The following is a 57,671-nucleotide window of genomic DNA, read 5'->3' on the forward strand; positions in this document are numbered from 1 at the left end:
GGTAGTTCAGTTGGTTAGAATACCTGCCTGTCACGCAGGGGGTCGCGGGTTCGAGTCCCGTCCGTTCCGCCAACATTAAGAAACCTAAGTCTAACGACTTAGGTTTTTTTTTGCTTAAAATTTAAGAATAAATAGATATTAAATTTCTAAAATTAAGTAAAAATAACTAATTTATATAAAAATAATTACTTTTGTTGATTATGACGTCCTTTTAAAAGATGAGGGTAGCGCTAGGCTTTGGTATACTTAAGTTATAGCAAGAAATCTTGCTGCTTATCTGAGGTTGTGAATGGCGAAGAAACCGACTTATTCAGTACGTTTTGTGGCAGGTCAACCTGTAGAAAGGATTGAACCAAGCCCGCCTTTAAGTGAAAGAAAAGATACATTACCTATTGGAATGCCTCTTTATACAGAAGGCACACTAAAAATTGCGGTTTGGAATATCTATAAACAGCAACGACCCAATTGGCGTAATATGTTAGAGATTTTATCAACCGATACGCATTTACTTTTATTGCAAGAGGCTCAAACTACGCCTGAGCTTGTTCGTTTTGCAGGAACCCATCATTTAATTGCAGATCAAGTTCCCGCCTTAGCTTTTCAGCAACATCCTGCGGGTGTAATGACTTTATCAAGTTCTCATCCTATCTATTGTTGTCCTCTAAGAGAAAAAGAACCTTTTCTACGCTTATCAAAATCAGCATTAATTACGGTATATCCGTTGATTACGGGTGATCATTTAATGGTGATTAATGTACATGCGATTAATTTTAGTTTTGGTGTTGATGTGTATCAGCGTCAATTAAGTAATTTATCCGTTCATATCATGCACCATAAAGGCCCCATTATTCTTGCGGGGGATTTTAATGCATGGAGTCGTCCTAGAGTGAATGTATTAAAGCGTTTTGCTAGAAGGTTAAGACTTAAAGAGGTTATTTTCGATAATGATTGGCGTACTAAAGCATTTGGTAAACCATTAGATTATATTTTCTATCGTGGATTATCGCTAAATAATGCAGAAGTGCTGATCACTGATGCTTCAGACCATCATCCTTTAATTGCAACATTTTATTAGTGAGTGATAATAACTATACTTAATATTAAATTTAAATATTTAAATTTGATATGATTATATCTATTATCAATTAGAATAATTATTTTAATGATAGTTTATCTATCTATTTAATCTATTTGTTATATTAATACCTTTTACTATACTTTTTTTGTCTATCTAATATCACTAGATATAGGAAATAAAATGCCAACAAAAAATATAGTTATTATTGGTGGTGGTACCGGCGGAACTATTCTTGCTAATATCCTGGCTAAAAAATTAAATGAAGAAATCTTTTCAAATAAAATCAAAATAACACTTATTTCAGATAATCTTCATCATTATTACAAGCCTGCATTTATGTATATTGCATTTAATCTTTTTTTAAAAGAAGAGTTAATGCGATCAGAAAGAAGTTTATTAAGACCTGAAATTGAATTTGTTATAGATAAAGCTGAGCACTTTGACTTTAACAATAAAATTATCTATTGCGAATCTAAGAAAAAATATAATTATGATTTCTTAGTTTTAGCAACGGGTTGTGTTCCTAGCCCTCATAGAATTGAAGGTTTAAAAGAAGCAGTAAGTCATTTTTATCAATATGAAGCAGCAAGAGCGCTTGCTGATAAACTTGCAACAATTGAAAAAGGGCGTGTATTTATTACAGTGAGTTTCCCTGAAACGCCGAATGTACCTCATCAATGTGGTATTGCTCCTATGGAAACAACCTTGATGCTTGATGAACTATTACGTCAACGTCGAGTAAGAAGCAATATTGAAATTGTCTATACTTATCCTACAGTTGCTCAACTCTTAAGAAACTGTTTGTTTATGCAACAAGAGGTTTGTGAAGTCCTTCCTGCGGTATTTTCAGAGCGAGATATTAAAGCTAAACGTGGATTTACATTAAGCCATGTTGATCCAGATAAAAAGATAGCTTACTCAAAAGAAGGGGAAGCAGAGCCGTTTGATATTTTGATGAGCACTCCGCCAATTACTGCGGTTGAAGCTATTCGTAACACGGGGTTAAGTGAGCATAATAATGGTGAAGGTTGGTTACCGACAGATCCTGAAACATTGCAAGTTTATGGATTAAACCAAGTTTATGTTATTGGTGATACCGTTGATTTACCAATCAGTAAAGCCGGTGGTAGTTGCCATAACCAAGCAGGTGTGATTGCTAATAATATCTGTGGTGAACTTCGCTATGGCTATCCTGCCGCCATTTACGATGGTCGAGTACAAGCCGTTGCACAAATGGGGCTATCAGCAGGAATGCCATTACAATATGACTATAAGCACGACGTAATACCGACACCGCCAACAAAATTAGGGGGGTTATTGCGTAATAGTTATAACAGAGGCTTATATTGGGCAACAGTTAGAGGATTATTATAGGGGATACAATAATGAGTGAAAATAATTTAAGCCCAGAAGATATTCAACTGTTAACGGATGAAGATAAATTACACCTTCAACATTTATTAGAAAAAGCAAGACCATTATTAGCATTAAAGCGGTTTGATAATATCGTCGATTTATTATCTTTAATATCAGATTCAATAGATATTATGGATAATGCGACAGTTGAAAAATTGTCAGTTGCATTCGAGGAAACATTAATTCCAGTATGGGAGTTAAGTGCTGCTTATAATATGGCAAAGAAAGAATCTATTTATCAAGATAAAAAATATACTTTAGGATCAACTTTTTCGTTATTAAAAAACCCGGATACGCTTAAAGGAATTTCTATTATTCTAAGAACAGTTCAAATTATCGGGGAAAATAATCAACGAATAGAAAATTAATTAGTAATTAGGAGATATAATGATGCAAGATAATAAACATTTTAATACTCAAGCAATACATTATGGCTATTCTCCGTTAGATTCTCAGGGGGCATTAGTGCCTCCTGTTTTTCAAACGTCTACTTTTGTTTTTCCGACGGCTCAATATGGAGCTGATTGTTTTGCAGGACGGCGAAAAGGACATTTCTATTCACGGATTTCTAATCCCACATTAAATTTATTAGAAAAACGTTTAGCACAATTAGAAGGTGGCGAAGGTGCAGTTGTTTTTTCTTCAGGAATGGGTGCAATTACGTCAACTTGCTGGTCGTTACTTCAACCTGGTGATGAATTGATTGCTGATATGACGCTTTATGGATGCACTTTTACTTTTTTTAATCATGGGCTTGCTAAGTTTGGTGTTAAAATAAAGCACGTTGATTTAACTAATCTTGAAAAGTTGAAAGAAGCGATTACTGAGAAAACAAAATTAATTTTTTTTGAAACTCCTGCTAACCCTAATATGCGCATCAGTGATATAGAAAAAATATCAGAAATAGCTCATCAGCATAATATTTCAGTGATAGTGGATAACACTTACTGTTCACCTTATTTACAACAACCTTTAAAACTTGGTGCAGATATTATAGTACATTCAATGACCAAATATTTATCAGGCCATGGTGATGTGACTGCGGGCGCGATTATTACTACACATGAATTAGCCGATAAAATACGTGTTGAGGGGTTAAAGGATATGACTGGGGCTTGTTTGTCTCCTCACGATGCCTCGTTAATATTACGAGGCATAAAAACGTTAGGTATAAGAATGGAGCAGATCTGTCAAAATACACAACGTATAGCTCAATACCTTGAAGATAATCCTAAAGTCGAAACTATTTATTATCCTGGGCTGACTTCTTTTCCTCAATATGAACTAGCCAAACGTCAAATGCGATTAGCTGGAGGTATGATAGCTATTGAGTTAAAAGGGGGCATTAAAGCCGGCAGAGAATTTCTCAATCGCTTAAATCTTTTTAGTCGAGCTGTGAGCTTAGGAGACTGTGAATCTTTAGCTCAACATCCAGCAACAATGACTCATGCTACTTATAGTGCAGAAGAACGGCAAAGGCATGGTATTAGTGACGGTTTGGTTCGTTTATCAATAGGTCTGGAAGATGTGGATGATTTAATTGCAGATCTAGAACAAGCACTGGATTAGTAACAGTAGCTATTATGTAATAAAGAAAAAGGCTGTGAAATTATCCACAGCCTTTATTGTTCAATTTACATATTGGTTAATCCAGAAATATGATTTATTTCTGGTTCATTCTTGGTTTGATACCTACATAGTAGCCGATAGTTAAAATCGCTACCCATATCATACCCACAATTAATGCCATTCTAGTTGATTCAAAATAACCTAAGATTGCGATAACAAACGCCATAAAAACGATAGTCAGCGCAGGTGCAACTGGCCATAGCGGTACCGGAAATTTAAGTGTTTTTACTTCTTCGGCGCTCATCTTACGGCGCATGGCGACTTGAGAAAGCAAAATCATTAACCAAACCCAAACTGTTGCAAATGTCGCAATAGAGGCAATTAAAACAAAGATTTGTTCTGGAATAAGGTAATTAAGCACGACGCCAAGTAACAGTACCACAGACATCACTAGTACCGTCATCCAAGGCACGCCATTACGGGTAAGCTTCATAAAGGATTTAGGTGCTTGTCCTTCTTGAGCCATACCGTACATCATACGACCAGCCCCAAAGATATCACTATTAATTGCGGAAATGGCAGCTGTGATAACCACTAGGTTTAAGATATTTGCGGCTGAATTGATCCCTAGATTCGAGAAAATCTGTACAAATGGGCTACCGTTATGGCCGATTTGTTGCCAAGGGAAAATACACATTAGAATGAATATCGTTAGAACATAGAATAATAAGATACGAAACGGTACGGCATTGATAGCTTTAGGAATGGTTTTCTCAGGATCTTTAGCTTCACTGGCAGTAATACCAATTACTTCAATCCCACCAAATGCAAACATCACAATGGCAAGCGAGGCGATAACCCCTTCAATACCATTTGGCATAAAACCACCAAACTCCCATAAGTTAGAGATACCAATAGGATGTTCAGTTTGTTGGCCAAAGCCATACATCATAATAACAACACCGCCAATGATCATTGCGATAATAGCGGTGACTTTAACAATAGAAAGCCAAAACTCCATTTCACCAAATATCTTCACATGGCAAAGGTTTAAGGCACCAATAAAGCAAACTATGCCTAATACCCATATCCATTGATCGACATCTGGGAACCAAAGTTTCATATAAAAACCAAATGCTGTGACGTCAGCCAGACACACAATCAGCATTTCAAAAACGTAGTTCCAGCCGGTTAAGAAGCCTGCTAAAGGCCCCATATAATGGCTAGCATATTGTGAGAAAGAGCCCGCAACAGGATGATGAACGGCCATTTCCCCTAATGCACGCATAACCATAAATACCGCAGCACCACCAATAAGGTAAGCCAATAATACTGCTGGACCTGCTTTTTCAATGGCTGCAGCTGAGCCATAAAATAGACCAGTCCCGATCGCAGAGCCTAGCGCCATGAAACGAATGTGCCGCCCTGATAATCCTCGTGAAAGTTGATTCTCTTTTTGCATCTAAAGTATTCCCATCTCTGTCCAACGGAGGAACTCTATCCTCTTTTTCAGTGTCTTCTCGCACGTTAGCTATTCAAAACAAACCATGTACCTTATCATAAAGCCTCTTACGGTGAGATAGTTATCTGTAATAATCATCAGCATTCATTGGATATCAGAGTTTCTTATGCAATACCCCATTAATGAAGTGTTTCAAACCTTACAGGGTGAAGGTGTTTTTACTGGCGTTCCTGCGCTTTTTGTTCGATTACAAGGTTGCCCAGTTGGCTGTAGTTGGTGTGATACGAAGCATACTTGGGAAAAAGAGGACGAAAAAAAAGTTCCTCTCGGTGATATCCCGATTAAAACGCAAGAAAGCGATACTTGGGGCGAAGCCAGTGTTGCTGAAATTTTATCACTTTTTCAGCAACAAGGTTATAGTGCAAAACACGTTGTTATTACGGGAGGGGAGCCTTGTTTATATGATTTGCATCCTTTAACGCAAGGGTTAGAGCAAGCCGGTTTTGCCTGCCAGATAGAAACCAGCGGTACTCATGACATTCTATGTAGTGAAAAAACATGGGTTACACTTTCACCTAAAGTAGGAATGCGAGGTGGTTTTCGTGTTTTATCAAGCGCTATCAATCGCGCTAATGAGATAAAACATCCAGTTGGACGTGAAAAAGATATTGAAGCTTTGGATACATTACTGGCATTACGCACAGAACAACCCGCACCTGTTGTTGCTTTACAACCCATTAGTTGTAAAGAAAGTGCAACGGCATTGTGTATTAAAACTTGTATTGAACGTAATTGGCGTTTCTCAATGCAAACGCATAAATATTTAAATATTGCGTGATCACATTTTAATATGAAAAAATCAGCCAATAAAAGGCTGATTTTTTTAGATAATAACGGTTTAATGTTAATACAAATCTATTCACCGCGATAAATACATCCTGCTGTACACGTCTCTTTCACCATTATTGCAGATAATAATGGTAATACTGGTTTTACTTGCTGCCAAATCCATTTTGCGAGCACTTCGCTGGTCGGATTTTCAAGGCCTTCAATTTCGTTAAGATAGTAGTGATCAAGGCGATCAAGAGTAGGTTTAAATGCGGCTTTAACATCAGCAAAATCAATAAGCCAACCTGACTGCGTATCAACTTCACCTGTTAGCTCTAATCTAACCAAAAAGGAGTGTCCGTGCAGGCGTCCACATTTGTGGCCTTCAGGAACATTCGGTAAATGGTGGGCGGCTTCAAACTGAAAATCTTTAAAGATGGTGGTTGTCATCAAAACTCTCTTGACTTAATTAGTAAAAAAAAGACACAAATAGAACGAAGTCTATCAGTGTAGCCGATTTAGCGTATCACGCCTAATCTCCCTTAATCTTAATGACTTGTTATGTTCCTTTTTGCTTATTAATTATATTGGTAAAGGAAACCGATAAATAAATTTAGCATTTAAGGTTATTAGATAGAGCCAACAGGTCTTTAATTCACCTTCTAGTCGTGAGATACCCTCTCAATATTAGAAATATTATCAAAGAACAATAAAGCACAGATAAGTGCTTCGCTTTTTTAAGGCAGGATAAATGAGCAATCAACCCCCATTATTATCAATGCTTCCATTAACATCGGAGCAATTGAATAAATTACAGGACGCAACAAAAGATCTCTCAACTGCGCAAATTGCGTGGTTATCTGGGTATTTATGGGGGCAATTGGATCATGCTACCGTATCCGTACCAACAGCAGTTGTTTCACCACAAGTTCCTGAACAAGAGACAATAACATTAATCTCTGCCTCCCAGACTGGTAATGCCCGCCATCTGGCAGAACAATTACGAGATAACCTAGTTGCTCATAAATTGAATGTTGAGTTGTACTCTGCCAGTGAATATAAATTTAAGCAGATCCATAAAGCGACAACTTTAATTATTATTGCATCTACACAAGGAGAGGGCGAACCTCCAGAGGAAGCGATTGCTTTCTATAAATACCTGCACTCTAAAAAAGCCGCTGAAATGAAAGAAACGGCTTATGCAGTTTTCAGTTTAGGCGATACCTCTTACGAATATTTCTGCAAAGCAGGCAAAGACTTTGATGAAAGAATTACCCAGCTTGGTGCAACATGTTTATTACCTAGAGTTGATGCTGATGTTGAATATCAATCTGTTGCGGATGAATGGATAAAACAGCTTACAGAACTCTTAACAGCAAGAGTACCGGCACAAAGTACGCAAGTCTTACAACAAACACAGTCAGGCACGACAGATACAGTTAATGCCTCTATCTATCATAGAGATGCGCCTTTTACTGCCACATTACTGACTAATCAAAAAATCACAGGTCGAAATTCAGATAGAGATATTCGTCATATTGAAATCAGTCTTGAAGGTTCTGATTTACAATATCAACCCGGTGATGCGCTGGGAGTTTGGTTTAATAACTCATCTGAAAAAGTCGATGAACTTATTGCTTTGTTGTGGCTAAAGGGTGATGAACCTGTCACGTTAAAATCTCAAACATTCACCTTAAAAGAGGCCTTATTACATCATTGTGAACTGACTCAAAATAGCGCGCCTATCGTCAAGGCTTATGCACAACTTACACGACATGAAGATTTATTGTCATTGGTGGCTGATAAAACAAAGCTTCAGCAATATGCAGACAAACACCCTATTAATGAGATGGTGCGCCAATATTGCGCTCAACCAACGGCACAAGATTTTGTGGATATTTTACGCCCATTAACACCACGCCTTTATTCTATCGCTTCATCACAACAAGAAGTAGAAGACGAAGTACACCTTACTTTAGGGGTTGTACGTTACGACGTTAATTCGCGCGCTTATACCGGCGGCGCCTCTGGTTTTTTAGCTGATGGCTTAAAAGAAGGCGATAGTGTCAATGTTTTTATCGAGAAAAATGCACATTTTCGTCTCCCTGAAGATAACACTGCACCTGTCATTATGATTGGTCCAGGCACAGGCATTGCACCTTTTAGGGGCTTTATGCAGCAGCGCGAAAATGACGCGGCAACAGGTAAAAATTGGTTATTTTTTGGTAATCCTCATTTTGTAGAAGATTTTCTCTATCAAGTGGAATGGCAACGTTATGTCAAAAGCGGTCTGTTAACTCATATCGATTTAGCATGGTCACGAGATCAAGCACATAAAATTTATGTACAAGATAAATTGCGTGAACGTGGCAATGAGATTTGGCAATGGTTACAGCAAGGTGCTTATCTTTATGTCTGTGGTGATGCGTCACGAATGGCAAAAGATGTTGAACAGGCGTTGTTAGATATTGTGATGGAGTGTGGCAATAAAAATATTGAAGAAGCAGATGAATACTTAAGTGAGCTACGTCTAGAAAGGCGTTATCAGAGGGATGTCTATTAAATGAAATCACACACTCAAGCGCCCTTAGTGGTTGAAGGGAAACTGGCTGATAGTGAACGCATGAAAAAAGAGAGTCACTTTTTACGCGGCACTATTACAGAAGACTTACAAAATGGTTTAACCGGTGGCTTTGAAGGCGATAACTTTTTGTTAATTCGTTTTCATGGCATGTATCAACAAGATGACAGAGATATTCGAGCTGAACGTGCAGAGCAAATGCTAGAACCTCGCCATGCCATGATGCTACGTTGTCGTTTGCCCGGTGGCATTATTTCGCCTAAACAGTGGCTTAGCATTGATAAGTTTGCGACGGAAAATACGCTATATGGCAGTATTCGTATTACCAATCGTCAAACATTTCAATTTCATGGCATTTTAAAGGGCAATGTAAAACCCGCTCATCAAATGTTAGCCGCCACAGGATTGGATTCTCTAGCTACTGCGAATGATGTTAACCGTAATGTCCTATGTACTTCAAACCCAGTACAATCTTCATTACACCAAGAAGCGTATGAGTGGGCGAAAAAAATATCAGAACACTTATTACCTCGCACTCATGCTTATGCGGAAATCTGGTTAGATAAAGAGAAAGTTGCAACTACAGACGAAGAGCCTATTTTGGGGGAAACCTACTTACCACGGAAATTTAAAACCTCAGTGGTGATCCCGCCCCATAATGATGTTGATCTGCATGCGAATGACATGAATTTTATTGCGATTGCTGAAAATGGGCATCTTGTCGGATTTAATGTGCTGGTGGGTGGCGGTTTAGCCATGACACATGGCGATAAGAAAACCTTTCCTCGCTTAGCCAGTGAATTTGGTTATATCCCTATTGAAAAAACCTTAGCAATTGCTGAGGCGATTGTGACAACTCAGCGTGACTGGGGAAATCGAACTGAACGCAAAAATGCAAAAACAAAATACACATTAGAACGCGTTGGTGTAGAGACGTTTAAACAAGAGGTTGAACGCCGTTCAGGTGTCACTTTTGAGGCTATTCGACCTTATGAATTTACACATAGAGGCGATCAGATTGGTTGGTTAAAAGGTGTTGATGATAAATGGCATCTTACTTTATTTATTGAAAGTGGCCGGTTGATTGATACGCCTGATGCTCCATTAAAAACAGGTGTCGCTGAAATCGCTAAAATTCATCAAGGCGATTTTCGCCTTACGGCTAATCAGAATTTAATTGTGGCAGGTGTACCTGAGAATGAAAAAACCAATATTGAGGCAATTGCTCGTCGATATGGTTTGATCAATAGCCAAGTTACACCACTGCGTGAACATGCGATGGCGTGTGTTTCTTTCCCAACATGCCCATTAGCGATGGCAGAAGCTGAGCGTTTTTTACCCTCATTCACCGACACACTTGATAGCTTAATGACAAAACATGGCATCAGTAATGAGCACATTGTTGTACGCGTAACTGGATGCCCAAATGGCTGTGGTCGAGCAATGCTTGCAGAAGTGGGGCTGGTGGGAAAAGCCCCTGATCGTTATAACCTACATTTAGGCGGTAATCGTATTGGTACACGCATACCTAGAATGTATCGTGAAAATATTACCTCACAAGAAATCATCGCAATACTTGATACGCTGATTGGTGAATGGGCATCTTCTCGTGATAATAATGAAGGTTTCGGCGATTTTCTTATTCGCACTGATGTTGTTAAACCTGTACTCAACTCTGCCGTGGATTTTTATGAAGTACAGGAGGCGGTATGAGTTTATTTCAGCTTGAACAATTAAGATTATTATCGATAGAAGAACAACAAAAAACGTTAGCTGAAATTAATCAACAACTTGAGCAACTCACCGCTATTGAACGTATTACTTGGGCTTTAGCTCATTTGCCTAAAGCTTATGTACTAAGCTCTAGTTTTGGTATTCAGTCCGCAGTCTGTTTGCATTTAATCACAAGGCAATATCCTGATATCCCCGTGATTTTGACAGATACGGGTTATTTGTTTCCTGAGACTTATCAGTTTATTGATACATTGACTCAACAGTTACAACTTAATTTAAAGGTGTATCGAGCTGAATTATCTTCATCTTGGCAAGAAGCCCGTTACGGTAAACTTTGGTTAAATGGCATAGACGGTATTGAGCGATATAACAACATCAATAAAGTTGAGCCGATGGAAAGAGCATTAAAAACGTTACAGGCTCAAACATGGTTTGCAGGTCTTCGCCGACAACAATCTAAAAGTCGTGAGCATTTGCCAGTGCTTTCAATCGCAAAAGGGATCTTTAAGTTTTTACCGATAGTAGATTGGGATAATAAGCAAATTCATCAATATCTTAAAGAAAATGATTTACCCTATCACCCCTTATGGGAGCAAGGTTATCTCTCTGTGGGTGATACTCATACAACCCGAAAATGGGAAGAGGGTATGAGTGAAGAAGAAACTCGTTTTTTTGGCTTAAAACGTGAGTGTGGGTTACACGAATAACGCCATTATTTATCAATAAAATAAATAGGGTAATAGTTCAATCTATTGCCCTATTTGTCGTTTTTAAAAAATTAACTCATTGAAATTATTTTATTTTTCCTTATTCCTTTCTGTTCCATCACATAGCTTTTTGTCATTTCATAAGCCCTAAAGCACCTTTTATAGTCATTACTCATAAAGTGAACAACGAAGGTGAGATACGCGTATGGATTACCTACCCTTATTTGTGGAATTAAAAGAACGCCCGGTGTTATTGGTGGGTGGTGGTCATGTCGCCGCGCGTAAAGCTTTGCTGTTATTAAGAGCAGGTGCTCGTTTAAGAGTGATTGCACCTCAGTTGTGTGATGAATTACATCTTGCTTATCAGCAAGATAAAATTGAATGGGTGTCAGCAAAATATCAATCTGAACATCTATTAGGAATGATGCTGGTTATTGTGGCTACGGATGACTATGTGCTTAATCAGCAAGTTTATCTTGATGCACAAGCACGACATATTTTTGTCAATGTTGTGGATTCACAACCTCAATGCTCATTTATCTTTCCTGCCATTATTGATAGAAATCCTATTTTGATCGCGATTTCATCTGCGGGAAAAGCGCCTGTTTTAGTTCGTATGATACGTGAAAAGTTAGAGGCCTTATTGCCAAGTTCATTAGGCACAATGGCGACTATAGCAGGAAAATGGCGCAATAAAGTGAAACAACACTTAGATACTTTTCAAGCGCGTTGTCGTTTTTGGGAGCAAGCCTTCGGTGGTAAATTTGCCACTTTAGTGGCGAGTGATCAATTGGTTCAAGCAGAAGCCCAACTTGAGCAACAACTAAAACAAAAAGAGAGCCAACAAGGTGAACTTGCATTAGTTGGGGCAGGGCCAGGTGATGCAGGTTTATTAACACTGCGTGGTTTACAGGTTATTCAACAAGCTGAAGTTGTCCTTTATGACAGTTTAGTGAGTCCAGAGGTTTTAGAGCTTGTACGACGTGATGCTGACACTATTTGTGTGGGCAAAAGAGCTGGGCATCACAGTGTTTCTCAAGAGGAAACAAATGCACTGATTGTGAAATATGCGCAATTAGGTAAACGAGTTGTTCGGTTAAAAGGGGGAGATCCCTTTATTTTTGGACGTGGTGGCGAAGAAATTGAAATTGCTATCGCGCATGGGATTGCGTTTCAGATTGTACCAGGAGTCACAGCTGCCAGCGGAGCAAGCGCTTATGCGGGGATACCATTAACTCATCGACAATATGCTCAAAGCGTTACTTTTATGACGGGTCACTGTAAAGCTGATGGTATTGAACCTGATTGGGGATCATTGGCACAAGCTAATCACACTCTCGCTATTTATATGGGAACGGCAAAAGCAGAGCTGATTAGTCAGCGTTTAATTAAACTCGGACGTTCTCCATTAACGCCTATCGCTGTTATCAGTTGTGGCACACGCCGTGATCAGCAAGTTTTCACGGGTAACCTAACGCAATTAGCACAATTGGCAGAAAAAGCACCAACTCCGGCTCTCCTGATTGTAGGAGAGGTTGCTGCATTGCACCATCAACTTGCGTGGTTTGGCGATAGACACGCTTATCCGTCTTTACCTTCGCACCATTCATCTTTGGTTCATTTTGCCTAAACGAGGTTGTTATGAATGAAACACAGTTAACGCACCTTCAGCAATTAGAAGCAGAAAGTATTTATATCCTGCGTGAAGTTGTCGCTGAATTTGCAAATCCCGTCATGCTTTATTCAATAGGCAAAGATTCCTCGGTGATGTTGCATTTAGCACGCAAGGCGTTCTATCCCGCTAAATTACCTTTTCCTTTGTTACATGTTGATACTGGCTGGAAATTTCGAGAAATGTATGATTTTCGAGATAAAACAGCTAAAGAATATGGTTTTGATCTTAAGGTTTATCGCAATCCGCAAGGTGAAGAGCTTGGAATTAATCCGTTTATTCATGGTAGTGCAAAACATACGGATATCATGAAAACAGAAGGGTTAAAGCAAGCCTTAGACAAATATGGCTTTGATGCGGCATTTGGTGGTGCTCGTCGTGATGAAGAAAAATCACGAGCCAAAGAACGTATTTATTCATTTAGAGATAGATCTCATCGTTGGGATCCGAAAAATCAACGACCTGAATTATGGAAAAACTATAACGGTCAAATTAATAAAGGCGAAAGTATTCGAGTATTTCCATTATCTAACTGGACTGAACTCGATATTTGGCAATATATCTATTTAGAAAATATCGATATTGTTCCTCTTTATTTTGCAAAAAATAGACCTGTTATTGAGCGTGATGGCACATTAATTATGGTTGATGACGACAGAATTGATCTTAAGTCGGGTGAAGTTATCACTCAGCAACAAGTGAGATTTAGAACTTTAGGATGCTGGCCATTAACTGGAGCCATTCCTTCACAAGCCGAAACACTACCTGCCATTATTGAGGAAATGCTGATTTCCACCAGCAGTGAACGACAAGGACGTTTAATTGACAGTGATCAGTCCGCTTCAATGGAGCTGAAAAAACGCCAAGGTTATTTTTAATTGGAGGATATATGGGACTTGAAGCCGTGAAAACAAATCAACTTATTGCTGGCGAAATTGCACATTTTGGTGGTGTGGAAAGCTATCTTAAAATGCAACAAAACAAAGGATTATTACGATTTTTAACTTGTGGTGATGTTGATGATGGTAAAAGCACATTAATTGGACGTTTGCTTCATGATACCAGGCAGATCTATGAAGATCAGCTTTCTACATTACAAACGGAAAGTAAAAAAATAGGTACTCAAGGTGAAAAGCTCGATCTTGCTTTGCTGGTGGATGGATTAGCGGCAGAGAGGGAGCAAGGGATCACTATTGATGTTGCTTACCGTTATTTCTCAACGGCAAAACGCAAGTTTATTATTGCTGATACACCCGGACATGCGCAATATACCCGTAATATGGCGACAGGCGCATCAACCAGTACGCTTTCTATTCTGCTGATCGATTCTCGTAAAGGTGTACAAGAGCAAACACGACGTCACAGTTTTATCAGCACACTTTTGGGGATACGCCATCTGATTGTGGCAATTAACAAAATGGATCTAGTGGATCACCAACAAGCTATTTTTAATTCGATCCAACAAGATTATCTTAAATTTGCCGATCAACTTCCGACAGATCTAACCATTGAATTTGTACCTATCTCTGCGCTTGATGGTGATAATGTCGTTTCACCTTCCTTGAATATGCCTTGGTATCAAGGGAAAACGTTGCTTTCATTATTAGAAGATGCGCCAGTTAAATTGGGAGCATCTACACAATCGCTACGTTTTCCTGTGCAATATGTAAATCGCCCTGATTTAGATTTTAGAGGATATAGTGGCACAATTTCTTCTGGTGTTCTTTACCAAGGACAACAAATCAAAGTATTACCTTCGGGGCAACGTTCTACTATCAAACGTATTGTTACTTTTGATGGTGACTTAACACAAGCGAGTGCAGGACAAGCTATTACACTAGTTTTAACTGATGAAATTGATATTAGTCGTGGCGATATTATTGTTGATAGTAGTGATACAACTGCCAATATTAGCACTCATGCATTGATAGATGTAGTATGGATGTCAGAGCAACCCTTAGTTCAAGGGCACATACTTGATATCAAGATTGCAGGTAAAAAGAGCCGAGCAAAAATAGAGAATATTCATTATCAAGTGGATGTTAATAAGCTTACTCAACAAGTTACAGATAACTTAAGTTTAAATGCAATAGGTAGTGTTGAAGTCTCATTTGAAGAGCCTTTGGTGCTTGATAACTATCAAGCCAATGCCGATATGGGGGGGCTTATTTTTATTGATAGGTTAAGCAATGTCACGGTAGGGGCTGGGCTTATCCGAGAAATTCGCAATACGCCTATACAAACTACGACACAATACGATGCTTTTGAAGTTGAGCTTAATCAGCTTATTCGTCGTCATTTTCCTCATTGGGGAGCAAGAGATCTTCTTGGAGGAAAATAAAGATGATAAGCGAAGATATTATCTGGCATTCGCATAAAATTGGATTAAACGAACGCGAATCACAGCAGGCACACAAAGGATGTGTGCTTTGGTTTACTGGGCTATCAGGATCGGGTAAATCCACGTTGGCTGATGCATTAGAGCAAGCACTTTATCAACACGCCGATTCGCCAATTCACACCTATTTATTAGATGGCGATAATTTACGTCATGGATTATGCCGTGATCTTGGATTTAGCGAAGAGGATCGGCATGAAAATATCCGTCGTGTGGGTGAAGTAGCTAAATTGATGGTAGATGCGGGGCTTATTGTTTTAACCGCTTTTATCTCACCTTATCGAGAAGATAGGCAACAAGTTAGGAGCCATTTTGAGCAAGGTCGATTTATTGAGATCTTTGTCGATACCCCCCTTCATATTTGTGAGGCTCGTGATCCGAAAGAGCTTTATCAAAAGGCAAGACGTGGTGAAATAAAACAATTTTCAGGAATTGATTCACCTTATGAACGCCCTGTTGACCCTGAATTACATTTAGATGGTACACTCTCTATTAATAAACTTACTCAGCAAATCCTCATTTATCTACAGCAAAATCAAATCTACCGTTAATTTTGAAGTGAAATTCAATTATCTCTACGCAAATATCTCATGAAAGGGGTGAATGTGTAGAGATATCAATATGTTATTATCTTAATATACATTTATCATTACTCCCTGTTTAAATATCATTAAGCCTTTTCATATAAAATGAATTTATTTACCAATTAACTCTATTCTGGCTTATCTTAATAAGAAAAAATTAAGCCTTTATCTGAATATTACAAAAGAGCCTCACGTTTATAGTGAGCTGAATACAAATAATAATGTAATATATTCCAGCGCTTTTGTGGCGTCTGTGGTTGAGTTGTGGGATGATTAGCCCATTAATCTTGGGGGTGGTAATGGGGAAATTAACAGTCTTACTTCTGATTTTGCTTGGTTGGCTACAATATTCATTGTGGTTAGGTAAAAATGGTATCCATGATTACAACAAAGTAAGTCAAGAAGTTGAATCTGCATTGGCGCAAAATACGCAGTTAAAAGAGCGTAATGATCGTCTATTTGCAGAGATTGATGACCTCAATGGCGGGCAAGAAGCGTTAGAAGAGCGCGCTCGTAGTGAATTAGGGATGATTAAGCCTAATGAGACCTTCTTCCGTATTGTGAATGATAAGTCTCAACCACGTCGTTAATTTATTGAATTAATAGTGTGTCCTGATACAAATACCATAATGAATATAACAAACTCTACTCTTCCTATTGTTGCCGTTATTCCGGCAGCTGGTATCGGAAGTCGAATGCAATCAATCTGCCCAAAACAATATTTGAAGATTGGTGGATTGACTATTCTTGAACATACCATTAATGCTTTATTAAAACACCCACGCATAATGAAAATTATTGTGGCAATTAGCCCGGACGATCATTATTTTCAAGCCTTGCCTTTAGCACAAGATGAAAGGATCATTACAGTTAATGGTGGAGGAGAGCGAGCGGACTCTGTATTATCGGGTTTAGAGTACGTCACTCAGCATTTTTCTGAAAAGACTTGGGCTCTTGTCCATGATGCAGCGAGGCCTTGCTTGCACTTTGGCGACCTTGATCATCTTATTAAATTAATTGATGAAAACTTCTCAGATCCACAGTTTTGCGGTGGTATTCTTGCAACTCCTGTACGTGATACGATGAAACGTAGCCATCAACAAGATAATCATATTGAACAAACAGTAGAGAGAACAACACTATGGCATGCTTTAACGCCACAGTTCTTTCCAGCCTCGTTATTAAAACAAAATATAGAAAATGCACTCTCAGAAAATGCAACTATTACTGATGAAGCATCAGCGATGGAATTTGCTGGATATGAACCTCTATTAGTGAAAGGGCGTGCAGACAATATCAAAGTGACTCAGCCAGAAGATTTGGCGCTTGCAGAGTTTTTTCTTTCACGCCAAATCACCAATATAAGGAACACACAATAAAATGAGAATTGGACACGGTTACGACGTACATAAATTTGGTGGTGAAGGTCCTATTATTATTGGCGGCGTCAGAGTTCCTTATGAACAAGGCTTATTAGCTCACTCTGATGGCGATGTTGTATTGCATGCGGTGACTGACGCTATTTTAGGCGCAGTGGCAATGGGGGATATTGGTACGTTGTTCCCTGATACTGATCCGGCGTATAAAGGTGCTGATAGCCGTGTATTACTTCGAGAAGCATTTTCACGCGTAAAAGCCAAAGGTTACCGAATTGGTAACTTAGATGTCACTATTATTGCTCAAGCTCCTAAAATGTTACCTCATACACCACAAATGCGTGTCAATATTGCAGAAGATCTTCATTGTCATATTGATGATATCAATGTAAAAGCGACAACAACTGAAAAACTTGGATTTGTGGGTAGAAAAGAAGGTATTGCTTGTGAAGCTGTTGTTTTATTAATAAAAGAGTCATTACCTGAATGAGTGAATTACCAGAACTCCATTGGTTACATGGAAAACCACAAGCAACAGGTTTATTGAAGTCAATTCCTGAAGATTTTATTGTCCGTGAAGATCTTGGTTTCACCCTCGATGGTGAAGGTGAGCATGTCATGGTGAAAGTCAGGAAAACCGGATGTAACACCGCTTTTGTTGCTGAAAAACTGGCAAAATTTGTGGGTATTCACCCTAGAGATGCAAGCTATGCTGGACTAAAAGACAGAAATGCTGTTACCGAACAATGGTTTTGTTTGCGTATGCCGGGTAAAGAGATGCCCGACTTCAGTCAGTTTGTTTTAGAAGGTTGTGAAATTTTAGAAACAACTCGCCAACAACGTAAATTACGTATAGGAACATTAAAAGGTAATCACTTTACATTGGTGTTGAGAGAAATCTCAGACCGTACTTTTGTTGATGTACGTTTAGCCCAAATTAAAGCTAAAGGTATTCCTAACTATTTTGGTACTCAACGATTTGGGCGTAATGGTGAAAACTTACGCCAAGCGATGCGTTGGGCAACCGATGAAATTCGTGTTAAAGAGCGTGGTAAACGCAGTTTTTATCTTTCAGCAGCACGCAGTGCCATGTTCAATCATCTTGTCAGTAAAAGATTAGAGTGTGATTTATACTCAAAAGTGATATTCGGAGATGCAATGCAACTTCATGGACGAGGCAGCTGGTTTGTTGTCGATGAAGCTGAACTCACTTCCACACAAACTCGCTATGAAGAACATGATGTTCATATTACTGCACCTTTACCGGGCAAGGGTGATTTAGGTACACAAGCACAAGCATTGGATTTTGAAACTGAAAATCTGGCAGAATATGAAACATTATGGTCATTGGCTCGACAAGAGCGAGTTGATAATACCAGACGTGCTATCAATGTGTTACCAGAAAATATGTCATGGAATTGGGTAGACGACACCACTGTTTCTCTGTCATTCTTTTTACCTGCAGGAAGCTTTGCAACTAGCGTTGTACGTGAATTAATTTTATTAGGGAATGATGATGCTGAAAATATTGGTGAGTAATGACGATGGTGTGATGGCGAAAGGAATACAGACCCTCGCTAAAGCATTACGCCAGCGCTATGATATACAAATTGTTGCACCTGATCGTAATCGTAGTGCTGCCTCTAACTCTTTAACAATTGACCGGCCATTACGCAAGCAAGAGCTGGAAAATGGCGATATCGCGATTGTTGAAGGAACACCAACAGATTGTGTTTATCTTGGTGTTAATCATTTAGTGCGCCCTCGTCCTGATATTGTGGTTTCTGGTATTAATCATGGCCCTAATTTAGGTGATGATGTTATTTATTCAGGGACAGTGGCAGCAGCAACGGAAGGGCGTTTTTTAGGTTTACCTGCGATTGCCGTCTCATTAGATGGTGAAACGCACTTTGAGACGGCGGCTCAAGTCACTTGTGACGTGTTGGCAATGTTACAACAAATACCTTTAAGAGCCGGGAATATTCTCAATATTAATGTGCCAGATATTCCACTAAATGAAGTAAAAGGGTTTCGTATCACACGTTGTGGGAGTCGTCATGCTTCACAGCACGTTTATACTCACACTGATCCTAGAGGAAATAGCCTTTATTGGATTGGGCCTCCAGGCGAAAAAAACGATGTAGGCCCTGATACAGATTTTGCTGCTGTTGACGAAGGTTATGTGTCGATTACACCCTTACATGTCGATTTAACAGCATACAAAGCACTAGATTTACTACAAAATTGGTTAAATAAAGCAGAGGTCAAAAAAACATGTTAAGTCGGTCAATGAAAGACTTACTGACAATGTTAAAACAGCATGGTATCAAGGATGAAAGCCTGCTGGAAGCAATGAGTAAAGTACCCAGAGAGCTCTTTATTGATGAAGCGCTTTCTCATAAGGCTTATGAAAATACAGCTTTACCTATTGGTAACGGCCAAACTATTTCACAACCTTATATTGTTGCTAAAATGACAACGCTACTAGAATTACAAAGTACGGATTCTGTTTTAGAAATTGGAACAGGATCTGGGTATCAAACGGCTGTTTTAGCAAATTTAGTCCATCATGTCAGCTCTGTTGAGCGTATAAAGATATTACAATGGCAAGCTAAACGACGTTTTAAGCATCTTGATTTACATAATATTTCTACACGCCATGGTGATGGATGGGAAGGGTGGTCATCAAAAGCGCCTTTTAATGCCATAATAGTGACAGCATGTGCAACAGAAGTACCACAACAGTTATTGATGCAATTAGCTGATGGTGGCAGGATGATAATACCTGTAGGCGAACAGCAACAAATACTGAAGTTTATCCGACGTTTAGGTAATGATTTTCACTATCAATCTATAGAAGCTGTTAGGTTTGTTCCTTTAATTTCAGGTGAGTTAGCATAACTTCCAGATAAATCTGACCGCTTTTTATTACTGCTTTTTAATAGCTTGTCGTAATCTGCACTAATAAATGAAACATTTTCAAAAAATTGCAGTCTTTTTGTTTAACTCGACAAATTGCTAGATGCTAATGCCTTTTTAAAGGGAGAAGGAAGTATGAATTCAGAAAGCCCAATTAAGCATGTCCGCTGGGCAATCATGTGTTCGGTAATTGGATTTGCATTAACAGGCTGTGCAGATACACCTTATCGTCCTGCACCCATTACCTCTGTAAATGATAGCTCTTCAAATAACACGGTCTCAACCGCGCCTGTGATGACTAACAGTAATGCGACACCGGTTGAAAGAACGACCCCTTTACAATCGTCACCTCCTCCTTCAATTAAGGTGAATAGTACTTCATCTAATGAGGGCACATATCAGCCTCAAAACCAACCTCGTTCACAAACATCAGTAGCGACTCAAAATGTGGGTACAGATGGTTCTGGCCGTATTGTGTATAACCGCAATTATGACAGTATTCCTAAAGGGAATTACAGCGGTAATACCTATACAGTAAAACGGGGTGATACCATGTTCTATATCGCGTGGATAACAGATAGCGATGTAAAAGAGCTGGCATCAATGAATAATATTCCAGAACCTTACAGTTTAAATGTGGGACAGGTGCTGAATATTGGTAACCGTCAAGTCAATACGGGAACCAATACGAATGTGAATACATCCGTTATCAATCAACCAAGTAGTGCTGGTGTTCAAACGGCTCAAACGAAACCGACAAATAACACATCAATGGGGCCATTGATCACTAAACCGGCAACAACACCGCCGAAAACAACGACTCCGCCACCAACAACCAACACGAATACCACTACGGCAGCAACACCAGCACCAACAGCGGTTTCAGGTAAGTGGATTTGGCCAGCACAAGGTAAGATAATCGAAAGTTATTCAAGTGCCCCAGGAGGCAATAAAGGTATCGATATTGGTGGTACTAAAGGCTCTCCAATAGTTGCAACGGCGGCAGGTAAAGTGGTTTATGCCGGTAGCGCATTACGTGGTTATGGTAACCTTGTTATCATTAAGCATAATGATGAATACCTTAGTGCATATGCGCATAACGACACCATCTTGGTGCGTGAGCAACAAAATGTGAATGCAGGTCAGCAGATTGCGACGATGGGTAGCTCAGGCACAAGCTCTGTCCGACTGCACTTTGAGATCCGTTATAAAGAAAAATCACTCAACCCAATGAGCTATTTACCTAAAAAATAAATAAGTGATTTTTAATTCGTATAGCGAATAATCCTAAAATTAAGCCCTCTCTTTTATAAAAAGGAGAAGGCTTTTTGTTATCTGTAATTAATTAAAATATTGAAAAAAAATACATTTTAACTAAGTAAAACTGCTTAATTAATGATAAGTAAAAATGAGAGGTCGATATAAAATTATAGATAACGTTAAATTAGACGGTTGATTCTCAACCAATGAATGCGTATGCTAAAAAATGTTATATAAAAAATGAATAAAGATTCGTTATTACTAAAGGATGGGCTATAAAATAACCCCTTGTTTGAAAAGGTGTTTTCTTTATTAGATTATCTTTTTAATAATAGTAAATAATAAAAATTATTTGGTATTATTTTATTATTCTGGGTTTTTATTTATTTTTTTAGATACAAATAGTTACAGCTAGCGCATTAAGTGAAGTAATTTTACGTATAGATAAATATACGTAAATATAATAAAAAAACTGTTAATAACCTGCACTCAATAGCTAAGTTATTTATTGAATAAAGAAAGATAAAATTAACAGTAAAATAGATTATGTTATCTTTTATTTTGTAATTCGTTACAAGGGAAAATCAGTAAACCCGTTGTGTCGTGACACAGCGATAAACTGGTAAACAGACTTTAATCAAACGTCGTTTACCTAAATTATCAAGGGTAGGAGCAGCTGATGAGCCAAAGTACGCTAAGAGTAGACGAGTTATATACAGATGAAATTGAAGAGAACATGGAAGAGTTCGATGAAGTTGCTGCAAAAGAGGCAGAAAATGAGTCTGATGCTCAAGACGAAATTGAACTAATTGAAGGAGTCAATCAGCGTGCGCTTGATGCAACTCAGCTTTATTTAGGAGAAATTGGTTATTCTCCGTTGCTGACCGCTGAAGAAGAAGTTTTTTTTGCCCGTAGAGCGTTACGTGGTGACATTCCTTCAAGACAACGAATGATAGAAAGTAACCTTCGTTTAGTTGTTAAGATATCTCGTCGTTATACAAACAGAGGTCTTGCCCTGCTTGATTTGATTGAAGAAGGGAATTTAGGACTGATCCGTGCAGTTGAAAAATTCGATCCTGAAAAAGGTTTTCGTTTTTCAACTTATGCGACATGGTGGATACGTCAAACCATAGAACGTGCCATTATGAATCAAACTCGTACCATTCGTCTGCCCATTCATATCGTTAAAGAGCTGAATGTTTATTTAAGAACTGCAAGAGAACTAGCACATAAGCTTGATCATGAGCCTAGTGTTGAAGAAATTGCACAAACGCTTGATAAACCAGTTGAAGATGTAAGTAAGATGTTGCGTTTAAATGAACGTATTACTTCTGTTGATACCCCAATTGGGGGCGATTCAGATAAAGCCTTACTCGATATTATCTCTGACGACAATGAAGAAGGGCCTGAGGCGACAATTCAAAATAATAACCTCAAGGAAAATATCATAAAGTGGTTATTTGAATTAAATCCTAAGCAACGTGAAGTATTGGCGCGCCGTTTTGGATTATTAGGCTACGAGGCTGAAACTTTAGAAGATGTTGGTAGAGAAATTGGTCTGACAAGAGAAAGAGTTCGTCAAATCCAAGTTGAAGGATTACGCCGACTAAAAGACATTCTGCAAAGTCAGGGGTTATGTATTGAAGCTCTTTTCAAAGCATAACTAGCCTTTATTTCTGTCTACAGCTTCCAATATATTGTTATTACCAAAGCCGATTAGTAAGTTGCTAATCGGCTTTTCTTTATCTTGTATTATGTGATTTAACAAGATAAAACAAGAGCGTGGTGTTGCATCTCGTTAATCTGGTAAAAGAGATAAAGGAAGATATGAAAGATTATTTTTTAAACGTCAAATTAGAGAGTTGCCATTTTGACCAAAATAAAACCTCACCGAAAGGAATGGTGAGATTAATAGCATCAGGTAAAGTGTTTTATCTTAATGAAGATGATTTCACTCACTCTCAAGATTTTCTGAAACGTTTAAAACAAGGCGATGAGCTTAAAATTTGTGCTGAATTGCTTAATGACGGCAGTTTATGGGTGCAATGGATTTATCATGACAGCAAAGGAAGGCTTGAGCCAGAAAGAACCTTTACACTTACCACTAAACAGAAAAAATGGTTATTACTTGCTTTTGTTCTTACTGTAATTGGGAGTGGATGGAACTATTATTCTTTACTTTATCTAGAGACTAATTTCTTCATCATCGTTTCCATGGTTATTTCATTTGGTGCTGTAATGGTTGGAGTGAGTTATATCGGAGAAAAAGGCTATCGTTTTTTTCAACGCATTAGACCCAAGCATAAAAAGAGAATAAACGCGTTGGATAAAGTGATCGCTCATCAAGATACAACGTCATCTAATGGTGAACAATTAATTATTCCTGAAATAAAATCACCGCCATTACCTCTATTTATTCCCAGCAAGAAACCGCCTCTTCAAATAAAAAAAAGCCAAGTGCAACGTGTTCGAGGAAAAATAAAACTTCATCATGTTGATAAAATTAAAATACATTCCCGCAATGCAGAGAGTGTGGTGATGCAAATATCCTGTCAGATTGATAAACATCCATTTATATTTAGTTATAAAGAACGTTTATTTTATTCTGATCATAATTTATTTTTGACTGAGGGCGATGATGTTGAATTCTTCTTTTGGCAAGAGGAAGATAAAAATTCTGGGCCTGTTGTCTTAGGTGTTTATAATCATACTGATAATGGTGCTTATTCAATTTCAGGGCAGTTATATCTAGGACATCAGCGAACTAAAAGATTATCGTTGTTAATTACAGGATTAATCAGCACCTTTATTTTCTCGTTGTTCGCTATTTTTTCTATTTCAGATATTTACGATAATGGTAATTATTGGGATAAATGGGACTGGTTTTTTGTTGGTGATACTTTTTTAGGTATGGGGATCATCTATGGTTCAATAATGACAGGATTTGCTTTTTTAATTGCCTTATTTTCGAATCTTTATATTTTACTATCACAAAAGGGTAACTGTAGTTATCAAACCTATTTTTTGCTCCAACAGCAATGTGTTGAAAATAAAAAAACGCTTTATGTTACGGAGTTAAGTCAATGAATCCTTTTTTCCGTAAACCCTTTATTATCATCACTGGTTTATTTATTTTAAGCTTGCTCCTTTTTTATGGCGTACTTTTTCACGGTTTTGCCACTAAGTGGCAATGGAAAAATGAAAAAGATGCGGATTTATCTTCCTATCATTATTCTCGTTATGATTGGCGTAATACATTTAATGCACCAAGTGGTATTTTAATTAAAACAGAATCGGATCAAGGGCGATATGATGTTGATGTTTATGGCCGACTCTATCGCCAAGATAACCAGAGAAAATATACACTCTATTTTTCTGACAAAGAAGGTACTCGCTTTGTGTCACAGGGGCAAGGTAGCTTTTATAATGCCTATTGTATTCCTGAAAAGTGTATTTTATTTACAGAGCAGGGACGACAAGTGATGAACTTAACTAAGTTTATGCTTGATGATTTAATTCCTTGGCAAGAGAGTAATAATGGCTATTACCGTTTTCCTTTAGCGCTTATTGGAGGGAAATTATTATATTCAGAGGCTACATCGCAATTAGTGTTAGTTGACAATAAAACAATAATGACAAGTTTAGATGAGGGAGAGAGTTGGGAATATTCCATTAATACAGAAGATCTTGTTAAGCAGTATTATGCAGAGGACTTTGGTGAATTTACACAATTCCATTATGCCTTATCGGGTGATTCTCTCGTTATTTTTTATAATCATCATTACACAACAAACACATTAGAAATCACATTAAATTTAGTTAATAAAGAAGTGACAAAAACACGTTGGCTTCCTTTGCGTGTTAAAGAAGTTGTTCAAAATGATAAAGGTGATATCTATTTTATTGCTCAACATGCTTCTCGTGAGCTCTATTCTGTTGTTCAGCGCCAAGCTGATGGAAATGTAGAAACTTTCTATGAAAGTGGTTATAAATATCTAAATGATTTGATGATAAGTAGTAACGATTTGATTTTAAATAAAGGCCGTAATGATGATAAAGTTACGCTGATTTTTTCATTAAAAACAAAAAAATATACTTCTTATGAGAAAATCACTGACGATATGATGTTTAATCCCGCGTTATCTTCATTTATTCGTTTATTTGACAATTATGGTGATGATGACACTTTATTGTTATTGGGGGAGCGACTGAAATATAGCCATGCTCCAATCAATTGACGAGGGATTTATCTCCGATTATTTTAGCTTAAAAATGCAGTCTCAAAAGATAATGACAAAATAAAAAACGAGATAACAGCGAGTTGCATAAGTGAAACAGTGTAATTATCAGTGATAAAAATAGAAAACTGTTATAAAAATGGCGCAATGAAGATAAACACTGCGCCATTTTTTATCATTTATTTATTTGATTTTTATGTCTTATTTTGACATTTCTTTTAATCGATAAAGTTGTTCTAAAGCTTGTCGTGGTGTTAGAGCATCAGGATCGATTTTATCTAAAGCTAATTCAATCGCAGAAGGTTCAGCCTCTGTTAACAACATCAGTTGTGACGTTTCAACGTGACCGGAGCCAGAGTGGCCAGATAGCATTTCAAGCTCTTTTAATTTCTGTTTAGCCCGGCGAATAACCTCTTTAGGAACACCCGCTAATGCGGCTACAGCCAAACCATAACTTTTACTTGCGGCACCTTCTTGAACGCTATGCATAAAGGCAATGGTGTCACCATGTTCGACAGCATCTAAGTGAATGTTTGCAGTACCCTCAAGTTTTTCAGGTAACGTGGTTAATTCAAAATAGTGGGTCGCAAAGAGTGTCATTGCTTTAATACGATTAGCTAAGTTTTCAGCACAAGCCCAAGCCAAAGATAATCCGTCATAAGTTGATGTACCCCGACCAATTTCATCCATTAATACCAAGCTGTTTTCAGTCGCATTGTGCAAAATATTGGCTGTTTCGGTCATTTCCACCATAAAGGTAGAGCGGCCAGAAGCAAGGTCATCAGAAGCTCCCACACGAGTAAAGATACGGTCAATAGGGCCAATTGATGCTTTTTCTGCGGGAACAAAGCTACCTATATAGGCAAGTAAAGTAATTAAAGCAGCTTGTCGCATGTAAGTACTTTTACCCCCCATATTCGGGCCTGTAATGATTAATAAGCGACGTTGAGGTGCCAATTGTAATGGGTTAGAAATAAAAGGTTCGCTAAGAACTTGTTCAACAACAGGGTGACGTCCTCCTGAGATTTGAATACCTGTTTTCTCATTTAATTCTGGGCGAGTATAATTTAATGATTCAGCGCGCTCTGCAAGGTTAGAGAGAACGTCTGTTTCTGCTAAAGCCTCTGCACTGAGTTGTAATGCAGTAAGGTGTGGCAATAATTTTTCAAAAATCTCTTCATAGAGCATTTTTTCAATCGCCAGCGCCTTACCTTTCGAGGTCAGAACTTTATCTTCATACTCTTTTAGCTCAGGAATAATATAACGTTCAGCATTTTTCAATGTTTGACGGCGAACATAGTGCATAGGCACTAAATTGCTTTGCCCGCGACTTACTTGAATGTAATAGCCATGTACACCATTAAAGCCAACTTTAAGTGTATCAATACCCCATTTTTCACGTTCACGAATTTCAAGTTTATCAAGGTAATCACTTGCTCCATCGGCTAATGCTCGCCATTCATCTAATTCAGCATTATAACCTGAGGCAATAACACCTCCGTCACGTACTAATACCGGCGGTGTTTCAACAATAGCTTGTTCAAGTAGTTCACATAATTCATTGAACTGGCTAATACGCTTTTGTAATTCTTTAATGTAAGGCATATCCGCTTGTTCAAGCACTTGGTGAATATCATGATATTGCTGAAAAGCGTGACGCATACGAGATAGATCACGAGGGCGTGCTGAACGTAACGCTAAACGTGCTAATACACGTTCTAAATCGCCGATTTGGCGTAAAAAAGGCTGTAACTCAAAATAGAGAGGCTGCAATGCACTAATTGCATCTTGACGTTTAATGAGTTGTTCACGTTGGCGTAATGGTGTGTGTATCCAACGTTTTAGCATACGGCTTCCCATAGGGGTAACACAAAGATCAAGTACAGATGCCAGTGTGTTATCAGTGCCACCCGCAAGATTTTGTGTTAATTCAAGGTTTCGACGAGTTGCCGCATCTAAAATAATCGAATCTTGAGGGCGTTCCATGGTAATACTACGGATATGAGGCAAAGAGGTGCGTTGCGTATCTTTCACATATTGTAATAAACACCCAGCAGCACAGAGCGCGAGATGTGCATTCTCAACACCAAAACCTGTTAAATCACGAGTACCAAATTGTAGATTGAGCTGTTGTTTTGCTGTCTCAGGTTCAAATTCCCAAATAGGGCGACGACGCAAGCCTTGTTGGCGCTCAATCAATGCCATTGATTCAAAGGTTTCTGGATAAAGTAGTTCTGCTGGATGGGTACGTTGTAATTCAGCCATCATGCTTTCACTATCAGACATTTCAGTAACTCGAAAACGCCCTGATGTGATATCTAATGTAGCATAACCAAATGCGCCATTTTTATCTTGCCAAATAGCGGCTAAAAGGTTGTCTTGGCGTTCTTCAAGTAAGGCCTCATCTGTGACGGTACCGGGGGTCACAATACGAATAACTTTGCGTTCAACAGGGCCTTTGCTTGTTGCAGGATCACCAATTTGCTCACAAATAGCGACAGACTCACCTAATTGTACTAATTTAGCGAGATAATTCTCAACAGCATGATGAGGAACTCCTGCCATAGGAATAGGTTGCCCCGCAGACTGACCTCGTTTTGTTAATGAAATATCTAATAAGCGAGAGGCTTTTTTAGCATCGTCAAAAAACAGTTCATAAAAATCACCCATACGGTAAAACAACAAGATTTCAGGATGCTCTGCTTTAATTTTCAGATATTGCTGCATCATTGGTGTGTGGGATTCGAAGTTTTGGCTGTCAGTCATGAGGTTATCTATATTAACTTATTGAATTAACTTGATTCTATGTTTTTTCATTGTCTCATAAGATCTCATTATATCTTATAAAATATCACAGAATCCCATATATAAGTGTAGGTTAAAGTGTAGGTTGTTGGTGGTGATATGGTATAATGGGCATAACAAAACTGATAACCTACACTTTTCACTAAAAATCTTTAATTATCTTATACTCAGCGCTAAACAAGGTAACACTTATGAGCCAAAAGCAGCCAGCAAAGCCCTTATCAACCAAAGCCATTGAAGCGATGAAACCTAACTGTAATGTTAGGACTGATACAGGTGAAAACACAGGTTTACGAGTATCTTGTGGTGCGACTGGTATTAAGACATTTATTTATCGATATAGTAGCCCAGTTACACATAAACTTGTACAGATAAAAATCGGTAATTTTCCTCAAATATCGTTGAGTGAAGCGAGAGTTAAGCTACAAGAATTAAAACAATTACGTCAATTAGGTCGATGTCCTGCTACAGAATTAAAAGAAGAAAAACAGCACCAAAAACAAGTTCAGTTAGAACCACTAGAAACGAAATTGACAGTTAAAGATCTTATTGAGCTTTACTTAATTGAACGTATTGAAGATCGTAAAGGTAAAGATGGTAAAATCATTGCAGGCTCAAGAAAGAAGAAAGGGCAAATAGAAGTCCGCCGTATGCTTGAAGCCGATGTTATTCGTGTCTTAGGTGAACGAATGGCAAATGAAGTTACTCGAAAAGATGTCATTGAACTTGTGCGTGAAATTGATGGTCGAGGAGCTAAAGTTCAAGCGGGTAATGTATTACGTGAACTGTCAGCAGCCTATGAATTTTCAATCGGTCTAGAGTATTTTGATGATAATTTTGCTAATCCTGCATTGTTGGCTAAATCGAGCTTACAGCAAGCAAAATTTAAATTAACCAGCAACAAAGGAACTCGCTATCTAGATGATAATGAACTAAAGAAGTTTTTAGCGTGGCTACCGAGTTCAGTTTATACCAATGTCGTGAAAAATGTTTTCCGTTTGACGCTTTGGACAGGATGCCGAACAGGAGAGGTGTGCGCAATGGCTTGGAATGATGTGGATCTTGAAAAAGGCACTATCCATCTGAAAGAAACCAAGACGGGAATCGAGCGTTACGTGCAATTACCTGATCAAGCCATCATCTACTTGAAATCAATGCGGATGAATTCTGATAAATATCTTTTTCCATCTCAAGTAACAAAGTTACCTATTCAACAAAAATACCTGACAGAATGTGCATGGCGTTTACGTAAGGAAGGCAATATGTTGGATATTCCTGATTGGTCTCCCCATGATTTACGTCGAACGGTGCGTACTGGGCTGGCTAAACTAGGTTGCCCTAATGAAGTGGGTGAGGCGATACTTGGGCACTCGCGCAGCGGTATTGCAGGAACGTATGATTTATACAGTTATGAGAGTGAATGTAAGGTGTGGTTGCAGAAGTGGGCGGACCATATGGGAAGTTTAGTATGACACATTAAGCCTTAATTGATGTTATATTCGATTGATTTATAATGATTTGATTTTAGATTATTGGTTTTGTACTCAGCGGTGTACTCATTTAATTGAGCCTATCAAATAAAATGGATTATTTTTGATAAAATCGGTTTTTTATGCTTATTAAACTTATTTAGCAATTACTACGATGCAAGAGGGGAGCATATGGTTATGTTCCCCTAGCATGGGGTTATGCGCCCATTTCATCGAAAAGTCCAAAGTTTGCTCATAGCCTTGTAATATTAAGGGCTACAGACGATATCTTATGCGATAGTATTACATTGAAAAATTAAAAGTTCTAAGCTCCTCAGTAAGAGATTATTAATAAATAAAGATAGCGTTGTAAGAAAAACCATTTAGAGAATTCATAGGCTATCATATATGTTTTGACGAATGTATTTTTTAAGTATACCTTATATACATTAAATATAGGAGAAGGTATGAAACCACTACTGCTATTTAAAATACTCAGTGACCAAACCAGATTGGATATCGTGTTGCTTTTGAAAGCATCTGGTGAGCTATGTGTCTGTGATATCTACACGACCTTAAATTTATCGCAACCAAAGACTTCTCGACATCTGGCAATGCTCAGAGAGTCGGGTCTTTTGCTCGATTCAAAGCATGGTAAATGGGTTCATTATCGATTATCTCCAGCATTGCTACCTTGGGTGAAAAGTATCATTGATGTCACCTATGCCACAGAGAAAAATAGAGTTGCAGATTTGCTCAAGCGCTTAGAGACAAAAGAGTCTGCGAGTAGTTGTTCTGTATAAAAAATTTTTAAATTAACATATATGATAAACCACATATAAGGTTGAGATATGAAAAAACTAGAAGTCTTTGATCCCGCATTATGCTGTAGCACTGGTGTTTGCGGAACCGAAGTCGATCAAGCATTGGTAGACTTCGCAACAGATGTGGATTGGTTAAAAAAACAAGGGGCAAGTATAAGGCGTTTTAATCTAGCGCAAGAGCCTATGGCGTTTGTTAACAACACAAAAGCAAAAACATTTTTGGAAACCGCAGGTGCCGAGTCACTTCCACTATTGATTCTTGACGGTGAGATTGTGCTGACCGGTCGATACCCAAAACGACATGAGTTAGCCAGATGGTTTGGTATTCGACCGAATATTGAAAAAGCTGAAATTGTTAAATCGTGTTGTGGTAATGGTAAAACGTGTTGTTAACAGGAGCAATAAAATGAAATTTTTAGATAACACACCTAATTATTTATTTTTTACTGGAAAAGGTGGGGTGGGTAAAACCTCTATTTCCTGTGCGACCGCAATTAAGTTGGCTGAAAAAGGGAAAAAAGTCTTACTGGTGAGCACTGATCCAGCTTCTAACGTTGGGCAAGTATTCTCTCAATCAATAGGCAACAATATTAAGCCAATAACATTGGTTCCAAATCTATTTGCTATTGAAATAGACCCTCAAACCGCAGCCGAAGAATATCGAAACAAAATTATTAATCCAATCAAAGAAAGTTTACCTGAAGCGGTAATTCAAAGTATTACGGAACAGCTATCAGGTGCCTGTACAACAGAGATTGCAGCTTTTGATGAATTTACTGGATTGTTAACTAATACCGAAATTACGGGGCAATTTGACCATATCATTTTTGATACCGCACCAACGGGGCATACCATCCGTTTATTACAACTCCCGAGTGCGTGGAGTGATTTTATTAGTGACAATCCTGATGGTGCGTCATGTTTAGGGCCAATGTCTGGTCTTGATAAACAACGTGAGCAGTACAGCATGGCGGTGGAAGCGTTGAGTGATAAATCACTAACAAGGCTAGTCTTAGTTGCACGACCTCAGTCTGCCGCATTGAGGGAAGTCGCGAGAACCTATAGCGAGTTGTCATCTCTTGGTATCAAAAATCAGCAATTGATTGTCAATGGTGTTTTCCCTGAAACGGCGGTGACTGAAAATGATAAGTTATCCCATGCGCTCTACTCTCGTGAACAAGCGGCATTAGAGTCTATGCCTGAAGTATTACGCTCGTTACCTGTCGATATTCTTTATTTACAAAATATCAATATGGTGGGTGTCGATGCACTGAAGCAGTTGTTATCTAATGACTTACCACAAGTTCCAACTATTACCCCGACAAAACAACCTATTTCTTTACCTACCTTGTCAGAACTGGTTGGCGAAATATCTCAGCAACAGCATGGGCTGATTATGTTAATGGGCAAAGGTGGTGTAGGGAAAACAACGATTGCGGCATCAATCGCAGTTAAATTGGCAGAAAAAGGGCTTGATGTACATCTGACCACATCTGACCCAGCTGCGCATATTGAATCAACCCTCGATGGTGTTTTACCCAATCTTCAAGTTAGCCGAATTGACCCTATCGCTGAAACTGAGCGTTATCGTAATTATGTCTTAGAAACAAAAGGGAAAGATTTAGATGAAGAGGGGCGTGCATTACTTGAGGAAGATTTACGCTCTCCATGCACAGAAGAAATTGCGGTATTTCAGGCTTTCTCTCGCATCATTAGAGACGCGGGTAAACGTTTTGTCGTCATGGATACTGCGCCGACTGGGCATACATTATTACTTCTGGATGCAACAGGGGCATACCATAAAGAAATTGCTAAGAAGATGGGTGAAAAAGGACACTATTTAACGCCGATGATGCAATTACAAGATCCTGAACGCACCAAAGTTATTATTACGACACTCGCTGAAACTACGCCTGTACTTGAGGTGGAAAACTTACAAAATGATTTAATACGGGCAGATATACATCCGTGGGCGTGGGTGATCAATAACAGTCTATCTATCACGGAAACAACATCACCATTGTTACTTTCAAGAGCAGAACAGGAAGTCGCTCAGATTGAAAAGGTGACATCAACATTGGCAAAACGTGTTGCTATTGTTCCTTTGCTTGAAACAGAGCCTGTGGGGATATCTGCATTAAGTCAGCTCGCAGAGTAAGTTTTATTTTCTAAAAATAAAAGGTGCGGAAAAGCACCTTTTAAATGAGGTTGCTATGTTGATTGCCGCATTAATATTTATTTTAACGATCACCTTTGTTATTTGGCAGCCCAAAGGACTGGGTATTGGCTGGAGTGCTACTGCAGGAGCCGTATTGGCACTGATCTTTGGTGTGATCAGTTTTCAAGACATCCCGATTGTTTGGAACATTGTTTGGAATGCCACGGCGACATTTGTTGCCGTCATTATCATTAGCCTACTTTTAGATGAAAGTGGTTTCTTTGAATGGGCTGCATTACATGTTGCTAAGTGGGGCGGGGGTAAAGGAAAACTGTTATTCAGTTATATCGTGTTACTTGGTGCAACGGTTGCGGCCTTATTTGCCAATGATGGCGCAGCATTGATATTAACGCCTATTGTGATTGCGATGTTATTGGCACTTGGTTTCAACAAAGGCACGACATTAGCATTTGTCATGGCTGCAGGGTTTATCGCCGATACAGCAAGCTTGCCGCTGATTGTTTCGAACCTCGTGAATATCGTGTCTGCGGACTTCTTTAATATTGGATTTACTGAATATGCATCGATTATGGTGCCAGTGGATATTGCTGCAATTATTGCAACATTAGCGATGCTGCATTGGTTTTTCCGCAAAGATATTCCTAAACAATATGATGTTACCAAACTGAGTGAACCGACTTTAGCCATTAAGGACATGACAACATTTAAAGCAGGTTGGCTTGTATTGGCATTGCTACTTATTGGTTTTTTTGTCTTAGAACCATTAGGTATTCCAGTGAGTGCAATTGCGGCTATTGGCGCCTTAATTCTTTGGGTGATTGCAGCCAGAGGCCATACGATTAATACCAAAAAAGTATTACGTGGAGCACCGTGGCAAATCGTCATTTTCTCTTTAGGTATGTATCTGGTTGTTTATGGTTTAAGAAATGCAGGGCTAACCGATTATTTTTCTGAAACGCTCAATTACCTTGCTGATAAAGGGCTATGGGCAGCAACTCTAGGCACTGGATTTATTACTGCATTTTTATCATCAATAATGAATAACATGCCAACGGTATTAATTGGTGCTCTATCCATTGAAGGAAGTGAAGCGTCAGGATTAATTCAACAAGCAATGGTTTATGCCAATGTGATTGGTGCCGATTTGGGGCCAAAAATTACGCCAATTGGTAGCTTAGCTACATTGTTGTGGTTACATGTTTTATCGCAAAAGAACATGACGATTACGTGGGGATATTATTTTAAAACGGGAATTATCATGACGATCCCTGTACTCACCGTCACACTTATCGCTTTAGTACTTCGACTCTCACTGTTAAATTAAGGGTGATCCCATGAATGAAATTACAATTTATCACAACCCGAATTGCGGTACATCACGTAATACCCTTGCCATGATCCGCAATAGTGGCGTTGAGCCGACGATCATTTATTATTTAGAAACGCCTCCAACTAAAGATGTGTTAGTGCAACTTATTGCCGATATGAAAATTACGGTAAGGGCGTTATTACGAAAAAATATCGAGCCTTATGATCAATTAAACTTAGAAAAAGATATTTATACAGATGAGCAATTAATTGATTTTATGTTGCAGTACCCAATACTGATTAATAGACCGATTGTTGTTACGCCAATAGGAACTAAGCTTTGCCGACCTTCAGAAGTCGTTTTGGATATATTACCTCATTCGCAACAACGTGAATTTATCAAAGAAGATGGCGAGGTTGTTGTTGATAAACAAGGCATCAGAATAAAGTAAATCATTAACGATATTTATCATGATGAGCGTACCGATGCAGGGCATCAGTACACTCATGTTAATCAGGTACTTGCTTAAGGTCGTTGATATTGGTATTTTAAAAAACATACTATTCATAGGAACAGCTGATCATATTATGCGCCTTACGCCACCCTGAGATACCTCCTTCCTTTTAGGTTGATACTAAATCAGCCAATTTCCACATCCCTTCTTTGGGATAATTTCGTTTATTTAAAATATGCTCTCCCATCTTGGGATTGATAGATTACAAGGTAGTCTAATATGCTTTTGTCCTCATCTCGTCAGGACTGGCTGGGTAACATCCGTGGGGATGTCCTAGCCGGTATTGTTGTTGCTTTAGCGTTAATTCCTGAAGCCATCGCATTTTCAATTATTGCAGGCGTCGACCCCAAAGTTGGGTTATACGCTGCATTTTCTATTGCGGTAATTATCGCTTTTATTGGGGGGCGCCCCGGCATGATTTCATCGGCAACTGGTGCAATGGCACTTTTAATGGTCGTTCTGGTGAAAGAACATGGCCTTCAGTACCTATTAGCTGCGACGGTATTAACCGGGATATTTCAAGTTATTGCAGGATATTTAAAGCTCGGTAATTTAATGCGATTTGTTTCACGTTCGGTGGTAACGGGATTTGTTAATGCGCTGGCTATCTTGATTTTTTTAGCGCAACTCCCTGAATTAACCAATGTGAGTTGGCATGTTTATGCGATGACCGCGGCAGGCTTAGGGATTATCTATTTGTTTCCATTAGCCAATAAAACCATTCCTTCGCCATTAGTGTGTATTGTTGTATTAACGATAATTTCAATATGGCTTGGTCTTGATATCCGAACGGTTGGTGATATGGGCGTTTTGCCTGACAGTTTGCCTATTTTTCTTTTGCCCGATATTCCCTTGAACATTGAAACGCTACTTATCATATTGCCCTACTCATTAGCTCTAGCTGTTGTTGGCTTATTGGAATCAATGATGACCGCAACGATTGTGGATGATTTGACGGATACAACCAGTGATAAAAATCGAGAATGTAAAGGGCAAGGCATTGCCAATATAGCCACTGCATTTATTGGCGGGATGGCGGGATGTGCGATGATCGGTCAATCCATTATCAATATAAAATCGGGTGGCCGAGGTCGATTATCGACACTGGTTGCCGGTATTGTTTTATTGCTAATGGTGGTTTTTCTTAATGATTGGGTATCAAAAATCCCTATGGCGGCGTTAGTTGCTGTGATGATTATGGTGTCAATTGGAACCTTTTCTTGGCAATCCCTTGCCGATATACGAGTCCATCCGCTATCAACCAGCATCGTTATGATAGCCACCGTCATTGTTGTCGTTTGGACTCATAATCTGGCTTACGGGGTACTTGTCGGGGGGCTCATCGCAGCGCTTAATTTTGCCAATAAAGTCGCGAGATACATGACGGTTACATCAAGACTAGACAGAAAGGTACGCCATTATGAAGTTCGGGGACAAATTTTCTTTGCCACATCGGAACGCTTTGTTAATGCCTTTGATTTTAAAGAAGACATTGATAAAGCGATTATCGATGTGAATCATGCTCATTTTTGGGATATCACTTCCGTCAGCGCGTTAGATAAAGTGGTGATTAAGTTTCGACGTGAAGGTATTGATATTGAAATTAAGGGGATGAATGAAGCCACTGCAACGTTGGTTGATAAGTTTGGTATTCATGACGACCCGAAAAAAATTGAAAAATTCATGGGAGGTCATTAATTATGGCAGCGGATATCATTCAAAAAACTTGCGTAATTGGGTGTATAGACCGTTCACCCTCGGCGATTGCCGTTTGTCACGCCAGTGCTTGGATAGCCCAAACACTTAATCTTCCACTGACACTGTTACACATGAATGAAAAAATCCCAACATCGGCACACCATGACTTAAGCGGGATCATCGGATTTGACACCCGAGAAACTTTATTGAATGAACTTGTGGATATTGAAGAAAAGCGAGCGCGTTTAACCCGTGAGGAAGGTCGACAATTATTAATGAGTGCAAAAAAAATCACTCAAGATTTAGGTCTTCTAGATGTTAATACACTTCAGCGGCAAGGGGCTTTAGCCGAAATGCTTAATCAGGAAGATGCGCATATTGTTGTACTCGGTCGTCGAGGCGAGCAATCTGAATTAACGGGTCATATCGGCAGTCAGCTAGAGGGAATCATCCGTCTTCAAAAAAATTCAGTACTTATCTGTAAGCGAAATTTTGCCCCGCCGAAAAAGATTATGATTGCGTTTGATGGCAGTGGAGAAGGTGAACGAATTATTCATCGATTAACACAAGTGAAATTATTAGCAGATAGTGATTGTTATTTGGTGATGTACGGTAACCAAGACAGTAAACTCAAAAAAGCACAAAACCGACTTCATCAAACAGGTATTAAGGCGAAAACCTGTTTACTTCAGAATGGCGATAATATCGTTGATGAGTTATGTCGCTTTGCAGTACAAAATAACATTGACTTGATCATCATGGGCGCTTTTGGACATTCGCGATTGAAGCAATTTTTTGCAGGAAGTCATACGACAGATATGATAAATAAAACTCCGGTATCATTACTCGTCATTCGTTAGTCTTTTCGTTTACTTTTATCATTGCAAGGAGAGGTGACTCACTTTCGTCAGCTCTCCATTCCAGAATATGGAGCGAGGTTTGTCTTTATAAATATAATCAATTGAATTTTAATGTTATTTGGTAAGTATTTATACTTGAATATTTTCATTCCGTTTTGTATGTCAAAATTTGGTAAAATTGGAAGGTACTTAGCACCTGATAAGCAAATAATGAAATATTTATTTCTTTATTTTCATCGCTTTTGATACTTTCGAAATTGTGTGTCTTGAGCAACCTATTAGGTTTTCTATCTGGCTATAACTTTTCCCCTCCATCAGCAGACCTTCAATTTTTTGATGTAATATTTTGTTGATAGGGCGACCTTTATACTTGCCTTCTTGTTTGGCTTTTTGCACTCCTTGGGCTTGACGACGACGTCTATCTTCTTAATCCTTTCTCGCAACCGCTGCCAGCATGTCTAACATCATACTGTTAAGGGCTGAAGCATTCGTTCCGTAAATTCATCGGTGCTGTGGGGGGATTCAATATTGCACTGCTAGATATGGGCTGAGGTCAGGCGACGTGCCTTGATATGTCTGGCTTTAGCGGCAATTCATCAATTCTGCACTACCGCGCCAACTTTGAGGAAAAATAGGAAAAAAACGCTATTTTTCGCACTATTTTGAATGGTATTTGAGGAGGTTTTAAAAGACTTTTAAACGTTTATTAAAAACCTTTTATACGGTTTTGCTTTTGGCTGCTTCATCTTTAGATGGTTGGAATTCGATTTCCTCAAGAGCGTGCAAAATCTCTCTGTCATACTCCTCATTATTTGTTAATCCAATTTTTATTGCATTTTTTAGCATTGGCCATAGTGGTAGTGTGTCGATGATTGTTTCTAGATTTCTATTAGTTATTGAACTGGTGTTTATTGCTACCAATCTTAATAGTATGAATATTATCTTCACATAGGCTTTCCCATCCATCCTCATTCGGCACCCATAAGCCTTGCCACTCTTCTTGTGCTATACGGGCGAGCTTCCAGCAGGGCTGATTGCTGATGCGTCCATGTTGCCGTAGCACATCCAACGGGGGTTCAGGGCGCAACGTGGCAAGGAAGCGGTAAGAACTGGCATTGTTGCGGAGGGGATCCTGATAAATGTCATCGCTGTGGGTGTCAATCAAGTATTCAAACGGAGAGACAGATTTCAATATATTGGCTGTACCACCTTCGATCTCGATTTCTTCAACCCAGACCACAATACGCTGCCAGACGATAGCCTGAATCAAGCAACGGTATTCTAGGGATTGCGTATCCAGCGGTGATTCAGTGAATAAGGGTTCTTGCACTGTTTCAATAGGCGTAGCAAAGGCTGATGCATCAAAAGGCCGATAGTGAGTTGGGTATCCGAGCACTTCACGATAATCATACTGATTTAAGGGGGTAATCACACCCAAATACTCCAATTGATCAATAATGCGTTCAGCACGGTGAAATCCTATCCGAAAATAGTGCTGTAAACGTCTCGGTGACGCTCTGTTAATGAGAATGACGTAATCAATGGCTTTAGCTGTCAATAGATCATAGCTGCTGTCTAGCGTGTTGTGATGAGATAACTGCATAGTGCCTCTGAGTCAGTGACGAAAATACAGTTATTAAAATAACAAAAGATATTAAAAGATACTAATCTAATTCTTCCTGTTTCATTGTGAGTGCATTTTTTAATAACGCTTTTCTTTTCTCAACTGACAGTGATTTGTAGATTTCAAGTAAAAGGTTAAGATCTGCACTTTCAGAAGATAGCGTATTTTGCTTGATGAGCTCTTTTTCATCGGTATTTAGGATCACCTTAAAGGCATCAATATGATAGAGGTCGCCGCGCTTATTAGGGTTCTTCTTGCGAAAGTGGGGATGAAGGGCTGTGATTGACTCTAGACGGACTCTAACGCCTTTCGCGGTGGTAGGGATATCCATATCTTTATATTCAGGGTAACGTGTTGGATCGTCTGCTTTTTCTTTTCCTATAGCAGCTAGCTCCCCACTGGTAAACCAGAGCTTGGGCGCATTATTCATTTCAGTTAGTTGTTTTTTATCAGTCATGATTTTTATAAATCTCATATATATCAAAAGGATAAAATAACCGCACTAGAAAGATGTTAAAACCATAAAGATATCTATTGATAATTCCCTTTAATTGGTTTTTAATAGACGAGGAATTAAACAGTGGAGTTATTACTATGTCTAACCCTGTAGCATCTCAAAAAAAGCCCCGAAAAGGAAGCGCTGCGGATTGGCACCGTGCGGATATTGTGGCGGCTTTGCATAAAAAAGGGGTCACATTAGCGCAATTGTCTCGTGAGCACGGTCTTTCTTCTCGGACGTTAAATAATGCGCTAGAGCGAGCGTACCCAAGAGCTGAACAGATCATTGCGGATGTGATTGGCACGGCTCCTGAAACAATATGGCCGAGTCGTTACATCAACAAGCCACCCTCTAATAATCATGGGCGGTCATTGAAATAGCCTAAATATTTACCCTTGCCTATCGGTAAGGCATTGCACCCACTCTAGCGTCAACACCATGGAAAAACCCTTAATTCATTTAATTGAAGGAACAGTTATGTCTATCAAAAATAAATTGCAAAAAATTCGAGAAGAAAACGAAGCGAAAGGATTAAATGATCCAGCTTTATTTAAACAGCGTTTGCTCAACGGTGGCTTTGGATTAGCAAAAACCTTTTGGCTATTTTGGTTTTTACCGATTTTATTCTTAAATATCGTTGAATTTTTTATTACTAAAAAGGTGACATTAAATAAAGTGGAAGCATTGATTCTCATTTGGGATGTTTGCTGTTTTTACTTTATCGTTAAAATACCGGATCGTCGTGCTTGGTCTTACGTGGCGTTGGTTGTGATTGCACTCGATATATTAGCAGGAATAACCGTAAATTTTCTGCTGTAAGGTGACAATGCGAACATGAAACTTAACCAGTGGATGAAATTAAGCATATTAACGGTGATGGTTGGTTTAACGGGATGTAATGAGAGTACCGTTAATTGTAACAGTGATGGTGCAAAAGCATTAGTGTTACAAGTGGTCAATCAACATGTGGGTTGGGCGATGTATGAGCAGCTTGTGAATGTACGAACGCAACGTCAAAATACACAACGAGGCGTTTATCTCTGTGCTGCGGAAGCAACGGGAAAAGCGGGTTCTGTCACGGTAATTTATTCCGTGCAGCTCACGGATGATAAAAAAAGTTTTGTTGTTACGTTACTCAACGGTTAATCGCTATGCCAGCCTATTATTAGGTTGGCATTTTTCCCTTTGACGTTTCAATATTTTCATTCACTTTCCATAAAAATATTTCCTCACGATAAAAAATCATCGACGTTGTTTAATCACACCAAAGGGAGCAATTGAGATAAAAAGTCATCTAAAGACTGATTTTTACTATCGCATGGTGAAAGTGGTTCAAATAAGCCCTCAAACTGATAGTCGAGGGCTAAGTGAAAAGGTTAGAAACTGTATCTTATCCCCACAGTGCCACTGTACGGTGTTTCAAGCTTGTTGCCTTTGGCATAATTAAATTCACCATACATGTCCAGATCTTTAACAATGTTTGTATTCATACCAATACCATATTTCCCCGTTAAGCCAGACATATCATTGGTAAAGCGTTCGGTATTATTGATAGTGACATCATTATTTTTGATAAACTCTTGGCTTGCCGCCAGACGAATATAAGGTTTTGCATTACCGCCATTAGGTAGTGTAAATTCTTTACCCAATGTTGTACCTATCTCAGCTTTTAAAGAGCGGGTTGCATTCGCATTAACATGAAGATCATTATCAAACGTGTAGTGTGTTTTTTGTCCTTGGAATCCAGCGAGTTGAACATAAGGTTCAATTTGGTACGTATTGATATTAATATGTTTCCCTCCTTCAAGAGAGAATCCAATTCCATTGGTCGCATCACTGGCTTTCGATGTACCTTGATTGAAGCGTGCATTATTCTCACTAAAGAATCGGTTCCCTTTGAGCACGCCATCGACGTAGTAGCCACTATTGTGTAACCATGTCGCATAGAGGCCTACACTGTAACTTTTGACTTGTCCGTCGCTGCTGGCTGCATCGAGAGAAGAGTAGGAATAGCCGAACTGACTGCCGAGGAACAGTTTTCCGTCAGTCACCTCAAGTTGGCGATCGCCGCCGAGTACAAACCCGTTCATGTCCTGTTTGTAGCTTGTCTGGTTATTATTGACGCGGTTACGGGCAGTCATGTATTTCAGCCACACGCCATTTTGTTCAGAATCCGCGTGGAGTTCGCCTAGGCGGTTGCGTAAGACGGATAATTCGCTCGCCCAAATTGTTGGTGTGACGTTTGCGAGCATCATGGCATTGCTCGATGACGCTGATAAATTGCCACTGCGTTGGAGCCGCCAGTCATCGCCATCTTGGTAAAGTGAATAGTTGTAAGCGCCAATATCAGTATCACCAGAGAACGTATGAGCATCACTGCCTTTTGCTTCAATGAAACTTGAATCTAACGCCGATGTGTTTATTTCTTTACCTTGACTGTTAATATTGACATTAAAATGCCCGTCAATAGCGTCAGTTACTTTTAGTGTGTCATGTACTCCCGATACGGCATCTATACGTAAAGCAATGTTGTTATTGTCACCTTCACCTTTCAGTTCTTTCACGGTAAGATGCCCCGCATTGAACTCTGGTGTGCTACGGCGATAAGAGGCTTGTGAAACAGACGCTCCCTCAAATTGAATATTGGCATCATGCAACTCAATGATTTCCGCAGATACATCCCCTGAGACGGTCAATGTTCCTTGCTGATTAAAGACATTGCTACCAGTGAGTGTGGCATTTTGAACTTTAGTTTCTCCTCCAACGGTCGTGATATTTTCAAGAATAGCGCCATTTTCAGCCCATAGGATGCCGCCTTCATTGACGGCCACATCGGTTGCTTTTGTATCCTTATCAAGCGCCAGTATGCCATCTTTATTAATTGTTACACCATTAGCTGTAGTTATGCCTGCATTCGTCCTAAACTCATTGTTATCGAGGTCATTATCCACTGAAAGTTCTAGACGCCCACCGGCATTGATGGTTGTATCCGTGACGATAGCTCCTTCTGACGCACTCAGAACGCCACCATTGTTAATATGGGTGTTCTTAGCTGAACTACCATTACCGATAACAGAAATATAGGCTTCATCGGTTTTTAACCCATCAACGGCATCATTAGAGCCTACTGTTGAATTAGTGATTGTGCCCCCGTTGTTAACTTCTAATACACCGTGATAATTGACTTTTGATTGGTCGGCTGTACCACCGTCGACCTTTTGGATCCCACCTGCATTGATGATGGTGCCCGTCGCCGTGCCATAAACCCATTCTGTCGCTGAATCATACCGACTTCCATCATCAAATGACGACCCTGAACCGGTTGGATTTTTCTGTCCTGTTAAAACGGTATTATTTGATTCACCGTTTACTCGTAAATTGCCATTTTCCTTAACGGTCATATTTGACACTGTTTCCCCAGCCTCAACGGTGCAATTATCGGTCACTGTTGTGCCATTGACACAACGGCTATCATCGGCAAAGGCAGGTATTGAAGCTAGTGATGATAATGCTGAAAGTGCGATGATACCCGCTGTTTTCTTACCTTTTGCATGGGTTAGTTCAGAGACGGCAATCAACGCGTTTTGGACAGCGCTCCAGACAAGACGATAGTTTGTATTTAATTGTTTTTTCATAATGACATCTTTATTAATTGATGAAAAAAATGGATAAGCGCCCGTTAAAATAGGCGGTTACATCGATTATTAGGTTCACTTGATAACCTTTTGTAGAACAAAATAACAAAAATTTTAATTAAAAAGGGCTACAACGTGTGAACCTATCAAACACAAGTTTACAAAATATGATCTGTTTTATCTATCAATATGATCAAAACGATTGTTAAAATCAATCACGCCTATCAATAATGATTTATCGATCGTTAAAAACGATCGGTCATGGATTATTGAGATTCTTATGTGAGTTGAAAATTTGAGGAGGATTGTCATAAACGTCCGGATATAACGCGAGGATAAAGGGGGATAGGAGATTCTTTGGGTAATGGGTAGTTTCAAATAAATCTGATGTACGGATATTTTACGTTTTGGGCTAACGCGAACGTTGATAGTGTCTTCATTTCAATAAAAATTACGGTAGATATATCAAAATAGCAATGATGGCTAAATATATGTAACTACCTGATTATTAACAATAAATAACTTTACTTTGCTAGTAGTTATGGTAAAATATATGCATGGCACTATACCCAAAATATGATTGGGTTGTGCTTATACAGTTTATTTCCATTTTTTTATTTAAAGGCAACTTTATATGACTATTCATCAGTCAGGGCTACGCTTGCCTATCGCACAAGCTTTTAGCCAATTATTATTACATGAACTGAATAATTCAGTGATTAACTCAGCGATTGATTTAACCCTTGTTCGGGCGGTCACAATGAATTTTCGAGACCCATTGTATAGTGCTGAAACAGGCGGTTTCCATCCTGTCGAAATACGCTTGTTACGGCAGCATGAGCAATGGCAGTTTGATTATGTGACCGATTTTTCATTCATGGGGAGCTATTATCCTGAGCTTGAAAAGGAACTCGATATTTGTTGGTCGCAAGGTTATGTTTATCATTTTATGATGGGGGATATTGATGAAGAAGAGGGCGGAGCAATGTTTGAACTGTGGCAACGTAATTTTATTCAATACCACAAAATGAAATGTTACGAAGTCAGTATTCAGTGGGAAACCCACTAATTAAGTAAAAATAATACCAGCGCTGGTGATCTCATTAAGTACAGTACAATCAATAGAAGGTTTGAGTTGATGTTGATACCGTCCAAGCAAGGGGATTTAGATTGCCTCTGTGGGATTTACAGTCTGGTCAATATGGGTACATGGTTCTATGGAGACCGCATAAAACCCCGCCCGTTATTTAATTATCTTTTGCGTGAATATAGCGAATATTGGTCACTGTACAAGTGTTTAACCCAAGGTATTGATGTTCCTGAGATGGATTACTTGATTAAGCGCCTAACCTCAAAATACCCATCACAAGCCCCTCTACGCGTCACCACGCCATTTCGTTACAAAGATGGACTTACAACACAAAAAATACTGTCTGCCTGTCAGGTGTTCTTAGACACTCATACAACGTCACGTCGGCTTATTCTTCTGGGTGATCAGTGGCATTGGTCGCTGGTGGAGCATATGGACAGTGAATATCTCTATTTCTTTGATAGCCACCAGCAAGAGAAAGTGAGCCGCACCAGCTATGGATTAAGAGGTAACAAAGTACGGCGGTTGTATAGTGAATCTGTTTATTTTGTTGAAATATCACCTTTATAAATAGGTTATTTTTTCAATGTATTTAACTTTTTAAGTTTATTAATGACCGATTGAGTATCTAGCAAATATAAAATATCTAACGGTGTCCATGTTGTAATATTTCTTTCATCAAAATTATTATTGAATATATAGGGAGGAATGAAACATTTTGTTTTAGTCATGGATTTGGCAATTGATTTTAGTTCTCCTTCGATTATTTTCTTTTCTTTATTATCAGGAAGTGTTTCAAATTCGTTTTTAAGAATGAAAATGTTTTTGTTTAAAACACATTCTTTCCAAATGGTTTTAAACGTATTTATTAATAATTTTGCATTGTCATTTTTAGACTCAATAACTGCGGTAATATAATAATAATCGATAACATTCATAATTGTTTGGCTGAAAATTCGTCCTGTGGCTTTTTCTCTTTCCATCATGTCATCATGACCAAAATGAACACAGATTTCTCTCAATCTTGTTTTATTTTTATCATGCATGTTAATGGTGAATGGTGCGCCTAATTTTTTCAGTCTATTCTCTCTGCTTGTTTTTGCCCTTTTGCAATTATCTTCCTTTTTATTTTCTTGTTCTATCTTCTTTCTCTGACCTATTTTTCCAGACATTAGATGCTCCATTTTGTGACAGTCATGTAGTTCTCATGAGTTTAGTAAAAACACCCAATAATTGTGACGGTCATACATCACGGTGATTTTTATATGTGACCGTCACTAATATTTTAAAGAATTTTAGCAGGTTTAGTCCAGAAAATCACTGTGACCGTCACTTAATTTAACTTTTTGATTCTTGTGACTGTCACAAAGTCCTTGGTCTGAGAGGTTGTAAAAGCTAATCGCATCGTCGTGATGCATTACGATTAAGGATTAGTTATGCAACAAGATACATTTTTGACTCTCAAACAAGTTTTAGAAATCACTCAGGTTTCACGCGCGACCTTATACCGTTGGATTAAGGCGGGGGATTTTCCTGCGCAATATTTATTGACTGCATCTGGGCGTACTGCTCGTTGGAAAGCTAGTGAAGTGCAGAAGTGGATCGACGAGTGTGTGAAAAAAGGGGGCAATACCTATGTGGATCTATAAGCCTGCGTTAACCCCTTTATATGATTATATAGAGAATAATAATATTCAAGTAAGTGATGGGGGTAGCTATGTCTACCCTTAAACCTAATATTGATAATTTGAAGAAATCAATTGCTATTCCTCATGAATTAGGTCATTACGAAATGATGCATAGGATAGATAAACTTAGTATTGTAGGTGATCTTGAAATTGATGATACCGATGAATTGTTCGATAGATTAAATAAGATGAAAGGCAGTCGTTTTTATTCAATTGAAAGAAAGAAAGCGACAGATGAGAATATGAGTAAACTTTATCGCTATCAAATTAAGGTAGGAAATAAATATAATCCGAAGCAAGTATTTATGATTTATTATATGCCAACGGAAATTGATTTCAAGAAAACAGATAAATATCAAGGAAGAGGTGCTGTTAGATTTGAATTTAGTCCTCAACATTTTACTGTTGATGATATTAATAAATTAGTTCTTTATTTAGGAAAGAAGAAGCGCCTAGGTAAATATCTATATAAGTTATTGAAAAGCGCATGGGTGACTCGCATTGATTATGCTTTAGACATATATGATATGCGTCTCTCAGACTATCATATTGGATTTAAAGGGGCATGTTGTGGCGAACGTTACTCAAGTGAAGGCGAGTTTCAAGGGCAACGGCTTGGTAGCAATAAATCAGAGTATCATGCCGCTTGTTATGAGAAGCTGGATGTTGGTGATGACTTAGAGTCTCTTAGTGATGAAGAATTACAACTGATAATTACTAATTGGCGCGAAATACAGGATTACCGTCGCTTCCTACGCATAGAGACGCGTTATAAACCGAGAAGTAAGGCGCTTTTATTACGAGATATTCGCAATCTTCACAATTTGCTGGAACGTATTGGGTTCTATAAAAAGCCACTGTGTACCAAAGAAGGGGATTTAGATTGGGAGTTATTACTGTCGGACATGATATTACCTGAGCTACGCGATTATGTAAATAAAACCAACCCAAAGGAGGCTAAAAAGATCTTAAAACGTCTAGATAATAGATTGAAAAACAATCAAGTTGATCTTTTCGATAAAGATGAAATTTGGTGCGACTTTCATTTATTGGTTGAGACGCTCGGCATTCTTGGCGTTCCAGCTCTTTGGCAGAAGAGTTTGCGTGAAGAATGGGCTCGCAAACACGGTTATTAGTAGCCTGTATCACGGGTAATGGTGTTGGGTCGCTGCGGCGGTATAGTGTGGCGACTCAACATATAACAATATCATGTATATATCAATGCTGGTTACCAGCATAACAATAGCTTAGCAAGCATCATAAGCATAATGGCTGTGAATAATAACGCTATCTAATATGGGCTATAGTGTGGGATATTGGGGGGTAGCTATTTTCGCCTAGACCGCGAGTTGTTCGTCTTAACGGATCGTTTTGAGTAGCTGGCACGGGTATTTGACGCTTTCTCGGTTTTTCTAATTACCTACTAAAAAATGGGGTTAGCGGTAACCCCACTAAAAAAGGTATTTGCGTAATTCAATTTACTATTAACAACATGGTAAATTGAAATGACAGCATATATCACCAAAGATAACATTCTTGTTACAGAAGCTACAGTTGAAGCCTATAAAGCAATTGTTTTGAGTGTTCCCTTTGATAATACGGTAGATCAACGTCAAAAATCTAAATATCACCGTGAAATTGCTTTGTTCTTGCAGCATATTATCTGTAGTGCGACGGTTAGCAAAAATACGAAGGAAAATGCGAGGTTTAAAGGCGATAAAAAGTGGACGTATTCAGTACCATTTCCCTCTGAACTGGGGAAAGAAAAAGTCCCTATGATTTTTAAGCAAAGCCGTGATTTAGGCTTAAAACGTGCTTTAGAGTGCTTAGAACAAGCTAAAATTATTAAGATTATCCCACATAGCTTTGGGAGCCATAAATGTCGTGAATTTGCGTTATCAAAAAGTGTTCTTAAAGCCTTATTTCCCGGTAAACGAAAGGATTATCTTAAACGTACAGATCGCTATACCTATTTGACGAATATTTTTGATAAACGTAAGAAACCTGAAACACTGTATGAATTGATGTTAAAAAGCTCATACAGAGTAAAGCCGCCTAAGAATGAAACATCGAAGCGCGCGATTGAAAACCCCCATTTTAGACAGCGTATTATCGGTGTGTATCAACAACTCGAAGCATTACCGATCAACCTTGATAAACTACAAGAATATTGTAATGACCATCCTACCGCAAAGAATAAGAGCTTTTATTTTAATTTTATCTCTCATTTGATGAATGTAGGCGTCAAAATAATTAGCAAAACTCCACTAATCGTTGAGTATCGACAAGCGTATAAAACCGCCAAAGTGGGTAGCCGTTCTTTTGAAATAGGTACAGGGTTTCAATATTTACCCAGCAAGATGAAATGGGCATGTTTAGCCAACGGGTATAATTATGATATTAAAGGCTGCCAGTTAGCTATCTTAGAGCAAGAATTCAAGAAATATGGCATTAGTACGGATTCGCTATCTGTATTAAGTGATTCTAATATTAAAAAAATATTTAATGTTGGTAAGTGTTTCAACAAAATTATTCGTTATGGCACGATTTTTAGTGCAGGTCAGGTCAGCCTATCATCTCGCTGGAATATGGTGAAAAAGCTGAGGAAGCGGAAAAAGAATTATTCCGATGATTTTGTGTCAGAGATGCTGGAATATTGGAAATTAGAAACAACAGAGCTTCGCGAAAGCATAAATCAACTCCTTGACGAGTATCTAAAAACAGGAAAGAAAAATAAGTATGGGCTTTCTGTCGTGAATGCGGTTGGGCAACCATTTAATACGACAAAGCGAAAAACAAAAAATGGGGAGTGGAAGAAATGGCGTCGTGATGTGATGCGACGTAAGCTACTCGCGCATATGATACAAGGACTAGAAAGCCGTGCCGTTTATGATTATGTAAGCTCGCACAGCGGTGTTTGTGCACTAGAACACGATGGGTTTGTTAGTTTACATGAGTTGCCTAATGGTGATTGGCAACACCCGTATTTGGATATAGTGTTGAAGCATGGTTGCTAGTAGTAAATTGAAGTTAAATTAATTTTTGGGGGTTAGTTTGTCCTATTTCAACGGCACCGAATCATACTTAATTAAGTGGCAGTTCTGTGCTGTGAGTCCAATTAATCACCAAATCTTAAGCCCTGAAAATATCCAATCCTGTCCAGAATACCGTCGGTGCTTGTTACACAGATACACCCACATTAATTCTAAATGCAAATATTAATTGTGCCTATAACATATTGTAAGTTTAGAAAAAGCGATGTAGTGTCTCATACATTAATTTACGCATACTCAATGCGTGCACATCTATTTTTAGCATTAGTTGAATGATAAGGATTTTATATGACGGTTCTAAAATATAATCGTGGTTCCGAGTGGCGGAAGTGGGATCTTCATATACATACCCCTGCATCGTTTCATTGGAATGGACAACGATTTAAGGCTGACCGCGACTGTCCTGAGAATATAGCTCTTGTCGATGAAATGATTCATGCCTTAAATGCTGCGGAACCAGCTGTATTTGCGATTATGGATTATTGGACATTTGATGGTTGGTTTGCTCTTAAGCGTAGACTCACCCAAGCAGGTGCACCTAAGTTAGAAAAGACAGTTTTCCCTGGCATTGAGTTACGGTTAATGGCTCCAATGAAAGGGCGACTGAATGCTCACGTTTTGTTTTCTGACAAAATTGATGACCAAGAATTAATGGACTTTATGTCAGACCTTCTAATAGAGTTTCCCGGTCAACCTGCTAGAAAACTTTCAAATAACGCATTGAGAGAATACGCTCGCTCTGTTCCTGCCGATAAACTGAAGCATCACTCCTTGGATAAAGATAAAATCGTAGAAGATGATTCTTATGCTTTGGCGGCAGGCTCAATAATGGCTGAGCTAAATTGTGATAGCTATAAGCAAGCTATTTCTAAAGTCAAAGATAATCGGGCAATTGGTTTTATGCCTTTTGATACCAGTGATGGACTCACTGAAATAGAGAGAAATGAGCACTACGCATATGTATTAGGTCTCTTTAAATCATCTCCTATTTTCGAAACGCGAAATATTAGCCTATGGGAAGCATTTTCTGGAATAAAGACAGATAAAAACTCTGGTTGGATTAATGAATTTCAAACTGCTCTTAACAACATCCCGAGACTGGCAGTATCTGGAAGTGATGCCCACTGTTTTGTAGGTGAGCTTGGTAATAATGATAAACGAGGTTATGGAGATTACCCATCTGGAAAAGTCACTTGGATTAAAGCCAACCCAACTTTCGAAGGCCTACTGCAAACAATTAAAGAGCCTGCCAAGCGCTCGTATATTGGAGAGCAACCTCCTAAAATTAAACTTCTCAATTCTAATAGAAGCCTGTTTATTGATAAAATAGAAATAAACAAAGTTGTAGGATCTGTTCTTGTTGACGAGTGGCTTAATAAAACTGAGCTGAGTTTAAATCCTGATTTAGTAGCAATTATTGGAAATAAAGGAAGTGGTAAAAGCGCGTTGGCGGATATCACCGCTTTGCTAGGAAACTCAAAGCAAAACCACCATTTTTCATTCTTGAAAGAGAATCGTTTTAGAGGAAAAACTGGTGAGCCAGCTAAACATTTCATGGCTGAGTCTACATGGGCTGATGGTCAGAAGATGGGAAAAAACCTAAATGATAACCCAACAATCGAAAGTGTAGAGCTAGTTAAATATATCCCCCAAGGGCATTTTGAAGAGCTTTGTAATGCTCATGTATCTGGGAAATCGGACGCGTTTGAAAAAGAGCTTCGTGCTGTAATATTTTCTCACGCTGATGATACTGTTCGTTTGGGGGCGCTTGATTTTGATCAGTTAATAGAGCAGCAAGAGCGCTCGCTAAGAAGTCGTATTGAGGCATTAAGAAGCGAATTACATAGTATTAATCAGCAAATATATTCTATTGAAAAGCAAATGCTGCCCGAAACAAGGCGCGCAATAGAAGAGCTACTTTTACAGAAAAATAGGCTTCTGGAAGAACACAACAAGACAAAGCCTAAAGAGGTATCCCAGCCAAGAAGTGAATTGTCAGAAGAGCAGAAATCTGCTTCTGATAGTCTTGCTAAAATAGCGGATGAATTAAACGACATAAAAGCAAAAAAAGAGAAAAATCATAATGAGTTAACAAAGTTAGCAGCCAAGAAAAAAGCTGGCAAAAATATTCGTGAAGGTATAGATGTAGTTAATAAATCAATACAACAATTCATCACGACATTTAATGACGATGCTGAATTATTAGGGCTAGATATAAGGGAAATAATTACTCTGAAAATACATGAGCAAAGGATAGCAGATATTGATAATGTTATGATCGCTCAAGAAGCCAAAATCAGAGCTGAAAATCAAGCCATTGAAGAACGTGAGCAGGTACTCTTATCGGATCGTGAACCTCTGAACTTGAAATTAAATGCTCCTCAACAAGCTTATCAAAATTACCTAGAAAAACTAAAAGAATGGGAAGAAAAGAGAATTGGTTTGCTCGGGGATAGAGGCTTACCAGATAGCCTAAATGGACTGCAAAACCGAAAAGAGCAGTTAGACAAGTTGCCTGAGCAAAGAAAGAGCTTGCAAAATGAAAGACTGGCTAAATCAGCTCAAATATTTGAGCTGCTAGACGAGCAAAGAGTTAATAGAGAAACGTTATTTCACCCTGTTCAGAAACTTATTCATAACAATAAGCTGATTAGGGATGATTACAAGTTACAGTTTAAAGCCGAACTAAGTACTACTACAGAATTAATTGCTGATAAATTATTTTCGATTGTCAAACAAGCATCTGGTGAATTTAGAGGTGAATCTGAGAGTTTAGCGGTCATAAAAGATTTAAAAGACAAGTATGACCTGAACAATAAAAAGTCTTTGCTTAATTTTCTATCCGAATTACATGATAAGCTGGAAAAGTCCTCGAGTGGATCCGTCGGTATCGAGTCGATATTACGTAAAGGACGTTCAGCAAGTGAAGTTTATGACTTTTTATACGACTTGGAGTATCTGAAACCCAGATACACTCTGATGTTTCAAGATGCTCATATAGAACAACTTTCCCCAGGACAAAGAGGCTCTTTACTTTTAATTTTCTACCTTCTGGTAGATAAAGGTAATAATCCTATTATCTTGGATCAACCGGAAGAAAACCTAGATAACGAAACGATTGTTAGTTTGTTGGTGCCAGTACTGAACGAAGCTAAGCAAAAACGACAAATTATAATGGTTACTCATAATCCAAATTTAGCTGTAGTCTGTGATGCGGAGCAAATCGTTCACTGTGAAATCGACAGGAAAAATGCACAAAAAATTACTTATACATCTGGCGCTATCGAATGTAGTGTAATAAATAGAAAGGTAGTCGATGTGCTTGAGGGCACAATGCCTGCTTTCGACAACAGAAAAATGAAATACCACTAACTAATTATACGTAACATAAAACACCTCACTCGGAAATTTAACTCGCTTCGCTCCCTGAATCCCGGAGAGCGCGGCGTTAATGTCCGCTCTTCGCTCAGAGCAGACGGAAACGAAATAACGTTGTGCTGTAAGATTTTTGATTAGAAAAGTGTTCTATGTTGTCATATAAATTAACGGTGATAAAATGCACTATCGTCAGTTTGAAGTGAGACTACCATGAAAAAGAATGAATTAATTCAAGCAACAAGACCAACTCGTACTCAACTTATTCGTTCGGTAGCAACCTCTACGGCGATTGAAACAGGGCAGGAGTCTCGTCGTATTGAAGAAGAAATGAAAGCAAAGCGTGAGAAGTTTGGGCATTTGAAACTTGCGATTTAGTTCGCTTTCAAGGCTTCGTTAACCCAATATTTCATGGGTTTATAGTTAAGGTTTAACCCTGCGTGGATTGCTGCGATATACTGCTCGGGGTGTTGAGTCCAACTTTCATAGTCTAACGGCTGGAAACCAGCTTGTACTGCCATCACATCTGCGAGTAAACGCGATAAGCGTCCATTTCCTTCTCTAAATGGATGTATCAGAATCAACTCCACATGTACCGTGGCAATAGCCTCTATGACTTGTTCTTGGCTCATATTGGTGCAAGGTGTGTACTTCGCTAGAAACTCTTTCTCGAATTGAGCAAGTAATTTTGCAACTCGACCCGCAGGGGCAAACATAAAGCCACCTTTGCTAATATTCACTGTACGTAATTGACCTGCCCACTCGTAAACATTTCCTAACCATTGGCGGTGCCAGCGCTGAATAAGTGATACCGTGATTTGTTCAGTTGGGAATTGCTCTTCAAAAATAACCTGATACAACTTTTCTAACAGAACAAGCTCAGCATCATTGATATCATCAACGTTTGAAAGCCCTAGCTTATTAGCTAGCACTTCTTCATCAGAACCATCAGCAAATTTTCCTTCGCTGTTAAACACATCGTATTTATTCATATAAGCGTGTTCTTGTGGTATGGGTATGAATTTTGTACGTTATAATGCTAAAAACATCAAATAAATAATAACTACCTATAAATCAACGGATTAATTAAGTATAGGTTAAATTATAGGTTTTGCTGAAAAATTAATAAATATCGTTATATTTCAACGCTAACACACCCATGCATCATTGGTGTGTGGGAGTCTAAATGTTGAATGTCAGTCATGTTGTTGTCTGTCTTAACGTATTGAATTTTGAGTTATTTGTGAAAATCTATTGTTACACTGAATGTTGCTTTATTTCACAAGCTTTGTTCGATCATATCACAAGGTTTCAGTCTGTTGTTTTAATGATACAAATATCTTTTTAGGCCAAAAGCGGAATAATTTTATTCACTATAATATCGTTGATTAACCGTTAATGGTAATCTGCACTTTTCTGAAAATTCATTATTTTTAATTTATTACATATTGATTTGAAAGATATTTAATTACATTAATAAACAAAATGGGATACCTTTACACAATAAATACGCAAATTAAAAAGCAAGGCAAATATTTAAATATTAAACATCAGAAAATCATCTCTTTTGCGGTACAACCCGCATAAAAAGAGTTTGTTAACTATTCTTTAAATTTTAATAGATGTAAAAAAGCTGAGTATATAAGAGTAATAGTGTATCTTATGGATAATTAAACAAAAAATAAATATAAAGAGTCACATTATGAGTCGTAAATTCTGATGAAAATGGTCGAATGGGACGATTATGGTGATTTGTTATTTTAAGTAAATCGCGTACAGAGTTAATTTAGTTGCCAGTTGAAACACTTATCCAGCAACATCAAGATGATTATTATCGAGTATTAGGTGAGACTGATAAACAGAATGATAGTACCTGTTTTATTAATTTTATATTAAAGCTTATTGCTCAAGTGTTAAAAGAGGGAATTGAGTATGGCTAATATAGGATATATATAAACGCTTAAAAAATATTTATAAAGATATAACAACGCAATTAAGTATATATACGTTATTAATTGTCTTAAAATACTCTTATAAAGAGTGTTGCTGTGATGTTTGAAATAAATGTAATAAATAATAGTCATTAATTATTAAACTCATTATAGTTTATAGCAAGTAAATTACTTAATAATATAATGAGGGATTATGAAAAAGAGCATATTAGCATCGATAATAAGTATTTTATTAATATCAGCAGTAGGTTGTGATAATTCAAATGAAAATTCGAATACAGGAACATCCTCGCAAGATAAAAATAAAACAGAGCAAACAACACAATCTAAGCCTGATTCAAAAAATACTCAATCTGATGAAGTTCAGTTTAGTCGGAAAATTGAAAAAGGTAATTTGTGGCTAGCAACGTTTAACGAAGATTTTGGCACCATTATACAGAAAAAAACGGGCAGAATTTCAGGTACAATTAACGTTAATCTTTTAGATAATACGAAAACAGTTTTAACAAGTTTAAGTTCTGATAATGGTGAAAGCATTGATTTAACACCTTTCAAAGTATTTGAAACAGAAACAGACCAAATAAAAAAAATGAAAGCGAGTAGTGCGATAATGCCTGTTAGGAGTGCTTTCTCTATGTATTTGAGTGTTTCAGGAGCAGAGCGAGCTAAAGAATCTTTTGAATTTATGAAAACGCTTTCCCCTACACTTCCAGAATTAGATGCTGTAGGTAATGCTTATGGTGAAAGTTATGTTGATTTATATGAAAAATTGCTAAAGCTTGGGGATTATCTGGTTGTAAAGGAGACTTATCGTTTAGATGATTTTGCACAAGCCAGTAATTTGTATGAAGACGTGAAAAATGCTTATGCCAAATTAATCGATGAGAAAGAAAAAGCTGCTGACGCATATGAAAACTATTATCAAGCAATGCATATTGAAGAGCTTGAATTAGTGAAAAAAGAAGGTTTGGTTGTTCGCTATCAAATTATGCAATCACTGGATACAGTAACCAACACACTTGATTCAATGAACCCAGATAAAATAGATGTGGCTACACTCTCTGCGGCAATTACCAAAATTGAAGCGCAATCAATTGAATTAGAAAAAATATTTGGTAATGAAGCGTTGCTGAATAAAGAAAATATGAAAGGTACTGATTATTCAGTTAAAAAGTATTTAGAATTATATCAACAACTTGTCATTGAGTTAAAAGTATTAGAGAAAAAACTCAATGAGAAGAAAGATATATCAAGTAGCATAAATACTATTTCAAATGAGTATAAATATTTGATAGAGAATTATAATTCTTTAATAGCGAAGTAATATTTACGCTGTAAAAATGTAAATCGCACTTTAATAGTGCGATTCTTCTCGCAAAATTTGTCTTTTATTCTGTATTTTATTAAACATAAAATGATTATTAGAAAAAGATGACTCAAACTAAAGTTCAGAAGAGTCTTGAAATAGAATTGAATGCTAGGAAAAAAATATTAAAAATGTAATCTGTCTTTATAGACTTATTTATTAATAAGTATTAATGCTTATTCACTTACAGCAACCCTATTTATTTCGATTTTGACTTAATTTTATTGATAAAAATAACATATTTTTATCAGGGCAATCTAGGACTACCTATATGGATGTATTGCGCTTTTTACTTAGTCTTCCGTTTAAACTGATCCGTTTATTTGGCTGGGTTATTGTTTTTTGTATTCGTCTTCTTGAGAAAATACTTAGCCCGTTTATAGGACAAATACAATGGAGTACACCTATATGGGTTAGTTTTGTTGCTCGGCATTTGAGAAATATTGAAAAGGGTATGGTGAACCACCCGAAAACGGTATTAGGTTCTATTATTTTTCTTCTAGTCATGTCATTTGGTAGTTACTACGGTTACCACAGTTATCTTAATCGCCCTGTTCCTATTGATGTTGCTCCCATTGTTGTACAAAAAGTTGATATAAAACTGACTGCCCCTGCGCCAATTAATTATGTCAGCGACAATCCTCAATCACAGAGAATAACGTTATCTTTTTCACGTTCTGCTGCACCTATTACACTTATTGATAAAGAAGTCACTGAAGGCGTGACATTAACGCCAGCTATTGAAGGGAATTGGCATTGGCAAAATGGTTCGACTCTTGTTTTTACAGCGAAAAAACCATTTGCAATGGGAAGCAAATATCAAATAGAACTTGATGAAGCTAAGTTATTAGCGCCCCAGTTTTCACTTAAATTAAAAAAATATGAATTTAAAACGCCTATTTTTGATTATCGTTTAGAAAATAGTGAGTTTTATCAAGATCCTCAAAATCCTGCTCAAAAGCATGCCATTATTAAAATTTCATTTAATGCCCCTGTTGATATTCAGAGCTTTGAAAAACGGCTTTCAATGAAATATGGCGATAATGAGAAGCTAAAATACGTTATTAATTATGATAATAAAAAATTAACGGCATGGGTTCATTCTGAACAGTTAGCGCTAAAAGATATTAGTAGCAAAGTGTTCCTTAAGATTGCACCAGGTGTTGCGAGTACAGTGACAGCAAACTCAACATCAAAAGAAAAAACCTATGGTGTGGACGTTCCAAGTTTATATAGCCTTAGTGTTTCCAATATAGAAAGTGAGCTTGTTGAGTCTGAAAATGGTAAAGATGCGCGTGTGCTTATTGTTTCTTTAAATGATGCGTTGAATGAGAAAGAGATAAAAAATGAAGTTAGTGCATGGTTATTACCTCAACACAATTTAGAAATACAAAATGCTGACCTTAACCAAGGTGAAGATGATTATTACGATTGGAATTTGAATGATGTTAGTAAAACTATTCTTGCTCAGTCAGAAAAATTAACACTTGAGATAAGTGATAATGAGCAAGAAAATCAGGCTACCTTTGCTTTTAAATATAATGCACCTGCTTATCGCTATCTATTGGTTAAAATCTCAAGTGGAATAACTTCTGTTGGAGGATACCAATTAAAAGAAGATCGTTATCAAATCGTCAGTGTCCCTGATTACCCACAAATGCTGAGTTTTGTATCTGAAGGTGCTTTACTTTCTATGACAGGAGATAAACGGATCACTGTTTCTGCTCGTAATCTTCCGGGGTTACAATTAGATATTAAGCGAGTTATTCCAAATCAGTTACAGCATATTGTTTCTTTTAAAGATAAATATTTTACTTCAACGAATTTTAACCGTCTGAATGATGAATATTTTACAGAGCATTTTACTTATCAAACAGCACTGAACAACGAAAATAAAGGTGAAACTCAA

The 57,671-nt window shown here is 38.1% G+C and carries 51 protein-coding genes (1 of these 51 running past the window's edge); 43 read left to right on the plus strand and 8 right to left on the minus strand.

All coding sequences use genetic code 11. From position 1 onward, the window contains the following. Positions 1 to 289: 289 nt before the first annotated feature. The 4 genes from ABN080_RS10460 to ABN080_RS10475 all read left to right on the plus strand — a co-directional run bounded on the left by ABN080_RS10460 (position 290) and on the right by ABN080_RS10475 (position 4,063). A complete protein-coding gene (locus ABN080_RS10460; RefSeq protein WP_072070197.1) occupies positions 290 to 1,075 on the plus strand; it encodes an endonuclease/exonuclease/phosphatase family protein in 786 nt (261 codons plus the stop codon). 183 nt (positions 1,076 to 1,258) lie between these two features. Then, a complete protein-coding gene (locus ABN080_RS10465; RefSeq protein ID WP_349440973.1) occupies positions 1,259 to 2,452 on the plus strand; it encodes an NAD(P)/FAD-dependent oxidoreductase in 1,194 nt (397 codons plus the stop codon). Positions 2,453 to 2,463: 11 nt separating this feature from the next. Continuing rightward, a complete protein-coding gene (locus ABN080_RS10470) occupies positions 2,464 to 2,862 on the plus strand; it encodes a hypothetical protein (protein WP_349440974.1) in 399 nt (132 codons plus the stop codon). Between the two features lie 19 nt (positions 2,863 to 2,881). After that, positions 2,882 to 4,063, plus strand: a complete 1,182-nt coding sequence (locus ABN080_RS10475) for a methionine gamma-lyase (RefSeq protein ID WP_349440975.1) — start codon at positions 2,882 to 2,884, stop codon at positions 4,061 to 4,063. Between the two features lie 94 nt (positions 4,064 to 4,157). On the opposite strand, the gene ABN080_RS10480 is transcribed toward ABN080_RS10475, so the two are convergent. Beyond that, on the minus strand, positions 4,158 to 5,525 hold the full coding sequence (locus ABN080_RS10480) for an L-histidine transporter HutT (protein ID WP_115350833.1): 1,368 nt from the start codon (positions 5,523 to 5,525) through the stop codon (positions 4,158 to 4,160). Positions 5,526 to 5,691: 166 nt separating this feature from the next. On the opposite strand from ABN080_RS10480, the gene queE reads away from it, so the two are divergent. Further along, on the plus strand, positions 5,692 to 6,363 hold the full coding sequence (gene queE / locus ABN080_RS10485) for a 7-carboxy-7-deazaguanine synthase QueE (protein ID WP_349440976.1): 672 nt from the start codon (positions 5,692 to 5,694) through the stop codon (positions 6,361 to 6,363). A gap of 77 nt (positions 6,364 to 6,440) precedes the next feature. Here queE and queD read toward each other — a convergent pair whose 3' ends face one another. Further along, positions 6,441 to 6,806, minus strand: coding sequence for a 6-carboxytetrahydropterin synthase QueD (queD, locus tag ABN080_RS10490; protein WP_340893676.1), 366 nt, complete (start codon positions 6,804 to 6,806; stop codon positions 6,441 to 6,443). A 298-nt stretch (positions 6,807 to 7,104) separates the two neighbouring features. On the opposite strand from queD, the gene cysJ reads away from it, so the two are divergent. From cysJ to ABN080_RS10575, 17 genes are all read left to right on the plus strand, one after another. Beyond that, on the plus strand, positions 7,105 to 8,916 hold the full coding sequence (gene cysJ / locus ABN080_RS10495) for an NADPH-dependent assimilatory sulfite reductase flavoprotein subunit (RefSeq protein WP_349440977.1): 1,812 nt from the start codon (positions 7,105 to 7,107) through the stop codon (positions 8,914 to 8,916). Next, a complete protein-coding gene (gene cysI, locus ABN080_RS10500) occupies positions 8,917 to 10,647 on the plus strand; it encodes an assimilatory sulfite reductase (NADPH) hemoprotein subunit (RefSeq protein WP_349440978.1) in 1,731 nt (576 codons plus the stop codon). Beyond that, positions 10,644 to 11,375, plus strand: coding sequence for a phosphoadenylyl-sulfate reductase (locus ABN080_RS10505; RefSeq protein ID WP_196553850.1), 732 nt, complete (start codon positions 10,644 to 10,646; stop codon positions 11,373 to 11,375). Before cysI ends, ABN080_RS10505 begins: the two co-directional genes overlap by 4 nt. Before the next feature lie 205 nt (positions 11,376 to 11,580). Next, positions 11,581 to 13,005 (plus strand): siroheme synthase CysG, encoded by a 1,425-nt coding sequence (cysG, locus tag ABN080_RS10510; protein ID WP_196553851.1) that lies wholly within the window; start codon positions 11,581 to 11,583, stop codon positions 13,003 to 13,005. An 11-nt stretch (positions 13,006 to 13,016) separates the two neighbouring features. Next, entirely contained in the window at positions 13,017 to 13,925 is a 909-nt protein-coding gene (gene cysD, locus ABN080_RS10515; RefSeq protein WP_196553852.1) for a sulfate adenylyltransferase subunit CysD, read from the plus strand. An 11-nt stretch (positions 13,926 to 13,936) separates the two neighbouring features. Then, positions 13,937 to 15,388: a sulfate adenylyltransferase subunit CysN gene (gene cysN / locus ABN080_RS10520; protein WP_349440979.1), complete on the plus strand. Its 1,452-nt coding sequence runs from the start codon at positions 13,937 to 13,939 to the stop codon at positions 15,386 to 15,388. Positions 15,389 to 15,390: 2 nt separating this feature from the next. Further along, complete coding sequence (gene cysC / locus ABN080_RS10525) at positions 15,391 to 15,996, plus strand: adenylyl-sulfate kinase (protein ID WP_349440980.1); 606 nt, start codon at positions 15,391 to 15,393, stop codon at positions 15,994 to 15,996. A 332-nt stretch (positions 15,997 to 16,328) separates the two neighbouring features. After that, positions 16,329 to 16,619 (plus strand): cell division protein FtsB, encoded by a 291-nt coding sequence (gene ftsB, locus ABN080_RS10530; protein WP_072070183.1) that lies wholly within the window; start codon positions 16,329 to 16,331, stop codon positions 16,617 to 16,619. 39 nt (positions 16,620 to 16,658) lie between these two features. Further along, positions 16,659 to 17,408, plus strand: a complete 750-nt coding sequence (ispD, locus tag ABN080_RS10535) for a 2-C-methyl-D-erythritol 4-phosphate cytidylyltransferase (protein ID WP_349440981.1) — start codon at positions 16,659 to 16,661, stop codon at positions 17,406 to 17,408. A gap of 1 nt (position 17,409) precedes the next feature. Continuing rightward, a complete protein-coding gene (gene ispF / locus ABN080_RS10540) occupies positions 17,410 to 17,895 on the plus strand; it encodes a 2-C-methyl-D-erythritol 2,4-cyclodiphosphate synthase (RefSeq protein WP_196553856.1) in 486 nt (161 codons plus the stop codon). Further along, complete coding sequence (truD, locus tag ABN080_RS10545; RefSeq protein WP_349440982.1) at positions 17,892 to 18,944, plus strand: tRNA pseudouridine(13) synthase TruD; 1,053 nt, start codon at positions 17,892 to 17,894, stop codon at positions 18,942 to 18,944. The genes ispF and truD overlap by 4 nt, the downstream gene beginning before the upstream one ends. Next, positions 18,922 to 19,686 carry a 5'/3'-nucleotidase SurE gene (gene surE / locus ABN080_RS10550; protein WP_349440983.1) on the plus strand — a complete coding sequence of 255 codons (765 nt, stop codon included), beginning with the start codon at positions 18,922 to 18,924 and terminating at the stop codon, positions 19,684 to 19,686. Before truD ends, surE begins: the two co-directional genes overlap by 23 nt. Continuing rightward, positions 19,680 to 20,306 (plus strand): protein-L-isoaspartate(D-aspartate) O-methyltransferase, encoded by a 627-nt coding sequence (locus ABN080_RS10555; RefSeq protein WP_072070178.1) that lies wholly within the window; start codon positions 19,680 to 19,682, stop codon positions 20,304 to 20,306. Before surE ends, ABN080_RS10555 begins: the two co-directional genes overlap by 7 nt. A gap of 153 nt (positions 20,307 to 20,459) precedes the next feature. Next, a complete protein-coding gene (gene nlpD, locus ABN080_RS10560; RefSeq protein ID WP_196553858.1) occupies positions 20,460 to 21,578 on the plus strand; it encodes a murein hydrolase activator NlpD in 1,119 nt (372 codons plus the stop codon). A 685-nt stretch (positions 21,579 to 22,263) separates the two neighbouring features. Continuing rightward, positions 22,264 to 23,247 carry an RNA polymerase sigma factor RpoS gene (rpoS, locus tag ABN080_RS10565; RefSeq protein WP_349440984.1) on the plus strand — a complete coding sequence of 328 codons (984 nt, stop codon included), beginning with the start codon at positions 22,264 to 22,266 and terminating at the stop codon, positions 23,245 to 23,247. 164 nt (positions 23,248 to 23,411) lie between these two features. Beyond that, positions 23,412 to 24,671, plus strand: a complete 1,260-nt coding sequence (locus ABN080_RS10570; RefSeq protein WP_349440985.1) for a hypothetical protein — start codon at positions 23,412 to 23,414, stop codon at positions 24,669 to 24,671. Next, on the plus strand, positions 24,668 to 25,822 hold the full coding sequence (locus ABN080_RS10575; protein WP_349440986.1) for a hypothetical protein: 1,155 nt from the start codon (positions 24,668 to 24,670) through the stop codon (positions 25,820 to 25,822). The genes ABN080_RS10570 and ABN080_RS10575 overlap by 4 nt, the downstream gene beginning before the upstream one ends. 201 nt (positions 25,823 to 26,023) lie before the next feature. Here ABN080_RS10575 and mutS read toward each other — a convergent pair whose 3' ends face one another. Beyond that, positions 26,024 to 28,588 carry a DNA mismatch repair protein MutS gene (gene mutS, locus ABN080_RS10580; protein WP_349440987.1) on the minus strand — a complete coding sequence of 855 codons (2,565 nt, stop codon included), beginning with the start codon at positions 28,586 to 28,588 and terminating at the stop codon, positions 26,024 to 26,026. Positions 28,589 to 28,818: 230 nt separating this feature from the next. On the opposite strand from mutS, the gene ABN080_RS10585 reads away from it, so the two are divergent. From ABN080_RS10585 to ABN080_RS10620, 8 genes are all read left to right on the plus strand, one after another. Next, positions 28,819 to 30,099, plus strand: coding sequence for a tyrosine-type recombinase/integrase (locus ABN080_RS10585; RefSeq protein ID WP_349440988.1), 1,281 nt, complete (start codon positions 28,819 to 28,821; stop codon positions 30,097 to 30,099). Positions 30,100 to 30,563: 464 nt separating this feature from the next. Then, positions 30,564 to 30,899 carry a metalloregulator ArsR/SmtB family transcription factor gene (locus ABN080_RS10590; protein WP_096865005.1) on the plus strand — a complete coding sequence of 112 codons (336 nt, stop codon included), beginning with the start codon at positions 30,564 to 30,566 and terminating at the stop codon, positions 30,897 to 30,899. Positions 30,900 to 30,947: 48 nt separating this feature from the next. Then, positions 30,948 to 31,313, plus strand: coding sequence for an arsenite efflux transporter metallochaperone ArsD (gene arsD, locus ABN080_RS10595; RefSeq protein ID WP_278979140.1), 366 nt, complete (start codon positions 30,948 to 30,950; stop codon positions 31,311 to 31,313). A 13-nt stretch (positions 31,314 to 31,326) separates the two neighbouring features. After that, complete coding sequence (gene arsA, locus ABN080_RS10600; protein WP_238562601.1) at positions 31,327 to 33,078, plus strand: arsenical pump-driving ATPase; 1,752 nt, start codon at positions 31,327 to 31,329, stop codon at positions 33,076 to 33,078. A 55-nt stretch (positions 33,079 to 33,133) separates the two neighbouring features. Then, positions 33,134 to 34,423: an arsenic transporter gene (locus tag ABN080_RS10605; RefSeq protein WP_238562600.1), complete on the plus strand. Its 1,290-nt coding sequence runs from the start codon at positions 33,134 to 33,136 to the stop codon at positions 34,421 to 34,423. Positions 34,424 to 34,433: 10 nt separating this feature from the next. Continuing rightward, positions 34,434 to 34,859: a glutaredoxin-dependent arsenate reductase gene (gene arsC / locus ABN080_RS10610; protein ID WP_238562599.1), complete on the plus strand. Its 426-nt coding sequence runs from the start codon at positions 34,434 to 34,436 to the stop codon at positions 34,857 to 34,859. A 282-nt stretch (positions 34,860 to 35,141) separates the two neighbouring features. Then, complete coding sequence (locus ABN080_RS10615) at positions 35,142 to 36,620, plus strand: SulP family inorganic anion transporter (protein ID WP_349440989.1); 1,479 nt, start codon at positions 35,142 to 35,144, stop codon at positions 36,618 to 36,620. A 2-nt stretch (positions 36,621 to 36,622) separates the two neighbouring features. Beyond that, the gene (locus ABN080_RS10620; RefSeq protein ID WP_272576764.1) at positions 36,623 to 37,480 is read left to right on the plus strand and encodes a universal stress protein; all 858 of its coding nucleotides are present in this window, start codon (positions 36,623 to 36,625) and stop codon (positions 37,478 to 37,480) included. 889 nt (positions 37,481 to 38,369) lie between these two features. Here ABN080_RS10620 and ABN080_RS10625 read toward each other — a convergent pair. Beyond that, positions 38,370 to 39,083: a DNA translocase FtsK gene (locus ABN080_RS10625; RefSeq protein WP_349440990.1), complete on the minus strand. Its 714-nt coding sequence runs from the start codon at positions 39,081 to 39,083 to the stop codon at positions 38,370 to 38,372. Positions 39,084 to 39,144: 61 nt separating this feature from the next. Then, a complete protein-coding gene (locus tag ABN080_RS10630; protein ID WP_349440991.1) occupies positions 39,145 to 39,561 on the minus strand; it encodes a hypothetical protein in 417 nt (138 codons plus the stop codon). Positions 39,562 to 39,698: 137 nt separating this feature from the next. On the opposite strand from ABN080_RS10630, the gene ABN080_RS10635 reads away from it, so the two are divergent. Genes ABN080_RS10635 through ABN080_RS10645 form a run of 3 tightly spaced genes read left to right on the plus strand, consistent with a single transcriptional unit; the run spans position 39,699 to position 40,749 of the window. Continuing rightward, on the plus strand, positions 39,699 to 39,983 hold the full coding sequence (locus ABN080_RS10635; RefSeq protein WP_126437366.1) for a helix-turn-helix domain-containing protein: 285 nt from the start codon (positions 39,699 to 39,701) through the stop codon (positions 39,981 to 39,983). A gap of 58 nt (positions 39,984 to 40,041) precedes the next feature. Further along, a complete protein-coding gene (locus ABN080_RS10640) occupies positions 40,042 to 40,422 on the plus strand; it encodes a hypothetical protein (protein ID WP_115166746.1) in 381 nt (126 codons plus the stop codon). 15 nt (positions 40,423 to 40,437) lie between these two features. Continuing rightward, positions 40,438 to 40,749, plus strand: a complete 312-nt coding sequence (locus ABN080_RS10645) for a hypothetical protein (RefSeq protein WP_349440992.1) — start codon at positions 40,438 to 40,440, stop codon at positions 40,747 to 40,749. A gap of 230 nt (positions 40,750 to 40,979) precedes the next feature. On the opposite strand, the gene ABN080_RS10650 is transcribed toward ABN080_RS10645, so the two are convergent. Next, positions 40,980 to 43,238, minus strand: a complete 2,259-nt coding sequence (locus ABN080_RS10650; protein ID WP_349440993.1) for an autotransporter outer membrane beta-barrel domain-containing protein — start codon at positions 43,236 to 43,238, stop codon at positions 40,980 to 40,982. A 634-nt stretch (positions 43,239 to 43,872) separates the two neighbouring features. On the opposite strand from ABN080_RS10650, the gene ABN080_RS10655 reads away from it, so the two are divergent. Then, entirely contained in the window at positions 43,873 to 44,307 is a 435-nt protein-coding gene (locus ABN080_RS10655) for a DUF2787 family protein (RefSeq protein ID WP_349440994.1), read from the plus strand. Positions 44,308 to 44,376: 69 nt separating this feature from the next. Next, positions 44,377 to 44,898 carry a hypothetical protein gene (locus ABN080_RS10660; RefSeq protein WP_349440995.1) on the plus strand — a complete coding sequence of 174 codons (522 nt, stop codon included), beginning with the start codon at positions 44,377 to 44,379 and terminating at the stop codon, positions 44,896 to 44,898. A 5-nt stretch (positions 44,899 to 44,903) separates the two neighbouring features. Here ABN080_RS10660 and ABN080_RS10665 read toward each other — a convergent pair whose 3' ends face one another. Then, entirely contained in the window at positions 44,904 to 45,500 is a 597-nt protein-coding gene (locus ABN080_RS10665) for a hypothetical protein (RefSeq protein WP_115166750.1), read from the minus strand. A gap of 264 nt (positions 45,501 to 45,764) precedes the next feature. Here ABN080_RS10665 and ABN080_RS10670 point away from each other — a divergent pair, with 264 nt between their 5' ends. The 5 genes from ABN080_RS10670 to ABN080_RS10690 all read left to right on the plus strand — a co-directional run bounded on the left by ABN080_RS10670 (position 45,765) and on the right by ABN080_RS10690 (position 52,822). After that, positions 45,765 to 45,977: a helix-turn-helix transcriptional regulator gene (locus tag ABN080_RS10670; RefSeq protein WP_349440996.1), complete on the plus strand. Its 213-nt coding sequence runs from the start codon at positions 45,765 to 45,767 to the stop codon at positions 45,975 to 45,977. 68 nt (positions 45,978 to 46,045) lie between these two features. Beyond that, entirely contained in the window at positions 46,046 to 47,152 is a 1,107-nt protein-coding gene (locus ABN080_RS10675; RefSeq protein WP_349440997.1) for a hypothetical protein, read from the plus strand. Positions 47,153 to 47,521: 369 nt separating this feature from the next. Next, the gene (locus ABN080_RS10680; RefSeq protein ID WP_349440998.1) at positions 47,522 to 49,033 is read left to right on the plus strand and encodes a hypothetical protein; all 1,512 of its coding nucleotides are present in this window, start codon (positions 47,522 to 47,524) and stop codon (positions 49,031 to 49,033) included. 324 nt (positions 49,034 to 49,357) lie between these two features. Further along, positions 49,358 to 52,441 (plus strand): TrlF family AAA-like ATPase, encoded by a 3,084-nt coding sequence (locus tag ABN080_RS10685; RefSeq protein ID WP_349440999.1) that lies wholly within the window; start codon positions 49,358 to 49,360, stop codon positions 52,439 to 52,441. Between the two features lie 216 nt (positions 52,442 to 52,657). Then, the gene (locus tag ABN080_RS10690) at positions 52,658 to 52,822 is read left to right on the plus strand and encodes a hypothetical protein (RefSeq protein ID WP_349441000.1); all 165 of its coding nucleotides are present in this window, start codon (positions 52,658 to 52,660) and stop codon (positions 52,820 to 52,822) included. Here ABN080_RS10690 and ABN080_RS10695 read toward each other — a convergent pair. Then, positions 52,819 to 53,436 (minus strand): Fic/DOC family protein, encoded by a 618-nt coding sequence (locus ABN080_RS10695; protein ID WP_349441001.1) that lies wholly within the window; start codon positions 53,434 to 53,436, stop codon positions 52,819 to 52,821. The two genes, ABN080_RS10690 and ABN080_RS10695, sit on opposite strands and share 4 nt — an antisense overlap. Before the next feature lie 798 nt (positions 53,437 to 54,234). Here ABN080_RS10695 and ABN080_RS10700 point away from each other — a divergent pair. The 3 genes from ABN080_RS10700 to ABN080_RS10710 all read left to right on the plus strand — a co-directional run. Next, positions 54,235 to 54,384 (plus strand): hypothetical protein, encoded by a 150-nt coding sequence (locus ABN080_RS10700; protein ID WP_349441002.1) that lies wholly within the window; start codon positions 54,235 to 54,237, stop codon positions 54,382 to 54,384. A 205-nt stretch (positions 54,385 to 54,589) separates the two neighbouring features. Then, positions 54,590 to 55,720 (plus strand): YiiG family protein, encoded by a 1,131-nt coding sequence (locus ABN080_RS10705; protein ID WP_349441003.1) that lies wholly within the window; start codon positions 54,590 to 54,592, stop codon positions 55,718 to 55,720. Between the two features lie 313 nt (positions 55,721 to 56,033). Next, positions 56,034 to 57,671, plus strand: the 5' portion of a protein-coding gene (locus tag ABN080_RS10710; RefSeq protein ID WP_349441004.1) for an alpha-2-macroglobulin family protein. The gene runs 4,308 nt beyond the window's last position; 1,638 of the gene's 5,946 nt are visible here — the first part of the coding sequence; the start codon lies at positions 56,034 to 56,036; the stop codon falls past the right edge of the window.

The sequence above is a fragment of the Proteus sp. fly-1089 genome (assembly GCF_040138965.1).
GTDB lineage: Bacteria > Pseudomonadota > Gammaproteobacteria > Enterobacterales > Enterobacteriaceae > Proteus > Proteus vulgaris_B.

Excerpts from the sequence above, each read along its gene's own strand:
- ABN080_RS10460 (WP_072070197.1), top strand. The coding sequence starts at position 290 with ATGGCGAAGAAACCGACTTATTCAGTACGTTTTGTGGCAGGTCAACCT.
- ABN080_RS10465 (WP_349440973.1), top strand. The coding sequence starts at position 1,259 with ATGCCAACAAAAAATATAGTTATTATTGGTGGTGGTACCGGCGGAACT.
- ABN080_RS10470 (WP_349440974.1), top strand. The coding sequence starts at position 2,464 with ATGAGTGAAAATAATTTAAGCCCAGAAGATATTCAACTGTTAACGGAT.
- ABN080_RS10475 (WP_349440975.1), top strand. The coding sequence starts at position 2,882 with ATGATGCAAGATAATAAACATTTTAATACTCAAGCAATACATTATGGC.
- ABN080_RS10480 (WP_115350833.1), bottom strand. The coding sequence starts at position 5,525 with ATGCAAAAAGAGAATCAACTTTCACGAGGATTATCAGGGCGGCACATT.
- queE (WP_349440976.1), top strand. The coding sequence starts at position 5,692 with ATGCAATACCCCATTAATGAAGTGTTTCAAACCTTACAGGGTGAAGGT.
- cysJ (WP_349440977.1), top strand. The coding sequence starts at position 7,105 with ATGAGCAATCAACCCCCATTATTATCAATGCTTCCATTAACATCGGAG.
- cysI (WP_349440978.1), top strand. The coding sequence starts at position 8,917 with ATGAAATCACACACTCAAGCGCCCTTAGTGGTTGAAGGGAAACTGGCT.
- ABN080_RS10505 (WP_196553850.1), top strand. The coding sequence starts at position 10,644 with ATGAGTTTATTTCAGCTTGAACAATTAAGATTATTATCGATAGAAGAA.
- cysG (WP_196553851.1), top strand. The coding sequence starts at position 11,581 with ATGGATTACCTACCCTTATTTGTGGAATTAAAAGAACGCCCGGTGTTA.
- cysD (WP_196553852.1), top strand. The coding sequence starts at position 13,017 with ATGAATGAAACACAGTTAACGCACCTTCAGCAATTAGAAGCAGAAAGT.
- cysN (WP_349440979.1), top strand. The coding sequence starts at position 13,937 with ATGGGACTTGAAGCCGTGAAAACAAATCAACTTATTGCTGGCGAAATT.
- cysC (WP_349440980.1), top strand. The coding sequence starts at position 15,391 with ATGATAAGCGAAGATATTATCTGGCATTCGCATAAAATTGGATTAAAC.
- ftsB (WP_072070183.1), top strand. The coding sequence starts at position 16,329 with ATGGGGAAATTAACAGTCTTACTTCTGATTTTGCTTGGTTGGCTACAA.
- ispD (WP_349440981.1), top strand. The coding sequence starts at position 16,659 with ATGAATATAACAAACTCTACTCTTCCTATTGTTGCCGTTATTCCGGCA.
- ispF (WP_196553856.1), top strand. The coding sequence starts at position 17,410 with ATGAGAATTGGACACGGTTACGACGTACATAAATTTGGTGGTGAAGGT.
- truD (WP_349440982.1), top strand. The coding sequence starts at position 17,892 with ATGAGTGAATTACCAGAACTCCATTGGTTACATGGAAAACCACAAGCA.
- surE (WP_349440983.1), top strand. The coding sequence starts at position 18,922 with ATGCTGAAAATATTGGTGAGTAATGACGATGGTGTGATGGCGAAAGGA.
- ABN080_RS10555 (WP_072070178.1), top strand. The coding sequence starts at position 19,680 with ATGTTAAGTCGGTCAATGAAAGACTTACTGACAATGTTAAAACAGCAT.
- nlpD (WP_196553858.1), top strand. The coding sequence starts at position 20,460 with ATGAATTCAGAAAGCCCAATTAAGCATGTCCGCTGGGCAATCATGTGT.
- rpoS (WP_349440984.1), top strand. The coding sequence starts at position 22,264 with ATGAGCCAAAGTACGCTAAGAGTAGACGAGTTATATACAGATGAAATT.
- ABN080_RS10570 (WP_349440985.1), top strand. The coding sequence starts at position 23,412 with ATGAAAGATTATTTTTTAAACGTCAAATTAGAGAGTTGCCATTTTGAC.
- ABN080_RS10575 (WP_349440986.1), top strand. The coding sequence starts at position 24,668 with ATGAATCCTTTTTTCCGTAAACCCTTTATTATCATCACTGGTTTATTT.
- mutS (WP_349440987.1), bottom strand. The coding sequence starts at position 28,588 with ATGACTGACAGCCAAAACTTCGAATCCCACACACCAATGATGCAGCAA.
- ABN080_RS10585 (WP_349440988.1), top strand. The coding sequence starts at position 28,819 with ATGAGCCAAAAGCAGCCAGCAAAGCCCTTATCAACCAAAGCCATTGAA.
- ABN080_RS10590 (WP_096865005.1), top strand. The coding sequence starts at position 30,564 with ATGAAACCACTACTGCTATTTAAAATACTCAGTGACCAAACCAGATTG.
- arsD (WP_278979140.1), top strand. The coding sequence starts at position 30,948 with ATGAAAAAACTAGAAGTCTTTGATCCCGCATTATGCTGTAGCACTGGT.
- arsA (WP_238562601.1), top strand. The coding sequence starts at position 31,327 with ATGAAATTTTTAGATAACACACCTAATTATTTATTTTTTACTGGAAAA.
- ABN080_RS10605 (WP_238562600.1), top strand. The coding sequence starts at position 33,134 with ATGTTGATTGCCGCATTAATATTTATTTTAACGATCACCTTTGTTATT.
- arsC (WP_238562599.1), top strand. The coding sequence starts at position 34,434 with ATGAATGAAATTACAATTTATCACAACCCGAATTGCGGTACATCACGT.
- ABN080_RS10615 (WP_349440989.1), top strand. The coding sequence starts at position 35,142 with ATGCTTTTGTCCTCATCTCGTCAGGACTGGCTGGGTAACATCCGTGGG.
- ABN080_RS10620 (WP_272576764.1), top strand. The coding sequence starts at position 36,623 with ATGGCAGCGGATATCATTCAAAAAACTTGCGTAATTGGGTGTATAGAC.
- ABN080_RS10625 (WP_349440990.1), bottom strand. The coding sequence starts at position 39,083 with ATGCAGTTATCTCATCACAACACGCTAGACAGCAGCTATGATCTATTG.
- ABN080_RS10630 (WP_349440991.1), bottom strand. The coding sequence starts at position 39,561 with ATGACTGATAAAAAACAACTAACTGAAATGAATAATGCGCCCAAGCTC.
- ABN080_RS10635 (WP_126437366.1), top strand. The coding sequence starts at position 39,699 with ATGTCTAACCCTGTAGCATCTCAAAAAAAGCCCCGAAAAGGAAGCGCT.
- ABN080_RS10640 (WP_115166746.1), top strand. The coding sequence starts at position 40,042 with ATGGAAAAACCCTTAATTCATTTAATTGAAGGAACAGTTATGTCTATC.
- ABN080_RS10645 (WP_349440992.1), top strand. The coding sequence starts at position 40,438 with ATGAAACTTAACCAGTGGATGAAATTAAGCATATTAACGGTGATGGTT.
- ABN080_RS10650 (WP_349440993.1), bottom strand. The coding sequence starts at position 43,238 with ATGAAAAAACAATTAAATACAAACTATCGTCTTGTCTGGAGCGCTGTC.
- ABN080_RS10655 (WP_349440994.1), top strand. The coding sequence starts at position 43,873 with ATGACTATTCATCAGTCAGGGCTACGCTTGCCTATCGCACAAGCTTTT.
- ABN080_RS10660 (WP_349440995.1), top strand. The coding sequence starts at position 44,377 with ATGTTGATACCGTCCAAGCAAGGGGATTTAGATTGCCTCTGTGGGATT.
- ABN080_RS10665 (WP_115166750.1), bottom strand. The coding sequence starts at position 45,500 with ATGTCTGGAAAAATAGGTCAGAGAAAGAAGATAGAACAAGAAAATAAA.
- ABN080_RS10670 (WP_349440996.1), top strand. The coding sequence starts at position 45,765 with ATGCAACAAGATACATTTTTGACTCTCAAACAAGTTTTAGAAATCACT.
- ABN080_RS10675 (WP_349440997.1), top strand. The coding sequence starts at position 46,046 with ATGTCTACCCTTAAACCTAATATTGATAATTTGAAGAAATCAATTGCT.
- ABN080_RS10680 (WP_349440998.1), top strand. The coding sequence starts at position 47,522 with ATGACAGCATATATCACCAAAGATAACATTCTTGTTACAGAAGCTACA.
- ABN080_RS10685 (WP_349440999.1), top strand. The coding sequence starts at position 49,358 with ATGACGGTTCTAAAATATAATCGTGGTTCCGAGTGGCGGAAGTGGGAT.
- ABN080_RS10690 (WP_349441000.1), top strand. The coding sequence starts at position 52,658 with ATGAAAAAGAATGAATTAATTCAAGCAACAAGACCAACTCGTACTCAA.
- ABN080_RS10695 (WP_349441001.1), bottom strand. The coding sequence starts at position 53,436 with ATGAATAAATACGATGTGTTTAACAGCGAAGGAAAATTTGCTGATGGT.
- ABN080_RS10705 (WP_349441003.1), top strand. The coding sequence starts at position 54,590 with ATGAAAAAGAGCATATTAGCATCGATAATAAGTATTTTATTAATATCA.